General features: G+C 71.9%; 56 protein-coding genes (2 of these 56 only partly in view). 22 read left to right on the top strand and 34 right to left on the bottom strand.

Features of this window, described 5'->3' with window-relative positions:
- Window positions 1–253, bottom strand: partial view of a redox-regulated ATPase YchF gene (ychF, locus tag ADL34_RS29220; RefSeq protein WP_062673270.1) — the start only. Its footprint begins 836 nt before the window's first position; the window shows 253 of its 1089 coding nt (coding positions 1–253); it begins with the start codon at window positions 251–253; the stop codon falls past the left edge of the window.
- Window positions 254–955: 702 nt separating this feature from the next.
- On the opposite strand from ychF, the gene ADL34_RS29215 reads away from it, so the two are divergent.
- The gene (locus ADL34_RS29215) at window positions 956–1291 is read left to right on the top strand and encodes a DUF6542 domain-containing protein (RefSeq protein ID WP_420714279.1); all 336 of its coding nucleotides are present in this window, start codon (window positions 956–958) and stop codon (window positions 1289–1291) included.
- 40 nt (window positions 1292–1331) lie between these two features.
- On the opposite strand, the gene ppgK is transcribed toward ADL34_RS29215, so the two are convergent.
- Both ppgK and ADL34_RS29205 read right to left on the bottom strand, forming a co-directional pair.
- Complete coding sequence (gene ppgK / locus ADL34_RS29210) at window positions 1332–2096, bottom strand: polyphosphate--glucose phosphotransferase (protein WP_062673268.1); 765 nt, start codon at window positions 2094–2096, stop codon at window positions 1332–1334.
- Window positions 2097–2125: 29 nt separating this feature from the next.
- Window positions 2126–3139, bottom strand: coding sequence for a 4-hydroxy-3-methylbut-2-enyl diphosphate reductase (locus ADL34_RS29205; protein ID WP_079034426.1), 1014 nt, complete (start codon window positions 3137–3139; stop codon window positions 2126–2128).
- 138 nt (window positions 3140–3277) lie between these two features.
- Here ADL34_RS29205 and xseA point away from each other — a divergent pair, with 138 nt between their 5' ends.
- The 3 genes from xseA to ADL34_RS29190 all read left to right on the top strand — a co-directional run bounded on the left by xseA (window position 3278) and on the right by ADL34_RS29190 (window position 5519).
- Window positions 3278–4498 carry an exodeoxyribonuclease VII large subunit gene (gene xseA, locus ADL34_RS29200; protein WP_062673265.1) on the top strand — a complete coding sequence of 407 codons (1221 nt, stop codon included), beginning with the start codon at window positions 3278–3280 and terminating at the stop codon, window positions 4496–4498.
- 9 nt (window positions 4499–4507) lie between these two features.
- Window positions 4508–4747, top strand: a complete 240-nt coding sequence (locus tag ADL34_RS29195; protein WP_062673263.1) for an exodeoxyribonuclease VII small subunit — start codon at window positions 4508–4510, stop codon at window positions 4745–4747.
- A gap of 181 nt (window positions 4748–4928) precedes the next feature.
- Complete coding sequence (locus ADL34_RS29190) at window positions 4929–5519, top strand: malonic semialdehyde reductase (protein ID WP_062673260.1); 591 nt, start codon at window positions 4929–4931, stop codon at window positions 5517–5519.
- 84 nt (window positions 5520–5603) lie between these two features.
- Here ADL34_RS29190 and ADL34_RS29185 read toward each other — a convergent pair whose 3' ends face one another.
- Window positions 5604–6125, bottom strand: a complete 522-nt coding sequence (locus ADL34_RS29185; RefSeq protein WP_062673258.1) for a DUF4245 domain-containing protein — start codon at window positions 6123–6125, stop codon at window positions 5604–5606.
- A gap of 126 nt (window positions 6126–6251) precedes the next feature.
- On the opposite strand from ADL34_RS29185, the gene glpX reads away from it, so the two are divergent.
- On the top strand, window positions 6252–7289 hold the full coding sequence (gene glpX / locus ADL34_RS29180) for a class II fructose-bisphosphatase (RefSeq protein ID WP_062673256.1): 1038 nt from the start codon (window positions 6252–6254) through the stop codon (window positions 7287–7289).
- Between the two features lie 77 nt (window positions 7290–7366).
- Here the strand turns inward: glpX and ADL34_RS29175 are convergent, their stop codons facing one another.
- Both ADL34_RS29175 and ADL34_RS29170 read right to left on the bottom strand, forming a co-directional pair.
- Window positions 7367–7744 carry a WhiB family transcriptional regulator gene (locus ADL34_RS29175; protein ID WP_079033618.1) on the bottom strand — a complete coding sequence of 126 codons (378 nt, stop codon included), beginning with the start codon at window positions 7742–7744 and terminating at the stop codon, window positions 7367–7369.
- Window positions 7745–7907: 163 nt separating this feature from the next.
- A complete protein-coding gene (locus tag ADL34_RS29170; protein ID WP_062673254.1) occupies window positions 7908–8585 on the bottom strand; it encodes a DUF1707 SHOCT-like domain-containing protein in 678 nt (225 codons plus the stop codon).
- 157 nt (window positions 8586–8742) lie between these two features.
- Between ADL34_RS29170 and ADL34_RS29165 the strand changes: the two genes are divergently transcribed.
- The 4 genes from ADL34_RS29165 (at window position 8743) to ADL34_RS29150 (ending at window position 15061) form a co-directional block, all read left to right on the top strand.
- Window positions 8743–10419, top strand: coding sequence for a fumarate hydratase (locus ADL34_RS29165; protein ID WP_107115746.1), 1677 nt, complete (start codon window positions 8743–8745; stop codon window positions 10417–10419).
- 76 nt (window positions 10420–10495) lie between these two features.
- Window positions 10496–11899: a class II fumarate hydratase gene (locus ADL34_RS29160; protein WP_062673252.1), complete on the top strand. Its 1404-nt coding sequence runs from the start codon at window positions 10496–10498 to the stop codon at window positions 11897–11899.
- Window positions 11900–11970: 71 nt separating this feature from the next.
- On the top strand, window positions 11971–12666 hold the full coding sequence (locus tag ADL34_RS29155; RefSeq protein WP_062673250.1) for a DUF402 domain-containing protein: 696 nt from the start codon (window positions 11971–11973) through the stop codon (window positions 12664–12666).
- A 283-nt stretch (window positions 12667–12949) separates the two neighbouring features.
- Window positions 12950–15061, top strand: a complete 2112-nt coding sequence (locus ADL34_RS29150; RefSeq protein WP_199835652.1) for an ATP-binding SpoIIE family protein phosphatase — start codon at window positions 12950–12952, stop codon at window positions 15059–15061.
- A gap of 39 nt (window positions 15062–15100) precedes the next feature.
- On the opposite strand, the gene ADL34_RS29145 is transcribed toward ADL34_RS29150, so the two are convergent.
- Window positions 15101–17491 carry a transglycosylase domain-containing protein gene (locus ADL34_RS29145; RefSeq protein WP_062673247.1) on the bottom strand — a complete coding sequence of 797 codons (2391 nt, stop codon included), beginning with the start codon at window positions 17489–17491 and terminating at the stop codon, window positions 15101–15103.
- 255 nt (window positions 17492–17746) lie between these two features.
- Here ADL34_RS29145 and ADL34_RS29140 point away from each other — a divergent pair, with 255 nt between their 5' ends.
- The 6 genes from ADL34_RS29140 (at window position 17747) to ADL34_RS29115 (ending at window position 23267) form a co-directional block, all read left to right on the top strand.
- The gene (locus ADL34_RS29140) at window positions 17747–18703 is read left to right on the top strand and encodes an SPFH domain-containing protein (protein ID WP_062673245.1); all 957 of its coding nucleotides are present in this window, start codon (window positions 17747–17749) and stop codon (window positions 18701–18703) included.
- A complete protein-coding gene (locus ADL34_RS29135; RefSeq protein WP_062673243.1) occupies window positions 18700–18945 on the top strand; it encodes a hypothetical protein in 246 nt (81 codons plus the stop codon). The genes ADL34_RS29140 and ADL34_RS29135 overlap by 4 nt, the downstream gene beginning before the upstream one ends.
- Window positions 18946–19050: 105 nt before the next feature.
- Entirely contained in the window at window positions 19051–19575 is a 525-nt protein-coding gene (locus tag ADL34_RS29130) for a PadR family transcriptional regulator (protein ID WP_062673241.1), read from the top strand.
- On the top strand, window positions 19572–20261 hold the full coding sequence (locus tag ADL34_RS29125) for an ABC transporter ATP-binding protein (protein WP_062673239.1): 690 nt from the start codon (window positions 19572–19574) through the stop codon (window positions 20259–20261). The genes ADL34_RS29130 and ADL34_RS29125 overlap by 4 nt, the downstream gene beginning before the upstream one ends.
- Window positions 20258–22594: an ABC transporter permease gene (locus tag ADL34_RS29120; RefSeq protein WP_062673237.1), complete on the top strand. Its 2337-nt coding sequence runs from the start codon at window positions 20258–20260 to the stop codon at window positions 22592–22594. The genes ADL34_RS29125 and ADL34_RS29120 overlap by 4 nt, the downstream gene beginning before the upstream one ends.
- Window positions 22595–22727: 133 nt before the next feature.
- Window positions 22728–23267: a carboxymuconolactone decarboxylase family protein gene (locus ADL34_RS29115; RefSeq protein WP_062673234.1), complete on the top strand. Its 540-nt coding sequence runs from the start codon at window positions 22728–22730 to the stop codon at window positions 23265–23267.
- A 15-nt stretch (window positions 23268–23282) separates the two neighbouring features.
- On the opposite strand, the gene ADL34_RS29110 is transcribed toward ADL34_RS29115, so the two are convergent.
- The 5 genes from ADL34_RS29110 to ADL34_RS29090 all read right to left on the bottom strand — a co-directional run bounded on the left by ADL34_RS29110 (window position 23283) and on the right by ADL34_RS29090 (window position 29940).
- Window positions 23283–24683, bottom strand: a complete 1401-nt coding sequence (locus ADL34_RS29110) for an AI-2E family transporter (RefSeq protein ID WP_062673233.1) — start codon at window positions 24681–24683, stop codon at window positions 23283–23285.
- Window positions 24684–24820: 137 nt separating this feature from the next.
- Window positions 24821–25531, bottom strand: coding sequence for a transglycosylase SLT domain-containing protein (locus ADL34_RS29105; RefSeq protein WP_079034425.1), 711 nt, complete (start codon window positions 25529–25531; stop codon window positions 24821–24823).
- Between the two features lie 420 nt (window positions 25532–25951).
- Window positions 25952–27277, bottom strand: coding sequence for a PhoH family protein (locus ADL34_RS29100; protein ID WP_062673229.1), 1326 nt, complete (start codon window positions 27275–27277; stop codon window positions 25952–25954).
- Window positions 27278–27600: 323 nt separating this feature from the next.
- Window positions 27601–28374: an isoprenyl transferase gene (locus ADL34_RS29095; protein ID WP_062673227.1), complete on the bottom strand. Its 774-nt coding sequence runs from the start codon at window positions 28372–28374 to the stop codon at window positions 27601–27603.
- Between the two features lie 771 nt (window positions 28375–29145).
- Window positions 29146–29940 (bottom strand): methyltransferase domain-containing protein, encoded by a 795-nt coding sequence (locus ADL34_RS29090; RefSeq protein WP_062673224.1) that lies wholly within the window; start codon window positions 29938–29940, stop codon window positions 29146–29148.
- Window positions 29941–29989: 49 nt separating this feature from the next.
- Between ADL34_RS29090 and ADL34_RS29085 the strand changes: the two genes are divergently transcribed.
- Window positions 29990–30505 carry a DinB family protein gene (locus ADL34_RS29085; RefSeq protein WP_062673222.1) on the top strand — a complete coding sequence of 172 codons (516 nt, stop codon included), beginning with the start codon at window positions 29990–29992 and terminating at the stop codon, window positions 30503–30505.
- Between the two features lie 36 nt (window positions 30506–30541).
- Here ADL34_RS29085 and ADL34_RS29080 read toward each other — a convergent pair whose 3' ends face one another.
- Window positions 30542–31420, bottom strand: a complete 879-nt coding sequence (locus tag ADL34_RS29080; RefSeq protein ID WP_062673220.1) for an LLM class flavin-dependent oxidoreductase — start codon at window positions 31418–31420, stop codon at window positions 30542–30544.
- Between the two features lie 68 nt (window positions 31421–31488).
- Here ADL34_RS29080 and ADL34_RS29075 point away from each other — a divergent pair, with 68 nt between their 5' ends.
- Window positions 31489–31854, top strand: a complete 366-nt coding sequence (locus ADL34_RS29075) for a DUF192 domain-containing protein (protein WP_062739829.1) — start codon at window positions 31489–31491, stop codon at window positions 31852–31854.
- A gap of 16 nt (window positions 31855–31870) precedes the next feature.
- On the opposite strand, the gene ADL34_RS29070 is transcribed toward ADL34_RS29075, so the two are convergent.
- From ADL34_RS29070 to ADL34_RS29010, 13 genes are all read right to left on the bottom strand, one after another.
- Window positions 31871–32485, bottom strand: a complete 615-nt coding sequence (locus ADL34_RS29070) for an OmpA family protein (RefSeq protein WP_062671492.1) — start codon at window positions 32483–32485, stop codon at window positions 31871–31873.
- Between the two features lie 7 nt (window positions 32486–32492).
- Complete coding sequence (locus ADL34_RS29065) at window positions 32493–33077, bottom strand: hypothetical protein (RefSeq protein WP_062671494.1); 585 nt, start codon at window positions 33075–33077, stop codon at window positions 32493–32495.
- Window positions 33078–33092: 15 nt separating this feature from the next.
- Window positions 33093–33722 (bottom strand): pilus assembly protein TadG-related protein, encoded by a 630-nt coding sequence (locus ADL34_RS29060; protein WP_062671495.1) that lies wholly within the window; start codon window positions 33720–33722, stop codon window positions 33093–33095.
- Entirely contained in the window at window positions 33719–33913 is a 195-nt protein-coding gene (locus ADL34_RS29055; RefSeq protein WP_062671497.1) for a Flp family type IVb pilin, read from the bottom strand. Before ADL34_RS29055 ends, ADL34_RS29060 begins: the two co-directional genes overlap by 4 nt.
- 133 nt (window positions 33914–34046) lie before the next feature.
- Complete coding sequence (locus ADL34_RS29050) at window positions 34047–34760, bottom strand: LuxR C-terminal-related transcriptional regulator (protein ID WP_062671499.1); 714 nt, start codon at window positions 34758–34760, stop codon at window positions 34047–34049.
- Window positions 34761–34769: 9 nt separating this feature from the next.
- Window positions 34770–35663: a DUF5936 domain-containing protein gene (locus ADL34_RS29045; RefSeq protein WP_107115706.1), complete on the bottom strand. Its 894-nt coding sequence runs from the start codon at window positions 35661–35663 to the stop codon at window positions 34770–34772.
- A gap of 12 nt (window positions 35664–35675) precedes the next feature.
- On the bottom strand, window positions 35676–36623 hold the full coding sequence (locus tag ADL34_RS29040) for a type II secretion system F family protein (protein ID WP_062671501.1): 948 nt from the start codon (window positions 36621–36623) through the stop codon (window positions 35676–35678).
- 10 nt (window positions 36624–36633) lie between these two features.
- Window positions 36634–37971, bottom strand: coding sequence for a CpaF family protein (locus ADL34_RS29035; protein WP_062671503.1), 1338 nt, complete (start codon window positions 37969–37971; stop codon window positions 36634–36636).
- A 12-nt stretch (window positions 37972–37983) separates the two neighbouring features.
- The gene (locus ADL34_RS29030) at window positions 37984–38334 is read right to left on the bottom strand and encodes a TadE/TadG family type IV pilus assembly protein (RefSeq protein ID WP_062671505.1); all 351 of its coding nucleotides are present in this window, start codon (window positions 38332–38334) and stop codon (window positions 37984–37986) included.
- Between the two features lies 1 nt (window position 38335).
- The gene (locus tag ADL34_RS29025) at window positions 38336–38662 is read right to left on the bottom strand and encodes a pilus assembly protein (protein WP_234375136.1); all 327 of its coding nucleotides are present in this window, start codon (window positions 38660–38662) and stop codon (window positions 38336–38338) included.
- A 47-nt stretch (window positions 38663–38709) separates the two neighbouring features.
- Window positions 38710–39993 carry an AAA family ATPase gene (locus tag ADL34_RS29020; protein WP_062671509.1) on the bottom strand — a complete coding sequence of 428 codons (1284 nt, stop codon included), beginning with the start codon at window positions 39991–39993 and terminating at the stop codon, window positions 38710–38712.
- 9 nt (window positions 39994–40002) lie between these two features.
- Window positions 40003–40710 carry a Flp pilus assembly protein CpaB gene (gene cpaB, locus ADL34_RS29015; RefSeq protein WP_062671511.1) on the bottom strand — a complete coding sequence of 236 codons (708 nt, stop codon included), beginning with the start codon at window positions 40708–40710 and terminating at the stop codon, window positions 40003–40005.
- An 80-nt stretch (window positions 40711–40790) separates the two neighbouring features.
- Complete coding sequence (locus tag ADL34_RS29010; protein ID WP_107115709.1) at window positions 40791–41600, bottom strand: hypothetical protein; 810 nt, start codon at window positions 41598–41600, stop codon at window positions 40791–40793.
- A gap of 277 nt (window positions 41601–41877) precedes the next feature.
- On the opposite strand from ADL34_RS29010, the gene ADL34_RS29005 reads away from it, so the two are divergent.
- On the top strand, window positions 41878–43581 hold the full coding sequence (locus tag ADL34_RS29005; RefSeq protein ID WP_062671515.1) for a chitinase: 1704 nt from the start codon (window positions 41878–41880) through the stop codon (window positions 43579–43581).
- Between the two features lie 7 nt (window positions 43582–43588).
- Here the strand turns inward: ADL34_RS29005 and ADL34_RS29000 are convergent, their stop codons facing one another.
- Complete coding sequence (locus ADL34_RS29000; protein ID WP_062671517.1) at window positions 43589–44026, bottom strand: hypothetical protein; 438 nt, start codon at window positions 44024–44026, stop codon at window positions 43589–43591.
- Between the two features lie 124 nt (window positions 44027–44150).
- Between ADL34_RS29000 and ADL34_RS28995 the strand changes: the two genes are divergently transcribed.
- Complete coding sequence (locus ADL34_RS28995) at window positions 44151–44666, top strand: SigE family RNA polymerase sigma factor (protein WP_062671519.1); 516 nt, start codon at window positions 44151–44153, stop codon at window positions 44664–44666.
- Window positions 44667–44727: 61 nt separating this feature from the next.
- On the top strand, window positions 44728–45954 hold the full coding sequence (locus ADL34_RS28990) for a hypothetical protein (protein WP_062671521.1): 1227 nt from the start codon (window positions 44728–44730) through the stop codon (window positions 45952–45954).
- A 7-nt stretch (window positions 45955–45961) separates the two neighbouring features.
- On the opposite strand, the gene ADL34_RS28985 is transcribed toward ADL34_RS28990, so the two are convergent.
- Window positions 45962–47281, bottom strand: coding sequence for an Nramp family divalent metal transporter (locus ADL34_RS28985; RefSeq protein WP_062671523.1), 1320 nt, complete (start codon window positions 47279–47281; stop codon window positions 45962–45964).
- A 90-nt stretch (window positions 47282–47371) separates the two neighbouring features.
- Window positions 47372–48286 (bottom strand): MEDS domain-containing protein, encoded by a 915-nt coding sequence (locus tag ADL34_RS28980; RefSeq protein ID WP_062671525.1) that lies wholly within the window; start codon window positions 48284–48286, stop codon window positions 47372–47374.
- Window positions 48287–48629: 343 nt separating this feature from the next.
- Between ADL34_RS28980 and ADL34_RS28975 the strand changes: the two genes are divergently transcribed.
- Entirely contained in the window at window positions 48630–49979 is a 1350-nt protein-coding gene (locus ADL34_RS28975; protein WP_062671527.1) for a M14 family metallopeptidase, read from the top strand.
- A 23-nt stretch (window positions 49980–50002) separates the two neighbouring features.
- On the opposite strand, the gene ADL34_RS28970 is transcribed toward ADL34_RS28975, so the two are convergent.
- The 5 genes from ADL34_RS28970 to ADL34_RS28950 form a co-directional block, all read right to left on the bottom strand.
- A complete protein-coding gene (locus ADL34_RS28970; RefSeq protein WP_062671529.1) occupies window positions 50003–50584 on the bottom strand; it encodes a hypothetical protein in 582 nt (193 codons plus the stop codon).
- A gap of 77 nt (window positions 50585–50661) precedes the next feature.
- Window positions 50662–52146 carry a GntP family permease gene (locus ADL34_RS28965; protein WP_062671531.1) on the bottom strand — a complete coding sequence of 495 codons (1485 nt, stop codon included), beginning with the start codon at window positions 52144–52146 and terminating at the stop codon, window positions 50662–50664.
- 120 nt (window positions 52147–52266) lie between these two features.
- Entirely contained in the window at window positions 52267–52677 is a 411-nt protein-coding gene (locus ADL34_RS28960) for a RidA family protein (RefSeq protein ID WP_062671532.1), read from the bottom strand.
- Window positions 52674–53435: an IclR family transcriptional regulator gene (locus ADL34_RS28955; RefSeq protein ID WP_062671533.1), complete on the bottom strand. Its 762-nt coding sequence runs from the start codon at window positions 53433–53435 to the stop codon at window positions 52674–52676. Before ADL34_RS28955 ends, ADL34_RS28960 begins: the two co-directional genes overlap by 4 nt.
- Entirely contained in the window at window positions 53432–54484 is a 1053-nt protein-coding gene (locus ADL34_RS28950) for a sugar kinase (protein WP_062671534.1), read from the bottom strand. The genes ADL34_RS28955 and ADL34_RS28950 overlap by 4 nt, the downstream gene beginning before the upstream one ends.
- Window positions 54485–54622: 138 nt before the next feature.
- Here ADL34_RS28950 and ADL34_RS28945 point away from each other — a divergent pair, with 138 nt between their 5' ends.
- Window positions 54623–55080, top strand: partial view of an alanine racemase gene (locus ADL34_RS28945; RefSeq protein WP_062671535.1) — the 5' end (the start) only. Its footprint extends 811 nt past the window's final position; only the first 458 of its 1269 coding nucleotides appear in the window; its start codon is at window positions 54623–54625; its stop codon lies off the right edge, out of view.

The following is a 55080-nucleotide window of genomic DNA, read 5'->3' as shown; positions in this document are numbered from 1 at the left end:
CCTCGCCCTCGGAGGCGCCGCGCACGATACCCGCGATGTCGACGAAGTCGACGGTCGCCGGGAGGATCCGCTGGGACGCGAAGATCTCGGCCAACTTCGTCAGCCGCGCGTCCGGGACGCCCACGACACCGACGTTGGGCTCGATCGTGGCGAACGGGTAGTTGGCCGCCAGCACGTCGTTCTTGGTCAGGGCGTTGAACAGGGTCGACTTGCCGACATTCGGCAGACCGACGATTCCGATCGTGAGCGACACGTTGCGACTTCCCGTACGTGAGAGATGAGGACTGGGGTTGGGGCCGATCCACCAGTCTACGGCGTGCCGGGCCCGCCCCCGGCGTGCCGTCGAACACCTGGCCAAGGTGCGCCCCCGGGCGTGTCCGTCGCCCGCCGCACCCCGTCCCGCGCCCTAGGTTGGTGCACAGGAGCGGCACGGGGTGCGACCCGCCGGGCGCGGAGCGCCACGAGATACGCGGTTCCCCACGGGTGAGGGCGGGTACGCGCCGCGCGAGCGGCTGCGGATGCGGATGTCGAGGCGGACGGGGACACGGTGGAGCGGGGCGAGGGCCGTACGAGGCGCGGCGAGGGCGGGATCGTGCCGGGCTCGGGCGAACGGGAGGCGGGGCGTGGCGGCGCAGGGGCCGGACGGCGGTCCGCCTGGCCCGCGCGGTCCCGCTCCGGAGGGACCACGAGCGCAGTCTCACGGTCCGCCCGGTCCCCGCAGGGCCTGCCCCGGTCCGCGCGGGCCGCGTCGGCGGCCCGGGACCCGCGGCCGCCACGGCGCGGAGCCGTCCGGCCGGCTCCGGCCACCCGGCCCGTCGCCCAGCGCCGGCCCGTCCCCTCCCGCCCTGCCGGGGCGGTACGGCGGCCGGGTCCTGCCCCGGGGAGCACGACCGTCGGGCGGCTGCCCCACCCACGGCTGACCGGGCTGGGCAGCGGGCTGTTCTGCGGGGTGGCGATGCTGCTGCTCGGCTTCCTCGACTCCGCGCTGTCCGGTTCGCTGGGCCTGTACAGCGTGCTGTTCCTGCCGGTGTGCGTTGTGACCGCGCTGTGGGTGCGTGAGGGCGACCTGCTGACCGCGCCCGTGGTCGTGCCGAACGCCTTCGCGCTGGGGCTGCTCCCGGCGGCCGACCACGGCGGGGGCCTCGGCGGTCACCTCATGGGCCTGGTGACCGCCCTCGCGACCGAGGCCGGCTGGCTGTACGGCGGGACTCTGATCGCCGGTGTCGTCGTCCTCGTCCGCCGGGTCCGGCTGGTGGCGCGGCGCGCCGCGATCCGGGGCCGCGCCGACTGACCGCCGCCGCTCGGCCGGCGGCGGCCGAGCGGCCTGCAGGCTACGACGCCTGGTCCGCGACCGCCGTCTCCGCCGCGTGCATCGCCGCCCCCACGATCCCCGCGTTGTTCTGCAGCTGTGCGGGGACGATCTCCGCGCGGATGCCCTCGATGTGGGGCAGGAACTTGTGGGCCTTGCGGCTCACCCCGCCGCCGATGATGAACAGCTCGGGCGAGAACAGCATCTCGACGTGCGCGAGGTACTTCTGGACCCGGTGGGCCCAGTGCTCCCAGGTCAGGTCCTCATCCTCCTTGGCCTTGCTGGAGGCGCGCTTCTCCGCGTCGTGGCCGTTCAGTTCGAGGTGGCCGAGCTCGGTGTTGGGGACCAGGCGGCCGTCGAGGAACAGGGCGCTGCCGATGCCCGTGCCGAAGGTGAGCAGGAACACCGTGCCCTTGCGGCCGCGCCCGGCGCCGAAGTGCATCTCGGCGACTCCGGCGGCGTCGGCGTCGTTGACCACCGTCACCGGGAGGCCACCGAGGCGCTCGCCGAACAACGCGCGCGCGTCGGTGTCGATCCAGCCCTTGTCGACGTTCGCCGCGGTGCGGATCGTGGAGCCGTCGGTCACCACCCCGGGGAAGGTGAGCCCGACCGGGCCGGTCCAGCCGAAGTGCTCGACGACCTGGAGCACACCGTCGGCGACCCCGTCGGGGGTCGCCGGGTGCGGGGTGAGCACCTTGTGGCGCTCCTGGGCCAGGTCGCCCTTGTCGAGGTCCACCGGGGCGCCCTTGATCCCGGATCCGCCGATGTCCAAGCCGAAGATCTGCATGGCCCTACGTTACGACGGACGCCTGACGGTCACTCACCGGTCGCGGAACCGGTGCGCTCGGCGATGAGCGCCGCCGCCTCCTCGCGCAGGTCGCGGCGCAGCTCCTTGGGCAGCGAGAACGTGATGGACTCCTCGGCCGCCTTGACGATCTCGACGTCCTCGAAGCCGCGCTGCGACAGCCACTCCAGGACCTGCTCGACGAGTACCTCCGGCACCGAGGCGCCCGAGGTGACGCCGACGGTGGTGACGCCGTCCAGCCAGCCCTCCTCGATCTCGTCCGCGAAGTCGACCAGGTACGCCGCGCGGGCGCCCGCCAGCTTGGCGACCTCCACCAGCCGCTTGGAGTTGGAGGAGTTGCGCGAGCCGACGACGATGACGAGGTCGGCCTCGGCGCCCATCTGCTTCACGGCGAGCTGACGGTTCTGCGTGGCGTAGCAGATGTCGTCGCTGGGCGGCGAGATCAGCTGCGGGAACTTCTCCTTGAGGGCGTCGACGGTCTCCATGGTCTCGTCGACGGAGAGCGTGGTCTGGGAGAGCCAGACGACCTTGGACTCGTCGCGGACCTCGACCTTGGCGACGTCGGCGGGGCCGTCGACGAGCTGGATGTGCTCGGGGGCCTCGCCGGAGGTGCCGATGACCTCCTCGTGGCCCTCGTGCCCGATGAGGAGGATGTCGTAGTCCTCGTCGGCGAACCGGACCGCTTCCTTGTGGACCTTGGTGACCAGCGGGCAGGTCGCGTCGATGGTGGCGAGCCGGCCGCGGGCGGCCTCCTCGTGGACGACGGGGGCGACGCCGTGGGCGGAGAACATCACGATGTTCCCCGGCGGCACCTCCTCCGTGCGCTCGACGAAGATCGCGCCCTTCTTCTCCAGGGTCTGCACGACGTACTTGTTGTGGACGATCTCGTGCCGGACGTAGACGGGAGCGCCGTACTGCTCCAGGGCTTTCTCGACGGCGATCACGGCGCGGTCCACACCCGCGCAGTAGCCACGGGGGGCGGCGAGCAGGACACGGCGGCCAGGCGAAGCAGTCATGCGTCCCATCGTAAGGGTGCGTGCGCCGCCCCGAAGATCGCACGGGTCGCGGTGGGGTGTGCGGGGCGGGAGGCGGCGCCCGGGGCCCGTGTCCGCGCCCCGCGCCGGGGCGGGGGTGTTGTCGGTGGCGGCCGTTACGCTCGCCGCATGGCTGTGAACACGTCGCCCGAGTCCCCGCTGCCCGTCGGTGAGGTGTCCCGGCTCATCGGGGGGTGGATCGACCGGCTCGGCGCGGTGTGGGTGGAGGGGCAGATCACCCAGCTGTCGCGGCGGCCCGGCGCGGGGGTGGTGTTCCTGACGCTGCGCGACCCGTCGTACGACATCTCGGTGAGCGTGACCTGCTACCGGCAGGTCTTCGACGCGGTGGCCGACGTGGTGAGCGAGGGCGCGCGGGTCGTGGTGCTCGCCAAGCCCGAGTGGTACGCGCCGCGCGGGCAGCTGTCCCTGCGGGCCGCCGAGATCAAGCCGGTCGGCGTCGGGGAGCTGCTGGCCCGGCTGGAGATGCTGAAGAAGTCGCTGGCGGCGGAGGGGCTGTTCGCGCCGGAGCGCAAGCGGGCGCTGCCGTTCCTGCCGCAGCTCGTGGGCCTGGTGTGCGGGCGGGCGTCCGCCGCCGAGCGGGACGTCCTGGAGAACGCGCGGCACCGCTGGCCCGCCGTCCGCTTCGAGGTGCGCAATGTCCCGGTGCAGGGTGTGCACGCGGTGCCGCAGGTCGTGCAGGCGGTCAAGGAGCTGGACGCGCTCGACGACGTGGACGTGATCATCGTCGCGCGGGGCGGCGGCAGCGTGGAGGACCTGCTGCCGTTCTCGGACGAGCAGCTGGTGCGGGCCGTGGCGGCCTGCCGTACGCCCGTCGTGTCCGCGATCGGGCACGAGCCGGACAGCCCGCTGCTGGACCTGGTCGCCGATCTGCGCGCCTCCACCCCGACCGACGCCGCCAAGAAGGTCGTCCCGGACGTCGGCGAGGAGTACGAGCGGGTGCGGATGCTGCGCGACCGGGCCCGGCGCTGCGTGGAGGCGTACGTGGAGCGGGAGGAGCGAGGGCTCGCGCACGCTCTCGCGCGCCCCTCGATAGAGGATCCGCACCGGATGATCGACGAGCGGGCCGACCATGTGGCCTCGCTCCTGGACCGCGGCCGCCGGTGCCTGGGCCATCTGCTGGACCGGGCGGCGTCCGAGCTGACGCACACGCACGCGCGCGTGGTGGCCCTGTCCCCGGCGGCGACCCTGAGGCGCGGGTACGCGGTGCTGCAGCGGGACGACGGGCACGTGGTGCGCGACCCCGGTGAGGTGGCGGCCGACGAGGTGCTGCGCGCCCGGGTCGCCGAGGGCGAGTTCTCCGTACGAGTCGACGCAGGAAGCGATGCATAGGGTGGGCGCATGACCGGCAAGGTGGAAGAGTCCCTCGGCTACGAGCAGGCCCGGGACGAGCTGATCGAGGTCGTACGGCGGCTGGAGGCGGGCGGCACGACGCTGGAGGAGTCGCTCGCGCTCTGGGAGCGGGGCGAGGAGCTGGCGAAGGTGTGCCGGCGCTGGCTGGACGGGGCGCGGGCACGCCTGGACGCGGCGCTCGCCGAGGAGGAGGCCGGGGAGGGACGGGAGGAGGGCGGCGACGACTGACGCCGCCCGGACGTTCCGCGAAGGGGCGGAGCCCTGTGACACCGATCACCGGGCTCCGCCCCTTTGTTGAACATTGAACTTGTCTCGCGTACGCTCGCTCCCGTAAACGGTCCCCGGTCCGCTTACGTGCCGCGCGCTCCCCGTGCGGTACCCCCACGACGCACCACCGAGAAGGTTCCGCATGTCTCTCGTCCTCGACCCCGCCGCCCAGGACCTGCTGTTCCGCGAGGCCCGCACCGCGAACTCCTTCACCGACGAGCCGGTGACCGACGAGCAGGTCCAGGCGATCTACGACCTGGTCAAGTACGGCCCGACCTCCATGAACCAGTCCCCGCTGCGCGTCACGCTGGTCCGCTCCGCCGAGGCCCGCGAGCGCCTCGTCGCGCACATGGCCGAGGGCAACCGGCAGAAGACCGCCACCGCCCCGCTGGTCGCGATCCTCTCCGCGGACAACGAGTTCCACGAGGAGCTGCCGGTCCTCTTCCCCCACTTCCCGCAGGCCAAGGACGCCGTCTTCGGCGACCGCGTGGTCCGCGAGAACAGCGCCGCGCTGAACGGCGCCCTCCAGGCCGCCTACTTCATCGTCGGCGTCCGGGCCGCCGGGCTGGCCGCCGGCCCGATGACCGGGTTCGATTTCGAGGGCGTCCGCAAGGAGTTCCTTGACGACGACCACACTCCGCTGATGATCGTCAACATCGGCCGTCCCGGCCCGGACGCCTGGTTCCCCCGCTCCCCGCGTCTCGCGTACGACGAGGTCGTCACCACGGTCTGATCCGGCGCACGGCCCCCCGCGGGTCCGCCGCACATGGCGAAGGCCCCCGGCGTCACGCCGGGGGCCTTCGCCGCGCTCAGGGGGTCACTCGGCGCGCAGGGCCTTCGCCATCTCCGTCAGCTGCCCGAACGAGCCGGTGCCGGCGACCACGGTCGTCGCGCCGTCCTCGCGGGAGACGAGGGCGTCGTACCGGCCTCCGGTGTAGCGGGTCCAGGTGCGGTCGCCGATCCGCTCCGTGACGTCCGTCCGGTGGCCGCCCTGGCTGGCCTGCTCGATGAAGTCGTCCGCCTTCTCCATCGACTGCTGGACCTGCACATAGCCCCCGTCCGGGGTGTGATAGCCGAGGTGCCAGGCGTCGAACTTGTCGCCCTGGAACCGCACGGAGGTCGGCTTCCACGTGTCGGGCAGCCCCTGCGGCGCCACCACCGGGTAGGACGCCGCCCGGCGGGCCGTGAGCAGCTCGACGCGGTAGTCGACCCGCGGGAGGTCGGGCGTGCCGTCGTCGTGCGGCACGAAGAGATACACGACTCCCGCCGCGAGCACGGTCACCGCGAGGGAGAGGACCATGTTGCGGACCGACTTCTGCTTAACCTTCGAACCAGCCACGTCCCTATCGTCGCAGGTGCCCGCTCTGCTCATCCGTGGGGCCCCCTGCTCATTCTGTCCGCCCAGGGATAGAGTCAGGCCCGTCACCCTCATCCGGCCGTCGTCGTATCAGAAAGGTGCGCTCCGATGACCGAGAATCATCATCATCTGCCGTCCGAACTCGAAGTACCGAGCGAGGCCCCCGACCGCAACCTGGCCCTGGAACTGGTCCGTGTGACCGAGGCGGCCGCGATGGCGGCGGGCCGCTGGGTCGGCCGCGGCGAGAAGAACGGCGCCGACGGCGCCGCGGTGCGCGCCATGCGGACCCTCGTCCACACCGTGTCGATGAACGGCGTCGTCGTCATCGGTGAGGGCGAGAAGGACGAGGCGCCCATGCTCTTCAACGGGGAGCGGGTCGGCGACGGGACCGGGCCGGAGTGCGACATCGCCGTCGACCCGATCGACGGCACCACGCTCACCGCCAAGGGCATGCCCAACGCGATCTCCGTGCTGGCCGCGGCCGACCGGGGCTCCATGTTCGACCCGTCGGCCGTCTTCTACATGGACAAGCTCGTCACCGGCCCCGACGCCGCCGACTTCGTCGACATCGACGCGCCCGTCGGGGTCAACATCCGCCGGGTCGCCAAGGCCAAGCGGTCCACCCCGGAGGACGTCACCGTCGTCATCCTCGACCGGCCCCGCCACGAAGGGATCATCAAGGAGATCCGGGACGCCGGCGCGCGCATCAAGCTGATCTCCGACGGCGACGTCGCCGGCTCCATCTACGCCCTGCGCGAGGGCACCGGCGTCGACATGCTGCTCGGCATCGGCGGCACCCCCGAGGGCATCATCTCGGCCTGCGCCGTGAAGTGCCTCGGCGGCACCATCCAGGGCAAGCTGTGGCCGAAGGACGACGAGGAGCGGCAGCGGGCGATCGACGCCGGGCACGACCTGGACCGCGTCCTGATGACGGACGACCTGGTCGCCGGGGACAACGTCTTCTTCGTCGCGACCGGCATCACCGACGGCGAGCTGCTGCGCGGGGTGCGCTACCGGTCGGAGACCGCGACGACCGACTCGATCGTGATGCGGTCGAAGTCGGGCACGGTGCGCCGGATCGACTCCGAGCACCGGCTCAGCAAGCTGCGGGCCTACAGCGCCATCGACTTCGACAGGGCGAAGTGACGGCGCGGCGGTCCCGCTGACCCAGGGCGCCCCCGGTGCGGAGGGGGCGCCCTTTCGCGTCTTGCCGGCGTCGTGTCTCAGCCGGCCTGGGCTATGCGGTTCGCGGCGCCCACCGTCTTCTTCAGCTCCATCTCGCGGCGGCGGCGCCGGGCGAGGACCACGCGGCGCTCGGCCGCGGTCAGCCCGCCCCACACGCCGTACGGCTCGGGCTGGAGCAGCGCGTGCTCGCGGCACTCGACCATGACCGGACAGCGGGCGCAGACGCGCTTGGCCGCTTCCTCGCGGGACAGGCGGGCCGCGGTGGGCTCCTTGGAGGGGGCGAAGAACAGCCCCGCCTCGTCGCGCCGGCACACCGCCTCGGTGTGCCAGGGGGCGTCCTGATCCCTGTCTCGCGCTGGCACCCGCTGGGCCGGAACGGCGGCTACCTGCAGGGACGAATGCGGCGGTTGCAGCACGGTCTACTCCTGACGACGGCTTCGCGAGCGAGAGACGATGCGACAAGGTCTACCCGCTGTACGCGTGCCTATGCAGGGAGTTCCGAACCGCTGGTTCCCGGGCCGCCGCGCGCGCCCGCCGGGAGCGCCGACCCCGGGAACCGGCCCGTCCGGTTCACGGTCGTCAATGCTCCAGGTGGCGCCGCAGACTCCGGTCGACCTTGCGGTGCACGCGGTCCAGGATGTCCGCGACCAGCTTTCCGCGCCGCGGCCGGCCCTCGATGCTGCCGAGCACGGCCCAGCCGTCGACGTGGACGACCGGCGCGTCCGGGTCCTCCGCGTCGAGATGGTCGACCTCGAAGGAGCCGAGGACACCGCCGCCGGTGCCGCGCAGCGACACGTTCTCCGGGACGCTGACCTCGACGCTGCCGAAGACCGAGAACGCCCGGATCACGATGTGCTGGTACTGGAAGAGGGCCTCGCTGAGGTCGATCTCCACGCTGCCGAACACGGCGTACGCGTGGATACGGCGGCCCGCGCGCCAGCGCCCCTTGCGCACGGCGCTGCTGAACACGGCGACCACGTGGTCGTCGGCGTCGGCCGGGACCGGGGCCGGGGCCGGGCGCGCGGCGGCCGGGGCGGCGCGGCGCGGGTGCCCGGCGGGCAGGTCCCGGATGAACACCTCCAGCTCACCGACCGTCCTGGCCGCGAGGACGCCCTCGACCCGCTCGGCGTGCTCGTCGGAGGTCAGGCGCCCCTCGGCCAGGGCGTCGCGCAGGATGTCGGCGATGCGGTCACGGTCGGCGTCGGAGGCGCGGAGCTCGGCGGCGGGAGCGGGCGCGGTGCGCTTCTGAAGGTCCACGGCAGCAGCGTACCGAAACACGATAGATCGCGATACCCCTCGGTCGATTCGTCCCGGGGCACCGAACTGAGCCTCACCTCACAGGCTGGCCGTCGGAGGCAGGTTCTAGTCTGGTGGACGCTGCCAACGGAGGCCAGCCGCTGCTGTCGAGTGAGGAATGGGCGAGATGCCTGAGTTCGCATACACCGATCTGCTCCCCCAGGGAGAGGACACCACCCCGTACCGGCTGGTGACCTCCGAGGGTGTCTCCACCTTCGAGGCCGACGGGCGGACGTTCCTCAAGGTGGAGCCCGAGGCGCTGCGCAAGCTCGCCGAGGAGGCCATCCACGACATCCAGCACTACCTGCGCCCCGCCCACCTCGCCCAGCTCCGCCGGATCATCGACGACCCCGAGGCGTCGTCCAACGACAAGTTCGTCGCGCTGGACCTGCTGAAGAACGCGAACATCGCGGCCGCGGGCGTCCTCCCGATGTGCCAGGACACCGGCACCGCGATCGTCATGGGCAAGCGCGGCCAGAACGTGCTGACCGAGGGTGAGGACGAGAAGGCGCTCTCCAAGGGCATCTACGACGCCTACAAGAACCTGAACCTGCGCTACTCGCAGATGGCTCCCCTCACCATGTGGGAGGAGAAGAACACCGGCTCGAACCTCCCCGCCCAGATCGAGCTGTACGCGACCGACGGCGGCGCCTACAAGTTCCTGTTCATGGCCAAGGGCGGCGGCTCCGCCAACAAGTCGTTCCTCTACCAGGAGACCAAGGCCGTCCTGAACGAGGCCTCCATGATGAAGTTCCTGGAGGAGAAGATCCGCTCCCTCGGTACGGCCGCCTGCCCGCCGTACCACCTGGCCATCGTCGTCGGCGGCACCTCCGCCGAGTACGCGCTCAAGACCGCCAAGTACGCCTCCGCGCACTACCTGGACGAGATCCCCGCCGAGGGCTCCGAGCTGGGCCACGGCTTCCGCGACAAGGAGCTGGAGGAGAAGGTCTTCGAGCTGACGCAGAAGATCGGCATCGGCGCGCAGTTCGGCGGCAAGTACTTCTGCCACGACGTCCGCGTGGTGCGCCTCCCCCGGCACGGCGCGTCCTGCCCGGTCGCCATCGCCGTGTCCTGCTCCGCCGACCGCCAGGCCGTCGCGAAGATCACTGCCGAGGGCGTTTTCCTGGAGCAGCTGGAGACCGACCCGGCGCGCTTCCTGCCGGACACCACGGACGAGCACCTGGACGAGTCCGGTGACGTCGTCAGGATCGACCTGAACCAGCCGATGGACACCATCCTGGCCGAGCTGACGAAGTACCCGGTCAAGACCCGCCTCTCCCTCTCCGGCCCGCTGGTCGTGGCCCGCGACATCGCGCACGCCAAGATCAAGGAGCGGCTGGACGCGGGCGAGGAGATGCCGCAGTACCTCAAGGACCACCCGGTGTACTACGCCGGTCCCGCGAAGACCCCCGAGGGCTACGCGTCCGGCTCCTTCGGCCCGACGACGGCCGGCCGCATGGACTCCTACGTCGAGCAGTTCCAGGCCGCGGGCGGCTCCAAGGTGATGCTCGCCAAGGGCAACCGCAGCAAGCAGGTCACCGACGCGTGCGCCTCCCACGGCGGCTTCTACCTCGGCTCCATCGGCGGCCCCGCCGCCCGCCTCGCCCAGGACTGCATCAAGAAGGTCGAGGTCGTCGAGTACGAGGAGCTCGGCATGGAGGCGGTCTGGAAGATCGAGGTCGAGGACTTCCCGGCGTTCGTCGTCGTCGACGACAAGGGCAACGACTTCTTCCAGGATCCCGCGCCCGCGCCGACCTTCACGTCCATTCCGGTACGCGGCCCCGGACTCGCCTGAGCGTTCCGTGACGAATCGCCTCCACGGGGAACAGTGGTCGGGGTGCCGGCGCTGTGACACGTGGAGGTGATCGTCGATGACCGACGAGCAGGACAGGACCGAGTACCGCACCGAGCACGACTCGATGGGCGAGGTGCGGGTGCCCGCCCACGCCAAGTGGCGGGCCCAGACCCAGCGGGCCGTGGAGAACTTCCCCGTCTCCGGGCAGCGCATCGAGCGCGCCCACATCGAGGCGCTCGCCCGGATCAAGGGCGCCGCCGCGAAGGTGAACGCCCGGCTCGGGGTGCTCGACAAGGACGTCGCCGAGGCGATCCAGGAGGCGGCCGCGGAGGTCGCCGAGGGGCGCTGGGACGAGCACTTCCCCGTCGACGTGTTCCAGACCGGGTCCGGCACCTCGTCCAACATGAACACCAACGAGGTCGTCGCGACCCTGGCGACCGAGCGGCTCGGCCGGGACGTGCATCCGAACGACCACGTCAACGCCTCCCAGTCGTCCAACGACGTCTTCCCCTCCTCCATCCACATCGCGGCCACCGCCGCCGTCACGCGGGATCTGATCCCGGCGCTGGAGCACCTCGCGGCGGCCCTGGAGCGCAAGGCCGGGGAGTTCGCCGACGTCGTGAAGTCGGGGCGGACCCACCTGATGGACGCGACGCCCGTGACGCTCGGTCAGGAGTTCGGCGGGTACGCGGCCCAGGTGCGGTACGGCGTCGAGCGGCTGCGGGCCTCGCTGCCCCGGCTCGCCGAGCTGCCGCTGGGCGGCACGGCCGTCGGCACCGGCATCAACACCCCGCCCGGGTTCTCCGCCGCCGTCATCGAGGAGGTGGCCCGGGCGACCTCGCTGCCGCTGACGGAGGCGCGCGACCACTTCGAGGCGCAGGGCGCCCGCGACGGCGTCGTGGAGACCAGCGGGCAGCTGCGGACCATCGCGGTCGGGCTGACGAAGATCGCCAACGATCTGCGCTGGATGGCGTCCGGCCCGCGCACCGGCCTCGCCGAGATCTCCCTGCCCGATCTGCAGCCGGGGTCGTCGATCATGCCGGGCAAGGTGAACCCGGTGATCCCGGAGGCCGTGCTGATGGTCGCCGCGCAGGTCGTCGGCAACGACGCGACGGTGGCGACGGCGGGCGCGGCCGGCAATTTCGAGCTGAACGTGATGCTGCCGGTCATCGCGAAGAACGTCCTGGAGTCGGTGCGGCTCCTCGCGAACGTCTCCCGGCTGCTTGCCGACCGCACGGTCGACGGCATCGTGGCGCACCGTGAGCGGGCCCGGGAGTACGCCGAGTCGTCGCCGTCGGTCGTCACGCCGCTCAACAAGTACATCGGGTACGAGGAGGCCGCCAAGGTGGCCAAGAAGGCCCTCGCCGAACGCCGGACGATCCGCCAGGTCGTGCTGGACGGCGGGTACGTGGAGCGCGGCGACCTGACGCTGGAGCAGCTGGACGAGGCCCTGGACGTGCTGCGGATGACACGCCCGTAACGCCGGTCACGAAGGCGTGAACGGTGACCCGTCTCGCAGCGTCGCATGCCTGGGGCACCTAATATCTGTGCATGGCAGACGGCGGATCGATGACGACGGAAGTGGAAGCGGGCGGGTCGACGGGCTTCTGGGCCCCCGGGTCGCAGATCCTGTGGCGGTACCGGGAGAACGCGGGCCGTCGCTTCCACATCGCGCGTCCCGTCACCGTCGTACGCGACGACGAGCGGCTGCTGGCGGTGTGGCTCGCGCCGGGCACGGAGTGCGTCAAGCCGGTGCTGACCGACGGGACGGCCGTGCATCTGGAGCCGCTGCGGACCCGGTACACCAAGCCGCGCACCGTCCAGCACGACCGCTGGTTCGGGACCGGCGTGCTGAAGCTGGCGCGCCCCGGTGAGCCGTGGTCGGTGTGGCTGTTCTGGGAGCCGGGCTGGCGGTTCAAGAACTGGTACGTGAACCTGGAGGAGCCGCTGGCCCGCTGGGCGGGCGGGGTGGACTCCGAGGACCACTTCCTCGACATCTCGGTGCACCCGGACCGCAGTTGGCACTGGCGTGACGAGGACGAGTTCGCGCAGGCCCGGCGGGACGGCCTGGTGGACGAGGAGCTGGCCGGGCGGGTGCGCCGGGCCGGGGAGGCGGCGGTGGAGGTGATCCGCGCGTGGGGGCCTCCGTTCTGCGACGGCTGGCAGAACTGGCGCCCCGATCCGTCCTGGGCTGTACCTTCTTTGCCTGAGGACTGGGACCGTACGCCCGCGCGGCTGTCGTCATGAGACCCTTGATGCGCCCCCCCGCGAGAAACGTAGGATCGTCCTCCGCACGGGCGCGCGGGGACAACTGACGGACGAAGCGCCGGGCTTGACCGATCGTCACCGAGGGGCGGCAGGACGTGAGCGAGGGTTACCAGGGCGACGCCGGCACGGACCGGCGCCGGTACCGCACCGGTGGCACAGGAACTGCCTCTGGTCACGCGGGATTTCCGTTCCTGGGGCATGCATTCCGGGTATCGGAGTCTCGGCGGGACGAACTGCACGCGCGGCGCGCGGCCCCGGACGGATGGATTCGAAAGGCGTGACGGAGCAGCCGACCTCCTTCGAGCGCCCCGAGGCGGGCGTCGACCCCGCGGAGCCCCGCGGGGCGCTCGCGCGTGTCTCGGCGCCCCGCGCCGCGTCCGCGCGCCCCTCCGGTGGCGGTGCCGCGTTACCCGCGCAGGCGCGCACCGGAGAGACCCCTTCCACGCCGGGCACCACCGCACCGCCCGGCCCGAGCAAGGAGCCCCCAGTCATCGTCGGCAACGGTCCCGAGCACGCGCAGCCCTCCGTCGCCGAGCCCGACGCGCACCGGCCACGGCCCGCGCCGGAGGCCATTCCTCCGCAGCCGGGCGCCGAGCAGCCCGCAGCGTCGGCCGAGCGGCGCACGGGCCAGCCGGTGCAGCCGGGCCGTCCCACGCCGATGCGGCGGGACGGGGACCGGCTGCGGTTCGTGGGCGCCGCCACGCGGCGGATCGCCCGCGGTCTGGATCTGGACGAGATCGTGATGGGGCTGTGCCGGGCGACCGTGCCGACGTTCTCCGACGCGATCCTCGTGTATCTGCGGGACCCGCTGCCGGTCGGTGACGAGCGGCCGACGGGCCCGGTGGTGCTGCGGCTGCGCCGTACGGACCGTATCCCGGAGGAGCGGGACACCGAGGGCTTCCTGCCGCCGGCGCCGCCCGCGGAGCCGGCCGAGCTGGCCGGGCTGTCGTCGGTGACGGCCGAGCTGTGCGAGGTGCGCCCGGGCGGCGCGCTCGCCGAGGTGCTGCGCGGGGTCCGTCCGGTGTTCGCGGACGCCCCCGCCGCGCGGGCGGCGCTGCCGGAACTCCTCGGCGAGGAGGGCGAGTCGATCATCCCCGACGGGCAGCGGGCGATCCTTGCCCCGCTGCGGGGGCGGCGCCGGGTGATCGGCGCGGCGGTGTTCCTGCGCCGCCCGGAGCGGCTCGCGTTCGAGCCGGACGATCTGCTGGTCGCGGCCCAGCTGGCCACGCACAGCGCGCTGGGCATCGACAAGGCGGTGCTGTACGGCCGTGAGGCGTACATCGCGGACGAGCTGCAGCGCACGATGCTGCCGGAGACGCTGCCGCGGCCGACAGGCGTGCGGCTCGCCTCGCGCTATCTCCCGGCCGCGGAGACCGCGCGGGTCGGCGGCGACTGGTACGACGCCATCCCGCTGCCGGGCAGCCGGGTGGCGCTGGTCGTGGGTGACGTCATGGGGCACTCCATGACGTCTGCCGCGATCATGGGGCAGCTGCGGACGACGGCGCAGACCCTCGCGGGTCTCGATCTGCCGCCGCAGGAGGTGCTGCACCATCTGGACGAGCAGGCGCAGCGGCTGGGCACCGACCGGATGGCGACCTGCCTGTACGCGGTGTACGACCCGGTGTCGCACCGCATCACGATCGCCAACGCGGGCCATCCGCCGCCCGTGCTGCTGCATCTGGGCGGGCACGCGGAGGTGCTGCGGGTGCCGGCGGGCGCGCCGATCGGCGTCGGCGGTGTCGACTTCGAGGCGGTGGAGCTGGACGCGCCGGCCGGGGCGACGCTGCTGCTGTACACCGACGGTCTGGTGGAGTCGCGGCTGCGCGACGTGTGGACCGGGATAGAGCAGCTGCGGGAGAAGCTCGCCGCGACGGCCCGGCTGACCGGCGCGGACCATCCGCCGCCGCTGGAGGCGCTGTGCGACGACGTGCTGGACATGCTCGGTCCCGGTGACCGGGACGACGACATCGCGCTGCTCGCCGCCCGCTTCGACGGGATCGCGCCGAGCGACGTGGCGTACTGGCATCTGGACCCGGAGGACGCGGCGCCGGGGCGGGCGCGTCGGCTGGCGCGGGGCGCGCTGTCGGGCTGGGGGCTGGAGGAGCTCAGCGACTCCGTGGAGCTGCTGGTCAGCGAGATCGTGACGAACGCGGTCCGCTACGCCTCCCGTCCGGTGACGCTGCGGCTGCTGCGCACGGACGTGCTGCGCTGCGAGGTCGGCGACGACGTGCCGCAGCTGCCGCGGCTGCGGCAGGCGCGGGCCACGGACGAGGACGGGCGCGGGCTGTATCTGGTGAACCGGCTGGCGCGGCGCTGGGGTGCGACCCGGCTGAGCACCGGCAAGGTGGTCTGGTTCGAGCTGAACCGCGGCTGAGCGCCGCGTCCTTGAGGGACGCGGCGCCGCCCGCGGGACCTATTCCTCGTCGTCCGGCTTGGCCGGGTCGAGGGTGATGCCGCCGGTGGGCCGGCCCGTGGGGTCGGTCGTGGGCTTCTGGGTGGTCGGCTCGTCCGTCGGTTCCTCGGTGGTCGGCTCGTCCGACGGTTCCTGGGTGGTCGGCTCGTCCGACGGTTCCTCGGTGGTGGGCTCGTCGGTCGGTTCCTCGGTGGTCGGGGTGTCCGACGGGGTCGGCTTCCGGGTCGGCCGGACGCCGGCGCCCTGGTCGGTCTCGAGGCTGAACCGGGCGTCGGGCTGGGTCACGCCGAACATGTAGGAGGCCCAGATCTGCGCGGGGAAGCCGCCGCCGTTGACGCGCGGGAGGCCGCCGGCGCCGTACATCTTGGTCTGGCTGTGGGTCTTGGCGTCCTCGCCGAACAGGCCGACCGAGGTGACCAGGTCGGGGGTGTAGCCGGTGAACCAGGCGGACTTGTTGTCGTCCGAGGTGCCGGTCTTGCCGGCGACCTTCTGCCCGCTGCGCTTGGGGTTGTTCGCGACGGACTGGCGGGCCGTGCCGTCGTCGACCACGCCGGTCAGGACGGAGGTGACGGTGTCCGCGGCCCGGCGGGACAGGACGCGTTCGCCGATGGGGTCGGCGATCTCGACCTGGCGCGTGTTGTGCTCGGCCTTCTTGAGGATGCCGGGGGTGACCTTGATGCCGTGGTTGTCGAGGGTGGCGTACACGCCGGCCATCTGGAGCGGGCTGGCGCCCATGGTGCCCAGGGTCTGCGCGGGGACGGCCTGGGCCTCGGCGGTGTCCATGCCGAGCGCGCCGGCGACGTCCATGACGTCCTTCATCCCGACGTCGACGCCCATCTGCGCGAAGACGGAGTTGACGGACTTGTTCATCGCCGTCTGCACGGTGATGTCGCCGTAGTCCTGGTCGTCCTCGTTCTCCGGGGCGAACCCGACCTTGGTCCCGCCGTCGACGACGGGGCGCTTGCTGGTGCCGTCGTAGACGGTGTCGGCGGTGATGGGGTCGCCGTCCTGGGTCTGGGCGGCCTGGTCCAGAGCGGCGGCGAGGATCACCGGCTTGAACGTGGAGGCGGGCTGGTAGTCGGCGCGGGTGGCGTTGCTCGTGTAGTGCTTGAAGTAGTCCACGCCGCCGTAGAGGGCGACGATCCTGCCCGTCTTGGGGTCGACGGAGACGGCGCCGGCCTGGACGTCGGCGTCGACCTTGCGCTTCTTCGGGTCGAGCTTGCGGGTGAGTTCGGCCTTGACGGCCTTCTCGAGGGCGGCCTGCCGCTTCTTGTCGACGTTGAGGGTGATGGTCCAGCCCTGGTCGACGACGGCGGCCTCGGCCTGGGAGCGGGTGAGGTTCTGCTGCTCCATCAGCTGGTCCTCCAGCTGACGGTTGGCGAGCTCGATCAGATAGCCCTTCTGGCCCTCGCGTCCCGCGGCGGGCTTGGGCTCCCTGGGCTCCGGCAGCTTGGTCATCTTCTGCCGGTCGGCGCGGTCGAGCCAGCCCTCCTCGACCATGTTGTCCAGGACGTAGTTCCAGCGGTTCGTGACGAGCCTCTTGCCGGTGTCGGACGCGCTCGACCAGTCGTACTGGCTCGGCGCCTGGAGGAGGGCGGCGAGGTAGGCGCCCTGCTCGACGGTCAGCTTCTCGGCGTCGACGCGGTAGTACGCCTGGGCGGCGGCCTGGATGCCGTAGGCGCCGCGGCCGTAGTAGCTGGTGTTGATGTAGCCGGCGAGGATGTCGTCCTTGGTCATCTGGCGGTCGACCTTCAGGGAGATGACCATCTCCTTGAGCTTGCGGCTGACCGTCTGCTCCTGGCTGAGGTAGTAGTTCTTGACGTACTGCTGGGTGATGGTCGAGCCGCCCTGCGCGCCCTTGCCCATGGCGGTGTTGAGCAGACCGCGGGCGGTGCCCTTCAGGTCGATGCCGTGGTCGTTGTAGAAGCTCTTGTTCTCGGCGGCGACGAACGTGTACTGGACCTTCTTCGGGACCTTGGACAGGTCCACGATCTCGCGGTTCACGTCGCCGGCGCGGGCGAGGACGCTGCCGTCGCTGTACTTGTAGACGTTGCTCTGGCGCTGCGCGGCCTGGGCGGCGGCGTTGTCACCGGGGACGTCGACGTACAGGTAGAGGGCGAAGAAGGCGCCGATGACCAGCAGGCAGGTGCCCAGGAAGGTGCCGAGGACCTTCTTCCAGGTGAAGAGCCGGCGTATCCGGCCCGTGCCCTTGGCGCCCTTGCCGCTCGCGGCGCGGCGGGCGGCGGCGCGGCCCCCGCCGGCGTCCGGCGGGGCGCCGACGACGGTCACCGACGGGTCGTCCCCGGTGTGCGGGGGCACTCCGGGGGAGCGCCGGGGCGCCGCGCGGCGGCCACCACGCTGCCGCGCTCGTCTCTCTTCCGCTCGTCCCATGGTTCCGTTCCGCTCCGCTTCGCTTGGGTGTGCGCTCCTGACACACGGGTTCGCCACTTCCGGTCAGCTCCGAAAGCTAACACCGGAAGTTGTGACAAAGGGCGGCCGATCCGGGCTTTTACGGACGTGACAATCAGCACCCACCCCACCGGAACCGACGGCTCAGAGGGCTTCAGGGTTGCCCGCATGGGATAATCTGATATCACTTAGCTAGACGCATGAGAGCACAGCACCTAGACGAACGGGGGCACCACCATGCCGAACGACAGGAACGACACGCCCGGGCACACCACGGCGGCCACGGCCGACGTGCCGGAGATGCCGGCGCCGCGCGTGCGCGAGGTCGCCGCCCACAGCATCGGCGGCGGACTCGCCCTGCTGCTGGGCCTGGTCGGGCTGCTGGTGGGCGCGGGACTGATCGCCGGTGCCACGGCGGTCGGCGGGACCGGCGCCAAGGCGGCCCTGATCATCGCGGGCGTCCTGGTCGCGATCGCCGCGCTGCTCGCGATGTCGGGACTGAACATGGTCGCGCCGGGCGAGGCCCGGGTGGTGCAGCTCTTCGGGCGCTACCGGGGGACGATCCGGCAGGACGGCCTGCGCTGGGTGAACCCGTTCACCTCGCGCACGAAGATCTCGACGCGGGTGCGCAACCACGAGACGGCCGTCCTGAAGGTGAACGACGCCTACGGCAACCCGATCGAGCTGGCCGCGGTCGTGGTGTGGCGGGTCGAGGACACCGCGCAGGCCACGTTCGAGGTGGACGACTTCCTGGAGTTCGTCTCGACGCAGACCGAGGCGGCCGTGCGGCACATCGCCATCGAGTACCCGTACGACGCACACGACGAGGCCGGCCTCTCGCTGCGCGGCAACGCCGAGGAGATCACCGAGAAGCTGGCCGCCGAGCTGCACGCGCGTGTGGAGGCCGCCGGTGTGCAGATCATCGAGTCGCGCTTCACGCATCTCGCGTACGCTCCCGAGATCGCCTCCGCGATGCTCCAGCGCCAGCAGGCCGGCGCGGTCGTCGCGGCCCGCAGGCAGATCGTCGACGGCGCGGTGGGCATGGTCGAGGCGGCACTCGCGCGGATCTCCGAGCGGGACATCGTGGAGCTGGACGAGGAGCGCAAGGCGGCGATGGTGTCGAACCTGATGGTGGTGCTGTGCGGCGACCGGGCTCCGCAGCCGGTCCTCAACACCGGGACGCTCTACCAGTGACGGACTCCGCCGGGGGCTCCGCCCCGCAGGGTCGGCCGCAGCGCAAGCAGGTGCTGCTGCGGCTCGACCCGGCCGTGTACGAGGCGCTCGCCCGCTGGGCGGGCGACGAACTGCGTTCCGCCAACGCGCAGATCGAGTTCCTGCTGCGGCGCGCGCTGGCCGAGGCGGGCCGGCTGCCCGGTGACACCCGGCCGATCCCGCGCCGGGGCCGGCCCCCCGCGCGGCCACCCGAGGCCCCGTAGCAGAACCGTGACAATGGGCCCTCACCTGGGCCTTCACACCCCCTGCCCTCAACTGCACACCGTGCGTATACACACCGGGTATACACCCCGTGTAGTGTCCTCGGCATGTCCATCGGTCACACCCTCCTAGGGCTCCTGGAGTCGGGCCCCCGTCACGGCTACGACCTGAAGCGGGCCTTCGACGAGAAGTTCGGTCACGACCGGCCGCTGCACTACGGCCAGGTCTATTCGACGATGTCCCGCCTGCTGAAGAACGGCCTCGTCGAGGTCGACGGCATCGAGCCCGGAGGCGGGCCCGAGCGCAAGCGGTACGCGATCACCGACGCCGGCGTCACCGACGTCCAGCGGTGGCTCGCGACCCCGGAGAAGCCGGAGCCGTACCTCCAGTCGACCCTCTACACCAAGGTCGTCCTCGCCCTGCTGACCCGGCGTGACGCCGCCGACATCCTCGACACCCAGCGTGCCGAGCACCTGCGCATGATGCGCATGCTCACCGAGCGCAAGCGCAAGGGTGACCTGGCCGACCAGCTGATCTGCGACCACGCGCTCTTCCACCTGGAGGCCGACCTGCGCTGGCTGGAACTGACCGCCGCCCGTCTCGACAAGCTGGCGGAGGTGGTGGTCAAGTGACTCCGCCCCCCGGCTCCCTGCTCGCGGCCTCCGAGCTGCGCAAGGCCTACGGTCCGACCCTCGCCCTCGACGGCGCGGACTTCTCCATCCACCCCGGCGAGGTCGTCGCCGTCATGGGCCCCTCCGGCTCCGGCAAGTCCACGCTGCTGCACTGCCTGGCCGGCATCGTCCCGCCCGACTCGGGTTCCATCGTCTACGACGGGCGCGAGCTGGCCACCATGAGCGACGCCCAGCGCAGCGCCTTGCGGCGCTCGGAGTTCGGGTTCGTCTTCCAGTTCGGCCAGCTCGTCCCCGAGCTGACCTGCGTCGAGAACGTCGCCCTGCCGCTGCGGCTCAACGGCACCCCCCGCAAGGAGGCCGAGCGCGCCGCGCTCACCTGGATGGAGCGCCTGGAGGTCGACGACCTGCGCAAGAAGCGGCCCGGCGAGGTCTCCGGCGGCCAGGGGCAGCGCGTCGCCGTCGCCCGCTCGCTGGTCACCGGTCCGCGGGTGCTCTTCGCCGACGAGCCGACCGGAGCGCTCGACTCCCTCAACGGCGAGCGCGTGATGGAGCTGCTGACGGACGCCGCGCGGTCCACGAACGCCGCCGTCGTGCTGGTCACGCACGAGGCGCGGGTCGCCGCCTACTCCGACCGCGAGATCGTCGTGCGCGACGGCAAGTCCCGGGACATGGAGCGCGTCGTATGAGCGTGCGTCAGTGGGTCAGGGACCTCGGCATGGGGGTCCGGTTCGCCTTCGTCGGCGGCCGTGAGGGATGGGTCCGTGCCCTGCTGACGGCGGTCGGCGTCGGCCTCGGTGTGGCGCTGCTGCTGCTCACCACCGCGGTCCCCAGCATGCAGTCGGTCCGGCACGACCGGGAGAGCGCCCGCGCCGACGTCGACTACAGCAAGCTCGACCAGAAGGCGAACGACCACAGTCTGCTCATCGCGGACGTGGACACGGACTGGCGGGACAAGGACATCCGCGGCCGCGCCATCGAGCAGGAGGGCCCGAAGGCGCCCCTGCCGCCGGGCGTCGACAGCTTCCCCGCGGTCGGCGAGATGGTGGTCTCCCCCGCCCTCGAACGGCTGCTGAAGTCCGACGACGCCGCGCTGCTGCGCGAGCGGCTGCCCGACAAGATCGTCGGCACCATCGGGGAGAGCGGGCTGATCGGCTCGCACGAACTCGCTTTCGTCCGGGGAGCCGACGGCCTCGCGAAGGCGATCGACGGCGCCCGGGTCGCCCGGATCGACCGGTTCGGAGACACGAGTCCCACCGACCCGGAGACCGACCCCGTCCTGCTGCTGCTCGTCATCGTCGTCTTCGTGGTGCTGCTGCTGCCGGTCGGGGTGTTCATCGCCGCGGCCGTCCGCTTCGGCGGCGAGCGGCGTGACCGGCGGCTCGCCGCGCTGCGGCTGGTCGGCTCCGACGGGCACATGGTCCGCCGGGTCGCGGCCGGTGAGGCGCTCGCGGGCGCCGTGCTGGGCCTGGTCTTCGGCACCGTGTTCTTCCTCATCGGGCGCCAGATCGCGGGCTCCGTCGAGGTGTTCGGCATCAGCGTCTTCCCGAGCTATCTGGACCCCTCCCCCGCGCTCGCCCTGCTCGTCGGCCTCGCGGTGCCCACGGCGGCCGTGCTCGTCACCCTGTTCGCGATGCGCGGCGTGGTCATCGAACCGCTCGGTGTGGTGCGTACGGCGAAGCCCTCGCGGCGCCGGCTGTGGTGGCGGCTGCTGATGCCGATCGGCGGTCTGGCGATGCTGTGGCCGATGATCGGCCAGGGCCGCGAGAACGGCACCTTCAACGCGTACCTGGTGATCGGCGGTGTGCTGCTGCTGCTCATCGGCATCACCACCCTGCTGCCCTGGGTGGTCGAGGCGGTCGTCTCCCGGCTCGGCTCGGGCGGCGTGGCCTGGCAGCTCGCCGTCCGCAGGCTCCAGCTGAGCAGCGGCACCGCGGCCCGGATGGTCAACGGCGTCGCCGTCGCGGTGGCCGGTGCCATCGCCCTGCAGATGCTGTTCGCCGGGGTCGAGAGCGACTACACGAAGGACAGCGGCAAGGACGTCGCCCGGGCGCAGATGGAGGTGTCGCTGTCCCGCCACTCCGAACTCGGCCCGGCGGTGGAGCGGTTCCGCACCACCAAGGGTGTCGAGGACGTCTTCGCCTACGACCGGGGCTACGCGGGCGACCGGCGCAAGGAACCGGAGCTGGGCTTCGAGGTCAGCGTCGGCGAGTGCGCGTCGCTGCGCGAGGTGGCCGTCCTGCCCTCCTGCAAGGACGGGGACGCGTTCTACGTGTCCGACGCCGAGTGGGACAGGGACACCCCGAAGCTGGCCAAGCAGGCAGGACGGACGATGTACCTCGACCCGTCCTACGAGGGCGCTCCGGGACGGCAGGAGGTCGCCTTCACGATCCCGAAGGGGCTGCGGCCGGCCCACACCCGTGAGGACCTGACGGGTGGTGAGCGCGGTGGCCTCCTCCTCACGCCGAAGGCAGTGGACCCGTCGGCCGCGGCCGCGCTGCGGGGCCAGGTGTACCTCCAGCTCGACAAGTCCGTCCCGGACGTGCAGGACCTCGTGCGCAACGCGGCGGCCGCGGCCGACCCGCTGTCGTACCCGATGAACTGGTACGCCACCGAGACGGCCACGCGCTACGCCACCATCCGCACCGGTCTGTTCGTCGGCGCCGTCTGCGTCCTGACGCTGATCGGGGCGAGCCTGCTGGTCTCCCAGCTGGAGCAGCTGCGGGACCGCAAGAAGCTGCTGTCGTCGCTGGTCGCCTTCGGCACCCGGCGGCGGACGCTGAGCCTGTCGGTGCTGTGGCAGACGGCCATCCCGATCACCCTCGGGCTGCTGCTGTCGGCGGTGGTCGGGCTGACGCTGGGCGCGGTCCTGCTGAAGATGACGAACACGCCGGTCGCCGTGGACTGGGCGAGCATGCTGTCGATGACGGGCGCCGGTGCGGCCGTGATCATCGTGGTGACGCTGCTCAGCCTGCCGCCGCTGATGCGGCTGATGCGCCCGGACGGCCTGCGCACGGAGTGACCCCCCTCCCGTTCGCCGGCCCGCGGCCGCACCGCCTCGCGCGGTGCGGCCGCGCCGCGTGCCGGCCCGTTCGGCCGCCGCCCGTGCCAGGATCGGTGGGGTACGCCGTCCCCTCAGGAGTGAGAGCCGAGCCATGTCCCTGGACTCCCTGAAGTCCCGCCTGCCGGGCTACGCCCACGACCTGAGCCGCAACCTGGACGCCGTCCTCGGCCGCTCGGGTCTCACGGGGCAGCAGCTGTGGGGCACGGTGCTCGCCACCGCGATCGCCTCCCGCTCCCCCGTCGTCCTGCGTGAGCTGGCGCCGGAGGCGAAGGCGAACCTGTCGCCGCAGGCGTACACGGCGGCGAAGTCGGCGGCGGCCGTGATGGCGGTGAACAACGTCTTCCACCGCACGCGGCACCTGCTGTCCGACCCCGGGTACGGCTCGCTGCGCACGGGTCTGCGGATGAACGTCCTCGGCGACCCGGGGGTGGACCGGGTCGACTTCGAGCTGTGGTCGCTCGCCGTGTCCGCGATCAACGCCTGCGGTCTGTGTCTCGACGCGCACGAGCGGGTGCTCCGCAAGGCGGGCGTGGACCGGGAGACGGTCCAGGACGCCTTCAGGATCGCGTCGGTGGTCCAGGCCGTCGGCGTCACGCTGGACGCCGAGGCCGTGCTGGCCGACGTCGAGTAGCCGCCGGCCCTCCGCTCACTTCTGAGGTGCCGGTTCCCCGTCGTCCGCCGGACCCTCGACGGGACCGTCCACGGCCTCGGCGGGCGGCCCGCCCGCCGGCTCGGGGACGGCAGCAGCCGGCCGCGGGGCCCGCCCGCTCGCCGCCAGGTCCAGCTCCAGGGAGTACCGCCGCAGATAGCCCACGATCGTGTTCGTCACCGCCACCAGCGGTACTGCCACCACGGCGCCGCCGATCCCGGCGACCATGCCGCCGGCCGCCACCGCGAGCACGACGGCCAGCGGATGCACGCGGACCGCGCGGCCGAGGATGAACGGCTGCAGGATGTGCCCCTCGATCTGCTGGACCGCGAGCACCACGACGAGGGTCATGACGGCTGTGAAGACGCCCTGGGTGACCAGGGCCACGACCACCGCGAGCGCGCCCGAGGCCACCGCGCCGACCAGCGGGATGAAGGAGAACAGGAAGATGAACACGGCCAGCGGGACGGCCATCGGGACATCGAGGAAGTAGATGCCGATGCCGATGAAGACGGCGTCGATGAGGGCGACCACGACCGTGCCGCGCACATACGCCGTGAGCGTCGCCCAGGCCCGCGGTCCGGCGCCCGCGACACCGGGCCGGGCGGCGGCCGGGACCAGTTTGAGGGTCCACTGCCAGATCCGCTTGCCGTCGTAGAGCAGGAACAGCGTCGAGAAGACCGACAGCAGGATGCCGGTGAGCGCCTCGACTATGACCGTTACGCCTTCGAGGCCGGCCGAGGTGATCTCGTCGGTGTTGGCGCCGACGGCGTTCCGCAGGTTCTCCGCGATCTCGTTGATCTGCTTGTCGGTGACGTGGAACGGGCTGTTGAGCAGCCAATTGCGCAGTTCGTCGATGCCGTCCTGGATCTGGTCGGACAGGTCGTCGATGTTCTCCATGACCTGCCAGGTCACGAACCAGCCCATCAGCCCGATGACGACGAACCCGAGGATCGCCGTGAGGGCGGTGGCCAGTCCGCGTGGGACCCCGCGCCGGGTCAGCCAGGCCACCGAGGGCTGCATCAGCGCCGTCAGGAGCAGGGCGATGACGAAGGCCAGTACGACGAGCTGGACGGCGCTGATGATCCGCATCAGCACCCAGACGGTCCCGGCGAGGACCAGCAGCCGCCAGCCCGCCTCCGCGGCGACCCGCATGCCCCACGGCACCGCCTGGGCGGGGTCGGGGCGCGGGGGGCCGGCCACGGGCGGCTGCTCCACGTGGTGCGGCGCGGCGGCCGGGGACGCCGGGACGTCACCGGTCGCGGGTCCGGCGGACGGCCGTCCCGGCGGCAGGTCGTCGCTCTCCCGCTCGGCCGCGGCACGGCGTTCGTTCAACCGCTCGCTCATTTCGGTCAGTCCGGCACCGAGCCGGCCGAGCCACCCTGGCACTCGTGACATGATCCGTCCTCTTCCCCCGTCCGTGCCCACCACTCCTCCCCGGAGCCGCTTCGACGCTACAGGGGCGGCACGCGGCCATGCGAAAGCCCCTCACCTGAAGACGGTGAGGGGCGTCGCGGGGTTGAGCGGGGCAGGGCCTAGTACCAGTGGTTGGCCTGCCAGAAGCTCCATGCGCCACAGGGGCTGTCGTAGCGCGAGTTCATGTAGTTCAGGCCCCACGTGATCTGGGTGGCCGGGTTCGTCTGCCAGTCCGCGCCGACGGACGACATCTTGGAACCGGGCAGGGCCTGGAAGAGACCGTAGGCGCCCGAGGACGGGTTCACGGCCTGGTAGTTCCAGCTGGACTCGTGGTCCACGATGTTGCTGAAGCACTGGAACTGGTCGGCCGGCACCATCTGGCGCGCCATCGCCTGGATCTGCGCGACCGTGTAGGAGCTCTGGACTGGGAAGTCGGCGGACGAGCGGGAGGCCTTGGTCTCGGCTTCCTCGCGCTCCTTGGCTTCCTTCGCCGCCTTCTCTGCCTTCTCGGCGGCTTCCTTCTTCTCGATCGCGCTCTGGGCGGCAGCCTTGCGGGCCGCCTCCTCGGCGTCCTTCTTGGCGCTCGCGTCCGCGGCGATGGCCTGGACGTCCGCCTGCGCCGACAGGGACTCGGTCTGCACCTGGGCCTGCTGGCCCGCGGGTATGTCCGCGAGGAGCGTCGTCTCGGCTGCCGTCGCCTCGGCGTCGTTCGTCTGCGCGGTGCTGCCCGAGGCAACGCCGACGACGCTTCCGACAGCGGTGACCGCGGTGGCCGAGGCCACTGCGAATCCCCTGACCGAAATCGGACTCACACGGTTTCCTTCCAGCATCGCCCGCTTCGGTGACCCTGGCGGACGCAATCGTGCCCCTGGCGCTGGCCTCCCAACTGCGGGGTCACGGGAGGCACGGACCCGCTGGGCAACTCCCCTGCGGGGAGCGCCGCGTGTTGACTCGGGTGGCATACGACGTCGCTATGCAGTTGGTGTGGTGCTGCTGTGGCGCCGTACCGCTGGGGGCACGGCTGTGTCGTATGCGGGGCCTGACAGGAGTGAGACTCTGCCGCACCCGGACGTCGCAAGGCAATTCTGTGTTGCGTGTGAAAGCTCACACCCTGTTTGCCCCTGGGCTTTTTCGGAAAGCGGCACACGCCAAGGCGCCGCCCGGCTAGGCTCTTCGCCTTTCCGGACGGCGCCAACTGACGCGTAACCGCTATGAAGTTGGACAGCCCTTCACAGGACCGCGCAGACCCGTCAGATCTGCCCGTCCTCGAGCATTTCGGTCACAAGGGCGGCGATCTGGGACCTCTCGGACCGGGTCAGCGTGACGTGGGCGAACAGCGGGTGTCCCTTCAGTTTCTCCACGACGGCGACCACTCCGTCGTACCGGCCGACGCGCAGGTTGTCCCGCTGTGCCACGTCGTGGGTGAGAACGACCCGTGAGTCGGCGCCGATCCGGGACAGGACGGTCAGCAGAACGTTTCGCTCCAGCGACTGCGCCTCGTCCACGATGACGAACGCGTCGTGCAGCGAGCGTCCGCGGATGTGGGTGAGGGGAAGCACCTCCAGCATCCCCCGCGCCGTGACCTCCTCGATGACCTCGCGGCTGGTGACCGCGGACAACGTGTCGAAGACCGCCTGCGCCCAGGGGCTCATCTTCTCTGCCTCGCTGCCGGGCAGATAGCCGAGCTCCTGCCCGCCCACCGCGTACAGCGGCCGGAAGACCATCACCTTCTGGTGCTGCCGGCGCTCCAGCACGGCCTCCAGACCCGCGCACAGCGCCAGCGCCGACTTTCCGGTGCCGGCCCGGCCGCCCATGGAGACGATGCCGACGTCCGGGTCGAGGAGCAGGTCGAGCGCGATCCGCTGCTCGGCGCTGCGCCCCTTGATGCCGAACGCCTCGCGGTCGCCGCGCACCAGACGGACGTTGCCGTCGGGGGTGACCCTGCCGAGCGCCTTGCCGCGCTCGGAGTGGATGGTCAGCCCCGTGTGCACGGGGAGGGAGGCGGCTTCGGGCACATGGACGCGCCCCTCCTCGAAGAGGATGTCCACCTGTTCGCCCGGGAGGGTCAGTTCGGACATTCCGGTCCAGCCGGAGGAGTCCGTGATGGCCAGTTCGGCGCGGTACTCCTCGGCGAGGAGTCCGACGGACGAGGCCTTGATCCTCAGCGGCAGGTCCTTGGACACGACGGTGACGTCGAACCCCTCGGCCTGCAGATTGCGGGCGACCGCGAGGATGCGGGAGTCGTTGTCCCCCAGGCGGTAGCCGCTGGGCAGCACGCTGGGGTCCGAGTGGTTGAGCTCGACACGGACGGTCCCGCCGAGGTCCCCCGTGGGGATGGGGGCGTCGAGACGGCCGTACCGGACCCGGAGGTCGTCGAGCAGGCGCAGGGCCTGCCGGGCGAAGTAGCCGAGTTCGGGATGGTGCCGCTTGGCCTCCAGTTCCGTCACCACGACGATGGGAAGCACGACCTCGTGCTCGTCGAAGCGGCTCAGGGCGTTCGGGTCGGCCAGCAGGACGCTGGTGTCGAGAACATAGGTGCGCCGGTCGGGCTTGTGGCGCTTTGTGCTGGTCACCACGGAAGGACGTACCCCCTCGGATGAGGTCGGGGAGCGACGGAGTGGAGCTGGACCGGTCGTCGGCCGCGGTGCACGCCCCGCACGGGCCGGGGACCGGCCCTCCACTGCTTCTTCCGTGCCGTCACCGCACGGTAGGGCTGGTGCAAAGGGCCTCCCGGGCGGACGGCTCCGGCGCCGTCCGCTGAGATCCGACACCCGTGGTTCGGGCGTCGACCTGCTTGGTCTATGCCCTCGAACACCCGCTGCCATGCCGACGCGTATGACGGCACGCCGGTGAACTCCCCGTTACGTCCGCTCCCGCCCGCACGCGCGGGGGCGCGGTGTCAGCCGCCGTAACGGCGGTGCCGTGCGGCGTAGTCACGCAGGGCACGCAGGAAGTCGACCTTGCGGAAGGCCGGCCAGAAGACCTCACAGAAGTAGTACTCCGAGTGGGCCGTCTGCCACAGCATGAAACCGGACAGCCGCTGTTCACCGCTGGTGCGGATCACGAGGTCGGGGTCGGGCTGGTCGCCGGTGTAGAGGTGACGGCCGATGAGGTCGACGCTGACGGACTCGGCGAGCTCCTCCATGGAGGTGCCCTTGTCGTGCGCGTCGGTGATCATCGAGCGCACGGCGTCGGCGATCTCCTGCCGACCGCCGTATCCGATGGCCACGTTGACCAGTATCCCGTCGACGTGCGCGGTGGCCTCCTCGGCCTCCTTCAGCGTGGTCTGCATCGGGCCGGGCAGCAGGTCCGGCGTGCCGACGTGGTGCACGCGCCAGCGTCCGTCGGCGGCGAGGGTGCGGACGACGTCCTCGATGATGCCGAGCAGGGGGACGAGTTCTTCCTGGGGGCGGTCGAAGTTGTCCGTCGACAGCAGCCAGAGGGTGACGACCTCGACGTCCGTCTCGGTGCACCAGCCGAGGAACTCCTCGATCTTCTCGGCGCCGGCCCGGTGTCCGTGCACGGTGGAGGAGCCCGCGGCCTTGGCCCAGCGCCGGTTGCCGTCCATGATCACGCCGATGTGCTTGGGCACCTGAGCGTGGTCCAGGTGGCCTTCCACCCGGCGCGCGTACAGCCTGACCAGCAGGCCGCGCAGCATGTCGCGCAGGTTCACGTGATTGTCAGCCCCTCCGTACGGATGCGGTCCCCGCGCATGGAGCGTACCGGGGTTCGGCGCGGGTGCGTCCCGGGGGCGGCGCCGGAACAGAAAACGGGCCGGTCCGTGGGGGGGGAGACGGACCGGCCCGAGGGGGGGGGTTTCCACCATAACCCTTCGTAAGTGCTGCTGCGCGCATCAGCGCGAGACAACTACGCTCCGGAGTCGCCCGGCGACGGCCGGATGGGTGGGAAAACGATCCGCCGGGTCGGCGCTGCGACGAGGTGCGCGCCTCTGACCAGGGGAAACACGGAGGGCGTGGCCGGTAATGGTGGGTTTGGCCGGTTGTGCGCGCCGTTCGGCCGTCCGGGGGGTCGTCCCTCCCAGGGGTGACCCCGGCCGCGAACGTCCGCTTGACGCCCCGAGGGCGGGGCCCCGGCGGGTCGCAGCAGGGCAGGGCACCGCGCAGCCCCCTCCACCGCGCGGTGCCACCGCGCAGCTTTGCTTACGCGAATTGCCTTGGTCTGAACTTACGTGAGAGCTCCACGGAAAGCGAGCCGGCCCCCATAACGATGTGGGAAAGGTGAGGGTTCCTTGGATGCGGAGGCCGGGAAGGGTCCTGAGCCCCACAATGCACGATTTGCACCGTTTGACGGGAAGAGGACTGTCTCATGCTGAAGGCGGCTCAGGCTTGAGGGGTGTTTCAAGCTTGAGGCCGCCTCAGGCTTGAGGCCGCCTCAGGCTTGAGACCGCCTCAGGCTTGAGGCCGCCTCACGCTGCAGGGCCGTTTCAGGCTTCCGGTCCACCCGGCTTGTGTGCGACGAGGAGATGGCGGGTGCTGTGGGCCACGAAGGGCCCCTCGGCCTCGATCCGCTCGTGCAGGGCGCGCAGCCGGGGGCGGTACGCCTCGACGGTGAAGCCCGGCACCATCCACACCACCTTGCGCAGGAAGTGGACGACGGCGGCGATGTCGTGGAACTCCACCCGCAGGGTCTCGGCGCGGAGTTCGGCGACCTCCAGCCCCGCGGCCTCCGCCTGCGCGCGTTCCCGGTCCGGATGCCGGGCGTCGCGCACCTCGTCCGGCTGCGGACCGAGGAAGAACTCGACCAGCTCGAAGACGCTGCGCGGACCGACGTGCTGGGCGAAATAGGTGCCGCCGGGCCGCAGGACCCGCGAGATCTCCGCCCAGGGGGCACGCACCGGGTGCCGGCTCGACACCAGGTCGAAGGCCGCGTCGGCGAACGGCAGCGGCGCGTCCTCCGGTACGGCGACGACGGCGACCCCGCGCGGGGCGAGCAGCGCGGTGGCCTCGGCGACGTTCGGCGGCCAGCCCTCCGTGGCGACGGTGAGCGCCGGGGCCTCGGACGCCCGCCCGAGGGCGAAGGCGAGGACCTCCCCTCCCCCGGTCTGCAGATCGAGCGCGGCGTCGGCGGCGGCCAGGCGGCCGGCCAGCGACACGGCGTACCCCCAGCTGGGCCGCTCCTCGGTGGCCCGCCCCTCGAACCAGGAGAAGTCCCAGCCCTCGGTGGGCACGGCGGCGCCCTCCGTGACGAGTTCCTCGAACGACCCGCTGCGCTGCCCCATGCGCTCATGGTCGCAGGAGGGTGTCGGTGGCCGCTGATATTTTCCGCCCATGACGAACCCCGCGGAACAGACGGACCCGGCGTACACGGCGGACGAGAAGGCCATGCTCCGCGCGAGCCTGGACCGGCAGCGGGACGCGGTCCTGTGGAAGCTGGAGGGCCTGGACGACGAGGCGCTGCGCCGCCCGATGACGCCGTCGGGCACGTCCCTGCTCGGGCTGGTCAAGCACCTCGCCTCCGTCGAGTACGGCTGGTTCGTCGAGAGCTTCGGCGGCGAGACCGAACCGCTGTGGTTCGACCCCTACAGCGACGAGGACATGCGGGCCGACCAGGGCGAGACGACCCAGCAGATCATCGACTTCTACGGCCGGGCGCGGGCCGCCGCCGACCGCACGATCGCCGAACGGCCGCTGGAGGCGCTGGGCAGGCCGTCCTGGCGGGACGCCGAGGTGTCCCTGCGCTGGGTGCTCGTCCACATGGTCGAGGAGACGGCACGGCACGCAGGTCACATGGACATCGTGCGCGAGCTGATGGACGGCGCGACGGGCGACCGCCGCCCCGCGTGACGGACACGGCTCGGGCCTCGGGAGGCGGCCGCCGGGTCACGGGACCAGCGGCCGGACCTCCTCGGCCACGAACCGTACGAACCCCTCGGGGTCCGGCTCGTCGCCCGTCGGCTGCAGGACCACGGTGTCCGCCCCGGCCCCCGCGAACCGTCGTACGGCCGCGGCGACGGCGGCCGCGTCTCCCGCGGCCCCGAGGCCGGGCACGGACGCGACCCCTTCCGCGGCCAGTTCGGCCCGTACGCGCTCGGGGCCGTCGGGACCGGTGGCGGCGAGCAGGTAGACGGTGATCGGGTGCGGCTCGGCGTCGGTGCGCCCGGCCGTGCCGCGCCCCTCGTCGATGAGCTGCCGGGCCCGGCGCACACCGTCGGGCGGCGTCGAGGCGGTGAGCAGCGTGCCGTCGGCCGCGGCGCCGGACAGCCGCAGCGAGCGGGGCCCGGTCACCCCGGCGACGACCGGTGCCGGCCCGTCCGGCGGCCAGTCCAGGGCCACGTCGTCGAGCCGGACGTACCGCCCCTCGACGGTGAGGCGTTCCCCCCGCAACAGCGCCCGGAGCGCGTCGAGATGCTCCCGCAGCAGGGTCATCGGCGACTCTGCGCGGGCGCCGACCTGCCCCATCCAGTCCTGCACACCGTGTCCGAGGGCGAGGATGGGCCGCCCCGGGAACATCCGGTGCAGGGACGCGGCTTCCATCGCGGTGAGCGCGACGTTGCGCAGCGGCACGGGCAGCAGGCCGACGCCGACCTTCACCCGCTCGGTCCAGGCGAGGGCGGCCGCGGCGGTGGAGACACCGCCCTCACGGAAGCAGTCCTCCCAGAGCCACAGCTCCTCCAGGCCCGTCTCGTCCGCGGTGCGGGCGACGGATCGCAGTCGTTCGGGGGCGAGTTGGGGGCGGAACACCACGCCGAGTCCGGTCATGGGATCTTTCCTACCCGGGTAGGACGGGCAGGACAACGCAGTATCCGCGAGGGGCGGGAGGGGCCGCGATGGCTCGGCGGTGGCACGACGGACCGGGCACGCTGACGGTTCACGGGGAGCACGGCGAGGTGACGGTGCCGCTGGAGATCGCCGCGTCGTACCGGGCCCGTACGAAGGGACTGCTGGGGCGGGACTCGATCGACGGGGCGATGCTGCTCACGCCGGCCGGCAGCGTGCACACGGTGCGGATGCGCATGCCGATCGACGTCGCCTACCTCGACCGGCACCTACGCGTCCTCACCGTCCGCACGATGCCCCCGAACCGCCTGGGCCTGCCCCGCCTCCACTCCCGCCACGTCCTGGAGGCGGAGGCGGGGGCGATGGCGGGGTGGGGGGTGCGGCCGGGGGTGCGGGTGGCGGTCGAGACGGAGTGAGGCCCGCCCGTCGGCCTCACGAGCGGGGGAAGGAGACCTCGACCCTGCGGTTCTTCTTGCGGCCGGTCTCGGTGGCGTTGGAGGAGATGGGGTACTGCTCGCCGTAGCCGCGGACCTCGTAGGTGATCGTGGAGTCGTCGAGTTCGGCCTCCAGGACGCCCTGCACCGCGTTGGCGCGTTTGCGGGACAGGACGTCGCCGTGGGCCGAGGAGCCCAGGTTGTCCGTGAATCCGAAGACGCGGATGCGGGTGGCGTTCTGCTTGCCGATCTCCTCGGCGATGGCGGCGATACGGGCCTTCGCCTCGCCGGTGAGCTTGGCGCTGTCCTTGGGGAACAGCACCTCGGCCTGGAGCGCGAACTTCACGTCGGCGTTGGTGTCCTCGCGGCGCTCCTCACCGGCCTGGTCCTCGACGACCTGCTTGATGTCCAGCACCTTGGCGGCGGCGAGGGTGGCGCCCTCGGGCAGCTTGAGATCCGGGTCGTTGGCGTCGACCTCCACGGGTGCGGCGGCGGATGCCTCGGTGCCGGGCGGCACGACGGGGTCGTCGTCGGCCTCGGCCGTGGTGGCGGTCAGGAGATTGGCGGCGATCATGACGCCGACCGCGGTCAGGGTGAGGGGGAGGCGGGTCATGGGCGGCTCATCCGGAGATCTGGATGGTGGCGGAGGCGAAGGTGGGGAGCTGGAGGCTCACCTCGCCGGTGCTGGCCGGCGGGGCCGGGAACTGCATGAACACGGGTACGGAGTCGCCGGCCTTGATGCGCGGCACGCCGGTCGTGGTCAGGGGACGCCCGTCGGTGTCCCGCAGGACGTAGTAGCGCTTCTTGCTCCCGGAGTCGACGAGTGTGGCTCCGCCGAACGACGCCCCGTGCCGGACGATCTCCGTCTCGTCACCCGACGCGCGCGCCGAGAGGCGGGCCGGCTTGGCGCCGTCGTTCTTGAGCTCACCGCTCACGGTGAGGAATCCGCCCGAATCCCGCTGGACCGAGGTGATCCTGAGGATCAGCCCGTCCTCACCCTTGAGCTCTGCGAGGAGTTCGTCGGTTCCCTCCTGTGTGCTCGGCTTGGAGCCGCCGGTGTCCTTGGAGGCCGACGCGGGGCTACGAGGCTTCTTGCCGTCGTCGTCACCGCCTCCTCCGCAGCCCACCGCGCCGAGTGCCAGCCCGGCCGCAACGGTCATCGCGACCATCCCCCGACCGGCCTTCGTAGAGAACCGCATGCTCATGCCCTGCTTCCTTCGTCACTCGTCGTTCGTTCCGTCGGCCAGGTGGACGTCGAACAGGTCCTCGGGGTCCGGAAGAGTGGTCGGGTCGTCCGGGTCCGGGTCCCAGTCCGTGTCACCGCAGTCGAGTCGCGGCAGCGGAAGCGGCTCGTCGCCGTCACCGTCGTCGCCCTCCTCGTCGGGGAGGGCGAACGAGCAGCGAGGTTCGATCACCGCTATGGCCGAAGCCGTCGAGTTGAAGTTCTCGGTCCCAGGTACGACGGATTCGCCCACGGACTCCTGGGCGGTCACGTCGACCCGGTAGCCCAGCCGCCCCGAGGCGCCGCAGGCGTCGACGTCGGCGCGATTCTGCTCGGCCAGCTCATACGCGCGGAAACAGCCGTCGAACACCGCGCTGTCACCTTCGAGGATGTCCAGCCATTTGTCCGGATCGTCGATGACCGACAGCCAGTCCCCCGCGAGTTGGTCCCGTGTCTCCTGCGCCGCCGCCAGCGCCGCCGCGTCGGCCGCCGTCTGCGCGCCGTTGCGGTTCACACCGGCCTGCCCCACGGCGAGGTAGGCGAACGCGAGAAAGAGCAGGCCCCCCACCACCGTGATGTAGACGGGGAAGGCCTGCCCTGAGTCGCCCGGCGTGCGGCGCCGCCTCATCCCGTGAGCTCGTCGATCTGCTCCACGATGGCGTCGTAAATGGTCTGCCCGATGTCCGTCCCCGTGATCGCCAGCACGATCGCCACCACCACCGCGATGATGCCCAGGTACTCCACCGCCGTCTGTCCCCTGTCGTCCCGTGCGGTGCGGGAGCGCAGGTACGCGGTGGTCGCGTTGATCCAGTTGCTCATGGGGGTCCCCTCCGGTGTACGGCGATCGTTGAGCGCTCTGGGGAGAAACGTAGGCGGGAACGGCCGGAACGCCAGAGGGCCCTTGGGCCCAATTCCACGCCATGACCGAAAACAGTCGTCGCGTCATCGCCCCTCAGCTCCGTCCTGACGGTGAACCGGGCGTCGTACCACGCCACTTGACTGCGGCCTCCGCCCGGTTGGTGCTGTGAAGTTTGGCGAAGATGCGGTTGATGTGGTTCTTGACCGTCTTTTCGGTGATGAAACAGGTGGCGGCGATCTGCTGGTTGTTCATGCCCGACGCGATGAGGTCCATGATCTCCGCCTCCCTCCTGCTCAATCGGAACCGTGACCGGTACGACGACTGTGCCACAGATGGTTGCACTTGCGAAAGCGGTTCCGTCAAAGTGCCTGCGCGAGCGGTCCGTTCGGCGTTTGCTTGCGCGAGCAGGGTCGCGACCGAGGGGGTCAGCGGGGTCCTGCCCCGCTTCACCTCCCGTACGGCCGCGACCAGTTCGTCCGCCGTGAACTCGCCGTGCAGCAGGTAGCCGCGGGCGCCTCGGCGCAGGGCCTCCCGGGCCGTCTCCGGTTCCTCGGCGTGCGTCAGCATCAATACCGGGGTCACAGCGATCAGTTGGGCTATGTCCGGGACCGGCAGGTGTGCGTCCAGCAACGTCACGTCGGGACGGTGGCGGCGGGCCGCCTCGCGGGCCTCGTGGGCGTCGGCCGCCTCCGCCACGATCCGCAGGCCGGCGTGGCCGGACAGCAGCGCGGCCAGGCGCGCCCGCGCCGCGGGGTCGTCGTCCGCCACCACGATCCGCAGCGTCTCGTGCGCCGGAATGCCGGTCATGTGCCTCCCCTACTCCCCCGTCAGCGTCCCGAAGTCCGTGCCGGACCCGAGCAGCAGGCCCGCGCCCAGCAGGATCAACGTCGCCGGCACCATGAAGGTGGTGATCATCAGCGTGGCCCTGGGCACCGCGCGGGCGGCCTTGCGGCGGGCGTTCTGCGCGTCGGTGCGGCGCATGTCCTTGGCGAGGGCGACCAGCGTGTCGACGATCGGCGCGCCCAGCTCCTCGCCCTGCTGGAGCGCGGTCACGAACATCGCCACCTGCTCGGAGTCGTTCCTGCGGCGCAGCTCCGCGAACGCCTGGCGGCGGCTCATGCCGAGGTCCATCTGGCGCAGGGTGATGCGCAGTTCGTCGGCCCAGGGGCCCTCGTAGCGGCCGGCGACGCGGTCGAGGGCCTGGCGGAAGCCGAGGCCGGCGCTGACCACGACGGCGAGGACGTCCAGGAAGTCGGGCAGGGTCCGTTCGATCTCGTCCTTCCTGATCCGGATGGCCGACCAGATGCCGACCTCCGTCCAGAAGGCGCCGAACGCGAGCAGGAGCAGCGCGACCAGCACCTGTCCGCGCAGCAGGAAGACGAGGAAGCCGACCGCGCCGAGGAAGCCGTACACGGCGCGCCGGGCCGCGTAGCGGTCGAGGGTCAGGCCGCCGGGGTTGCCCGCGAGGTCGATCCTGCGGCGGTACCGGGCCACCAGCTTGGGGCCCATGAGGCGCAGTACCGCCGGGGCGTAGCGCATGCCCATGCGGTCGACGAGGGAGTCCACGGCGCCGGTGCGGGTGGAGCCGACCTCCAGCGCGAGCGCCAGGTCGGCGGGCAGTCTGGTCTCCGCCCGGTACATGCGGATGCCCGTGAAGACGCCCGCGACGGCGAGGGCCATGACGGTGGCGAGGAGAAGTCCGATTCCCATGGCGAGGCCCCCTCAGACGTCGATCCGTGAGAGGCGGCGGATCAGCAGGAAGCCGAGCGCGTACAGACCGAACGCCACGAGGACGGCGGCCTGTCCGAGCGGGCTGCCGGTCATGCGGTCGAGGGCGCCGTCCTTCACGCCGTTCATCAGGAACAGCGATCCGACGCCCAGCACGGGGACGGCGTACGACGTCATGCTGACCTGGGAGAGCTGGGTGCGGACCTCGCGCCGGGTCTCCTTGCGTTCCTCCAGTGTCTCGGTGAGGTTCCGCAGGGCGCTGACGACCTGGCCGCCGGCCCGGTTGGACAGCACCAGCGTGGTGACCAGGACGACGAGTTCGCGGGAGGGGAGGCGTTCGGCGAGTTCGCCGAGCGCGTCGTCCATGGAGGCGCCGAGGGCGAGTTGGTGGGAGACCTTGGCGAGTTCCTCCCCGGCGGGGGCCTCCAGCTCCTCGGCGGCGAGGCCGATCGCGGTGCGCAGGGCGAGGCCTGCGTGGGCGGCGTTGGCCAGGATGCGGGCGAGTTCGGGGAGCTGGTTGATGAACCGCTCGATGCGTTTCTGCCGCTGCCAGTTGAGGAACTGGACGGCGGCCCACACGCCGAGCAGTCCGGCGATCGGCCCGAAGAAGGGGGCGAGGGCCGCCTGCCCGACGAGCCAGAGACCGGCCACGACGGCCAGCATGGTCACGAAGAACTCGCCGGGGGTGACGTCCAGGCCGGTGGCGGCCAGCCGCAGCTCCAGGCGCCTGCCCAGGCGGGTGCGGCGCAGCCGGCGGTCCAGGCCGGGGAAGCGCCGCCGGCGTCCGCCCGCGCCGGTGAGTTGTCCGGTCGCGGACAGCCGCTCGACCAGGGCCTGCCGGCGGGCCCGGCCGGCGGCGTACGCCTGGACGCCCAGGACGGCCAGGACGCAGGTCAGCAGCGCGATGCCGGTGGTGAGCGTGATGCGGGTCTGCAGGTCCATGGGCGGGGTCCTACCTGGCCTCTCGGGTGGCGAGCTCGAGCGGGGACGCGGCGACGCCGAACGCCTGCGGGATCGGCTGGTTCGCCATGTAGAGGCGGTCGGCGGTGCGGCGCGGGAGCGGGTAGCAGGCGAAGGCGCCGTGGACGCGGCCGTCGGGCGTCATGGGCTGGGCGTTGAACCGGGCCACGGTCACCAGCCGGTACGGCTCCGCCCCGTGGCTGTCCAGGACGGCGATCTCGGTGATGCGGCGGGCGCCGTCCGGGAACCGGGTCAGCTGGATGATGACGTCGACGGCGCTGTTGATCTGGTCGTGCAGCGCCTCGAAGGGGACGGCGACCTCGGACATGGACGCGAGGGTCTTCAGCCGCATCAGGGCGTCCTCGGCGCTGTTGGCGTGCACGGTGGCCAGCGAGCCGTCGTGGCCGGTCGACATGGCCTGGAGCATGTCGAGGGACTCGCCGCCGCGCACCTCGCCGACGACGATCCGGTCGGGGCGCATCCGCAGGGAGTTGCGGACCAGGTCGCGGATGGTGACCTGCCCCTTGCCCTCGACGTTGGGCGGGCGGGACTCCAGGCGGATCACATGGGCCTGCTGGAGCTGGAGTTCGGCGGAGTCCTCGATGGTGATGATGCGCTCGGAGGACGGGATCAGGCCGGACAGGGCGTTCAGCAGGGTGGTCTTCCCGGTGCCGGTGGCGCCGGAGACGATGACGTTGAACTTGGCCTGCACGAGTCCGGCGAGCAGGAACACCATGGGTTCGTCGAGGGAGCCCAGGCCGGTCATCTCGTGCAGGGTGAAGGAGCGCGGGAAGCGGCGGATGGTGAGGGTGGCCCCGCTGAGGGAGAGCGGCGGGATGATGACGTTGACGCGTTCGCCGGACGGCAGCCGGGCGTCCACCATCGGGTTGGACTCGTCGACGCGGCGGTTGACGGTGGAGACGATCCGCTCGATGGTCTGCATCAGCTGGTCGTGGGAGGCGAAGCGCAGCGGCAGCTGCTCGACGCGGCCCGCGCGTTCGACGAAGATCGCGTCGGGGCCGTTCACCATGATCTCGGTGATCGACGCGTCCTCCAGGAGCGGTTCGAGGATGCCGAGGCCGAGCGCCTCGTCGACGACCCGGCGGATCAGCTGGGCGCGCTCGGACGTGGACAGCACCGGGCCCTCGCGGCTGATGATGTGGCCGAGCACGCGCTCCAGGCGGGCCCGGCGCTCGGCCGCGGCCAGCGAGCTCATCTCCGCGAGGTCGATCTCCTGAAGGAGCTTGGCGCGGTAGGTGGCGACGAGGTGTCCGTCCTCGCCCCGGCCGCCCTTCTCCTCGGGGGTGGTGATGCGTGACCTCAGGCTCATGGGGTTCCTCGTTCAGTGGTCGAGCGGCATGATCGCGGTCTTCTCGGCGGGGTCGAAGTCCCAGCCGGGGACGATCGACGGGATCTGCACCGTCGCGGTGACGGAGACCTCGTCGCCGCCCACGACGGGCGGGCAGCTGACCTCCAGCCATTCGCTGACCGCGGCGGAGCAGGCCGCCTGCGCGCTCTCGTCGAGGGAGGCGGCGCGCGCCCCGGCCCGGGCCGCGGTGCCGGCCTGCTGGGCGGCGTAGGCGATCAGGCCGAGCTGGATGCCGGCGAGGGCGACGAGGATCAGCAGGGGGACGAACCCGAGGTACTCCAGGGCGACCTGGCCGCGGTCGCGGTGCTTCCTGCCGTACGCCATCTCAGTCCCTCCCCTCCTCCTCGACGGCCCCGGCGTGGCCGTCGACCGTGAACGGGAACCCGATGGAGCCGGGGAAGAGGACGGGCACCTCGAGGTGCACGTCGGCCGTCACCAGCCCTCCGCCGGTGCCGCATTCCACCTCGCCGGTCCAGGCGCCCGGCAGGTCCGCGAGGCCGGCCTCCTGGCACGCGGCGAGCCGGGCCCCGGGGTCCGCGGCCGTCCCCGCCCTCGCCGCCTCGTCGGCGGCGTGCCCGGCGAGCGTGTACGTGTATCCGACCAGGACGCACTGCCACAGCAGCACCAGCGTCAGCAGGATCAGCGGTGTCATTCCGAGGAACTCGATCGCGACCTGCCCGCGGTCCCCCCGCCGCCGCCTCACCGCCCTATCTCCTTGCGCCGCCGGAACGTCACCGCGGGCCGCTCCCCACCCCGGGCGGCCCGCTCCCCGCCCCGGGCCCGTCCGCCGCGCCGGGGGGCGGCGCTCTCGGTGCCCGCGACCAGGCCCAGTTCGCCCGCGAGGGCCCACAGGGCCTGCTTGACGGTCGACTTGGCGTCCAGTTCGTGCACCCGGCCGGCGTCGACGGCGCCCTGCAGCTCCTTGAAGTTGGCCGGGACGGCGGTGGCGGCGACCGCGGTGCCGGTGATGCGCTGGATCAGGGCGGGCTGGATCTCCGCGGACCGGGTGTGCCGGTTGACGACGATCGTCGTCTCCTCGGCCTTGCGGATCTGCAGGCGGTCCCACATCCGGACGGCCCGCTTGGCGCCGCGCACCGCGACCACGTCGGGGGTGGTGACGAGGAGCGCGGTGTCGGCCGCCTCCACGGCGGCGGCGCCGGCGCCGCTGAGCTGGGCGCCGCAGTCGACGACGACCACCTCGTAGCGGGAGCGCAGCGCGCCGACGATGTGCCGGGCGGCCGTGTCGGTGACCTCCTCGCCGCGCTCACCGTCGCCGGGGGCGAGGAGCAGGGCGACGCCGGTGTCGTGCCGGAACACCGCGTCGGCGAGGACGCGCGGCGAGATGTCGGTGATGGCGGCGAGGTCGGCGACCGAGCGGCGGAACTGGATGTCCAGGTAGGAGGCGATGTCACCGGTCTGGAGGTCCATGTCGAGCAGGGCGGTGCTGCGGCCGGACGCCTGTGCGGCGAGGGCGAGCTGGATGGCGGTGAGGGTCGCGCCCACGCCGCCCTTTGCGCCGCTGACCGTGACGACGGTGCCGCCTGCTCCGCCGAACACGTCGGGTCCGGCGCCCAGGTGCCGTCGTACGCCGACCGACCACTGGGCGACGGCGTTGACGCGGCTGGCGAGTTCCTCGTAGTGCAGGGGCAGCGCGACCAGGCCGCGGGCGCCGTGGTCCATGGCGGCCTGGAAGAGGCCGGGGCTCGCGTCGGAGGTGACGAGGACGACGCCGACGGCCGGGAAGCGCAGGGCTACCTCGCGGATCAGCTCCAGGGCCGGGACGGGGCCGATGCGTTCGTGGACGACGACGACCTCGGGCAGTTCGTCGACGGACTCGGCGGCGAGGCGGGCGAGGGTGTCGACGAGCTGGGTGGAGTCGGTGACGGGGGCGACCGGCTCGGCGTCGGGAAGCTGGCTGAGCAGGCTGGTGAGGGAACGGACCGCGTCCGCGTCGCCGACGGCCGGGAGGATCCTCGTGGGCATGGGGGCCTCTCACTTGTCCTTGGCGAGTTCGTACGTGCGGTCCGACGGGGCGACGTCGGAGGCGGCACCGGGCGCCACCAGCGCGAGCCGCACCTCGTCGGCGAACGACTCGGCGTAGGTGATGCGCTGGGCGTCCACGGTCCTGAGCGCGAACGTGATGGGGACGGCCTCGACGGTTCGGCGGTTCCGGTCGTCGCGGTCGGGTTCCAGCGAGGTCAGGTCGCCGACGTCGATGACGCGGGCGTTGGCCACGATGAGCTTGGACTGGTCCGGGGCGCCGTCGCGTTCGCCCTTGAAGGTGGCGTAGACGTTGACCGTGGAGCCGGGGGTGATCTTCCCGGCGACGCCGGTCGCCGCGTCGATCATGATGGCGAGTTCCTGCTCGTCCGCCTTCAGGGCGGGCTGGTCGACGATCATGTCGCTCTGGAGGAGGGAGCCCTCCTTGAGCGTGGTGACGGCGATCTTGCCGCGGATGTCGCTCAGGTCGGTGACGGCGTTCGGCGACAGCCACCGCTCGGGCATCTCGACCTTCTCGAACTGGGCCGCGCCGAGCGGGGTGTAGGGGGCCACGTCCCGGGCGAGCCGGTAGGCGGTGACCTCCGGGCCGACCTTGGACTTCACGTCGCTGATGACGGACAGCACGCCGGCGAAGGCGCCGAGGGCGCACAGGACGGACAGGAGCAGGAGTATCACGCCGCGGCGCTGACGGGAGTTCATGAACCGTGCAACCTCATTGGGGGAATCGGTCGGGGGCGGTCGGTGGGACCCGGCCGGGGCCGGGGCCGGGCCCGGTCCGGTCAGCCTGCGCGGGCGGGCTGCACGTGGGCGGGCGGGGTGGCGGAGCAGAAGACGCAGCGGTCGCCGATGACGTCGATGCCGCACCAGTGGCAGGAGCTCTGCCGTACGGAACCGACGAGCTGATAGAGGACCGGCAGGTCGGGCAGGAAGGCGCAGAACTCGATCAGCTTGGCCGTCCCCCACCACGGGACCGACTCGGCGGGCAGCACCACCTCGCGCAGGCCCTGGGCGCGCCAGGACGGGGCCAGCGTGCCGGCGACCCAGTCCGACTGGAGCTGTCCCTGGGCGACCAGCATCGAGGTGCCGAACTCCGGTCCCGGCAGGGTGACTCCGGGGGCGGCCCGGACGAGCTGGGGCGACGGGTGGGCGAGGACGCCGAACTGGCTGCCGGGCATCCAGGACCGGGCGTGCGAGCCGAGGTCGACGGGGACGCGGTCGAGCTTGGCGACGGAGCCGAGGAGCGCGCCCGCGTGCAGGTAGTGGGTGAGCAGCCGGCCGGCCGAGGCGAGGATGCCGGGGCTCAGGTCGCAGGAGGCGAGCTGCCGCAGCTGGCGGGCGAGGACGGCGAGCGCGAGCGGCGGCAGCGCGGGTTCGAAGACGGCGATGCGGTCGCTCTCCAGCAGGGACCGTACGGTGTGCAGCCGCTGCCGGGCGCGCCGGGAGGCGGCCTGGGAGCAGACCACGATCACATGGCCGTGCTGGTCGGTCAGGGACTGCAGGTGCGCCAGCGACCGCTCCAGCGGCTCCCGTTCGAGGTCCGGGAGCACCACGGCGGGCACGGTCCGCTCGTCCTGCGCCGGCAGCGCCATGTCGGCACTGGTCACGGCAATGGCAGTTGGCACGCGTCGCTCCCCGTCTCCCCGCCCGGCCCCGGCGCTCGTGTCACTCCGGTGCACCGGGACGACTTCGTTGCGTGACTGTCCCTGCACTGTATCCACGGCTCGATGACCGGAGAACAGCGTTTCCGCAGCCGGGAGATAACTGTCCACCCCCAACTCCCGTCAAAACGGGGCAGGTCGTGCGCACAAAGTCTCCACGACCGGAACCTCTTGACAGTTTGATTGGTCTGGACCACCTTGTTTTGGCATGTTCACTAACAGATCCCGGGGCTTCCCCGGACGGGCGGCGCGCCTCTGTGCGGCTCTCGCCGCCTCCGCCCTCTCCCTGACCTTCCTGGGCGCCGGCCAGGCGTCCGCGGCGGACGTCAACAACGCGAGGAACGCCGGCTTCGAGTCCGGCCTGACCAACTGGACCTGTACCGCGGGCAGCGGCACGACGGTCTCCTCACCGGTGCACGGCGGCGCGTCCGCGCTGAAGGCGACACCGGCCGGGCAGGACAACGCCCGGTGCTCGCAGACCGTGGCGGTGAAGCCCAACTCCACCTACACGCTGAGCGCGTGGGTCCAGGGCGGCTACACCTACCTGGGCGTCACGGGTACCGGCACCACCGACGTGTCGACCTGGACCCCGGACTCGGCGTCCTGGAAGCAGCTCTCGACGACCTTCACCACCGGCGGCTCCACCAGCGCGGTGACGGTCTACACCCACGGCTGGTACGGCCAGGCGGCGTACTTCGCCGACGACATCTCCGTGTTCGGGCCGGACGGCGGCGGGGGCACCGACCCCGCTCCGACGGTCCCCGGCGTCCCGGGCGGGCTCAGCGTCTCGGGCCGCACCTCCTCCTCCGTCTCGCTGGCCTGGAACACGGTCTCCGGCGCCACCGGCTACAACGTCTACCGCAACGGCACCAAGGTGACGGCGGTCGGCGGCACCTCGGCGACGGTCACCGGCCTCGCGGCCTCCACGTCGTACACCTTCCAGGTCACCGCCACCAACGCGGCCGGTGAGTCGGCGAAGTCGGCGGCCGTGACGGGGACGACCACGGCGACCCCGACGGGCCCCTCCCTGCCCAAGCACGCGGTGACCGGCTACTGGCAGAACTTCAACAACGGCGCCACGGTGCAGAAGCTGGCCGACGTGCCGTCCCAGTACGACATCATCGCCGTCGCCTTCGCCGACGCGACGGGCACGCCGGGCGCGGTCACCTTCAACCTGGACTCGGCCGGGCTCGGCGGATACACCGTCGCCCAGTTCAAGGCCGACGTCCGGGCCAAGCAGGCCGCCGGGAAGAAGGTCATCGTCTCGGTCGGCGGCGAGCGCGGCACGGTGGCCGTGAACGACTCCGCCTCGGCGGCGAACTTCGCGAACTCGGTGTACGCGCTGATGCAGGAGTACGGCTTCGACGGCGTCGACATCGACCTGGAGAACGGCCTCAACGCCACCTACATGACGCAGGCCCTGCGGTCCCTGTCGGCGAAGGCCGGCTCGTCGCTGATCATCACTATGGCTCCGCAGACCATCGACATGCAGTCGACTTCCAACACCTACTTCCAGACGGCGCTGAACATCAAGGACATCCTCACCGTCGTCAACATGCAGTACTACAACAGCGGTTCGATGCTGGGCTGCGACGGCAAGGTGTACAGCCAGGGCTCGGTGGACTTCCTCACCGCGCTCGCCTGCATCCAGCTGGAGGGCGGTCTGGCCCCCTCCCAGGTCGGCCTGGGGCTTCCCGCCTCCACCCGGGGCGCGGGCAGCGGGTACGTGTCGCCGACGGTCGTCAACAACGCGCTGGACTGCCTCGCCAAGGGCACCAACTGCGGCACGTTCAAGCCCTCGCGGACCTACCCGGACCTGCGGGGCGCGATGACCTGGTCGACCAACTGGGACGCCACCGCGGGCAACGCCTGGTCCAACGCGGTGGGCCCGCACGTCCACTCCCTCCCGTAGGGAGGTCTCACCCCGCCGGACGGTAGTGGCCGAGCACCCAGGCCAGCTGCGGGAACCACTCCTGCAGCCTGGCCCGGGGCTTGGCCTCCACCACACACTCGTAGAACCGGCCGTCCTGGTGGATCACGGCCACCATCAGCGCCTTGCCGTTCGGGCTCGCCTGGTAGTGCACGCTGCGGATCTCCGGCCAGCGGAACTCGACGGACAGGCCGTACATCTCGAAGACCACACCGGAGGCGTCCACGACGACCGCGTTGCGCTTGTCGACGGCCAGGAACTCCGGACCGGCGGCCGGCATGCCCGGCTGTGGCTGCGGCTGTGGCGGCACGGGCCCGTACCCCGGCTGCGCGGGGGCGTACGGCGGTGGCGCGGGCGCCTGGTGCGGCGTGTACTGCGGCGGGGGCGGGCCGAAGCCCGGTCCGGGTGCGGGTGGCTGCTCGCTCATCGGGGGTCCTGGTCCTCGTCCTCGCGGGATACCCGGCAGACTTCCGGGTGCTGCGGTGAAACATTCTCCCCGTCCCACCGCATCGGTGAGGTGAGGGCCTCACCGCACAGCCACAGGGGGACGTATGAGACAGCCGCGCGCGGACGAGTACGCGCGGTTCGCGGCGGCCAGGGCCGGGCATCTGTACCGCTCGGCCTGTCTGCTGACGGCCGGGGACACGCATCTCGCCGAGGACCTCGTGCAGGAGGCACTCGGCCGGATCTACGTCCGCTGGGGGCGGATCTCCCGGGTGGACAACCCGGCCGCTTACGCGCAGACCGTCCTCACCCGCGTCTTCCTCGCCCACCAGCGGCGGCGCAGCAGCACCGAGCGGGCCACGGACACGATCCCCGACCGCGCCGCCGCCGACGGCGGCCACGGCGACCTTCCGCTGCGGCTGACCCTGCTCCAGGCGCTGGCCCGGCTGCCCACCAAGGACCGGGCGGTCGTCGTGCTGCGCTACTGGGAGGACCGCTCGGTCGAGGAGACCGCCGACGTCATGAACGCCAGCTCGGCCGCCGTGCGCACCCGGTGCACCCGGGCGCTCGGCAGGCTGCGCGAACTCCTCGGCGAGGAACTCGGCGAGTACGCCACACCCTGACCCCGACGCCCGCCCCCTTCCTTCCGATCCCTCTGATCCTTCTGAGAACGGTGGATCCGCCATGCCCGTGGAACACGACCAGGACCCCTTCGAGACCCGGCTCGGGCTCGCCCTGCGCGACGCCGGCGACCACTTCACGGCCGACCGCACGGCCCTCGTCGACGGGGGGCTCGCCCGGGGCCGACGGCAGCGGCTGCGGCGCCGTACGGCGGTCCTCGGCGGGGTAGCCGGGGTCGCGCTGGCCGGGGTCGGCGGGGCGCTGCTCACCCCCTGGGACGACGGCACCGCGCCCCGGCCCGGCACGACCGGACGGCCCTCGGCGCAGGCACCGCTGGCACCCGTCACCGGGCGGGAGCTGATCGAGTCGCTGGAGAAGATGCTGCCCGAGGGCGAGGTGAGCGGGCAGGAGGCCAAGGGAGGGGCGGACGGAGCGCCGGCGCCGTACGCGCGTCTCGTGTTCGACGACGGCGAGGGGGCCGCGGCGGTCGTCGTCGGACTGGACCGCATCGCGTTCGGCGGGCAGCACGCCCGCCAGACGGTCGACTGCCCCGACCGGACGCTGGTGCGGCACGACGCGTGCGTCTCCACCGAGCTGCCCGACGGCTCACTGCTGAAGCTGTTCCAGGGGTACGTGTACGGCGACCGGCGCGCGAAGACCAAGCTGTGGTCGGCCGACCTGGTGACCCCGGCCGGGCAGCATGTGTTCGTCACCGAGCTGAACTCCGCGGCCGAGAAGGACGCCCCGGTGACCCGGCCCGAACCCCCGCTGTCCACGGCCCGGTTGAAGAAGCTGGTGACGGCACGCGTGTGGCGCGGCTACGTCGACTCGCTGCCCGAGGACCCGGTGGAGGGGGCGGAGCCGCCCGCCGGGCCGTCCGTGGACTCGGTGCTGGACACGCTCGCGGCCCTGCTGCCCCGGAAGGCGAAGGTCGTGGAGCGCGGCGAGGACTACTCGTTCCTCGTCCTGGACGACGGCGGGGGCCGCGGCTATGTGCAGGTCGACGTCCAGCAGAACATGGGCGACGTGGCCGGGGAACTGTTCGGGGAGGGGTCCGAGACGCTGCCGGACGGGACGCTGGTGAACGTCCGCGAGAACGCCGGCGACAAGGGCGTGCCCGGTGCCGTGATGTGGACGGTGGACTCCCTGCGCACGGACGGCTTCCGGGTCACCGTCAGCGCCCTCAACGCGCCGACCCAGCAGGACGCCCCCAGCCGCACGGCGCCGGTCCTGACCAAGGCACAGCTGCGGAAGATCGCCCTGAGCCCGGAGTGGGACCGGTATCGCTGAAAGACCGCTAGAAGAAGTCGGCCCACGGCTGGTCCCAGATCTGCTTGACGCACAGGACCAGGAACAGCAGTCCGGCGATCGTCAGCATGGCGTTGCTGAGGGCGCCGTTGCGCCAGGGGGCGGGGGTACGGGCCGAGTTGAGCAGCCAGAGCAGGGTGCCCGCGAGGAACGGCAGGAAGGCCGCGCCCAGCACGCCGTAGAGGATGATCAGGCGGAAGGGCTGACCCTGGAACAGCAGGACGATGGGCGGGAAGGTCAGCCACAGCAGGTACGCGCGGAACGGCCAGGAGCGTTCGCGGGCGCCGGAGGCGACCTTCTCGGCCTTCTGCGCACCCTCTCCCTGGTAGCGGGCGACGAAGTCCGCGAACATCAGGCTCACGCCGTGCCAGACGCCGATGAGGGAGGTGTAGGAGGTGGCGAAGAAGCCGATCAGGAAGAACTTGGCGGTGGCCGTGCCGTACTCGTCCTCCAGGATGTCGCCGAGCTGGAGCAGCCCCTTGTCGCCGCTCGCGATGGCCACGTTCGCCGAGTGCAGCAGTTCCGCGCCGACGAAGAGCATCGCGACGACGAAGATGCCGGTGGTGAGGTAGGCGACGCGGTTGTCGAGCCGCATCACCTTCATCCAGCCGGTGTCCGTCCAGCCCTTGGCGTTGACCCAGTAGCCGTACGCGGCCAGCGTGATGGTGCCGCCGACACCCCCGATCAGGCCGAGGGTGTTGAGGATCGAGTCCTTCTCGTCGGGCAGGACGGGCAGCAGGCCCGCGAAGGCGTCCCCGAGGTTCGGCGCCACGCGGACGGCCAGGTAGACGGTGACGACGAACATGACGCCCACCAGGACGGTCATGACCTTCTCGAACACCGCGTACTTGTTGAACCAGACGAACACCAGGCCGGTCAGGCCGCAGGCGATCGCCCACCACTCCAGGTCCATCACGTCCGGGAACAGCGCCTGCAGGGGCAGGGCGCTCGACGACATCGCCGCCGCCCCGTAGACGAAGCCCCAGACCACGACGTACGCGGCGAAGAACCAGGTGGTCCAGCGGCCCAGGGAGGCCCAGCCGTCGAAGAGGGTGCGGCCGGTGGACAGGTGCCAGCGTCCGGCGGCCTCGGCGAGGGAGATCTTGACCAGGCAGCCGATGATCGCGGCCCACAGCAGGGTGTAGCCGAAGTTGCTGCCCGCGATGAGCGTGGCGACCAGGTCGCCGGCGCCGACACCGGTGGCGGCGACGACGATGCCGGGCCCGATGTACCGCCAACTGGACTTACGGGGGCGGGAGTCCGCCGCGCCGACCGGTGATGCCTCTGTGCTTCCCGTGGTGTCCGCCATGCAGGTCAAGTAAGCGCACGGGCGCCGGGCCGACAAGAGGGCGTGCCGCGATCTGCACCCGATGTCCGCACGGGCGCCACCGGGCCCCGCTCAGCCGTGCTGGAGCCGGACACTCGTCCCGCCCGGTTCGTCGCGGACGTCCACGTAGGCGCACACCTGGCGGGCGAACCACAGGCCCCGTCCCTGCCCGGAGGCCGCGTCCGGCGGTGGCACGAATCCGGCCAGCGGGTCCTCGACGCGGCGCACGGGCCGCAGTTCGCCGACGCAGGCCGGGCCGTCGGTCCACAGGAGCACCCGGTCGACGGGGCCGAGGGCCGCGGCCGCCTCGGCGACGGCCGTGGCGAACACCTCCGCCTCGGCCGGCGCCAGCCCCTGCACGGTGGCCCAGGTGCGCACGGCCCCGTCGGCCGGTGCCGGACCGGGGATGCGGTCGGCGGCGGCGGGCGGCGCGGGCAGCGGTACGGCGTCCAGTTCGGCGGCGATCCGCAGCGGGTCCTCGTACACCGCGCAGTCGGGGTGGGTGCGGCGGGCCGCGGCGACGACGGTGGCGCCGGCGACCCGGGTGTCGTAGGCGCACAGGGCGGTGGTGGCGAGCGGCGCGAACAGCAGGTTGACGAGGGCCTCGTAGCGTATCCACTCGGCGGTCTCGCGGGGCGAGCGCCCGGCCCGGCCGCCCCACACGGGTTCCATCAGCAGGTGGATACGGCCGCCGGGGCCGGCGTGCTCGGCGAGGTAACCGGCGCCCCGGGCGATCGCGTTGGCCGCGGAGCCCGTGTACCACTCGGTGTGCGGGACGAGTCCGACGCCGCCGGCCGCGGGGCCGAGGGCGTCGCGCAGCAGGTCCAGGTTGCCGGGGGCGGCGATGACCACGGGCGGCGGTTCGTGCCGGGCGGCGAGTCCCTCGGCGAGGAAGGGGAGCGCCCGCGCCAGGAACTCGTCGTCGGAGCCGAAGACGGCCATGCGGTGATCGAACGGACCGGCTCCGGGTGCGGCGGCGGAGGTCATCGGCGGGCTCTCCTGACGTCCTGGGGAGGCCGGGGGGAGCCGGGGGGTGCGCCGGTCCCCGCCGCCGTCGCTCCCCCCGCTCCCCCTTGCGCGGACCCTCACCCTTCCCGCGCCGCGCGCCGCCGCGCACGCCGGGGTCACACCGGCGGGTGGACTTCGCCCGGGAACGCGCCGGGCGCATGGCGCACGCGTACACTGCGCGGCCCGTTTTCGGCCTGTTCCGGGCGTAGGCCGGTTCTCCACCCTTGAACTGTTCATGCCATACCCCGACCATGAGCCCCGCACCCCCGCACCACGTCGTACGTCGCACTGAACCCCACCCCCACTCCCCCGAGGAGACTTCATGCGACTTCGCACCCGCGGACCGGGCGCGCGCGGCGGCAGACGGGCGGCCGCACTCGCCGCCCTGCTCTCGCTCGCCCTCGCGGCACCCCTCACCGACACCGTCTCCGCGTCCGCCGACAGCGCCGCCGAGGCGGCCCCCTCCGCCGACGACATCCGTCAGTACGAGGTCCGGCTGCACGCGACCGCCGCCGACCGCACGGCACTCCAGCGCACCGGCGTGAGCGTGGACGCCGCCGACGACCACGGCGTCGTCGTCTCCGGCCGCGCCGGCCAGATCAAGAAGCTCAGGGCGCTCGGCTACGACGTCACCCCGCTCGGCGCGGTCCCCGACCGGTCGGCCGGCGACGGCGACGTACGGCTCTACGACTTCCCCACGGCCGACTCGCGCTATCACAACTACGCGGAGATGACGGCCGAGATCAACACGGTCGTCGCGGCCAACCCGTCCCTCGTGAGCCGGCGTGTCATCGGCACGTCCTATCAGGGCCGGGACATCGTCGCCCTCAAGATCAGCGACAACGTGGGCACCGACGAGGCCGAGCCCGAGGTGCTGTTCACGCACCACCAGCACGCCCGTGAGCACCTCACCGTGGAGATGGCGCTCTACCTGCTGCGCGAACTGACGTCCGGTTACGGGAGCGACGCGCGCGTCACCGGCCTGGTGAACAGCCGGGAGATCTGGATCGTGCCCGACCTCAACCCGGACGGCGGCGAGTACGACATCGCCACCGGCTCCTACCGGTCGTGGCGCAAGAACCGGCAGCCCAACTCCGGTTCCTCGTCCGTCGGCACCGACCTCAACCGCAACTGGGCCTACCGCTGGGGCTGCTGCGGCGGCTCCTCCGGATCGACCTCCTCCGAGACCTACCGGGGCGCCCGCGCCGAGTCGTCCCCCGAGGTGAAGGTCGTCGCGAACTTCGTGCGCAGCCGGATCGTCGGCGGGAAGCAGCAGATCACGGCCGGGATCGACTTCCACACCTACAGCGAGCTGGTGCTGTGGCCGTTCGGGTACACGTACTCCGACACCACGACCGGGATGACGGCCGACGACCGCAACGCCTTCGCCACCGTCGGTCGCAGGATGGCCGCCAGCAACGGCTACACACCCGAGCAGTCCAGCGACCTCTACATCACCGACGGCTCGATCGACGACTGGCTCTGGGGCGACCAGCGGATCTTCTCGTACACCTTCGAGATGTACCCGAGGTCCGGCGGCGGGGGGTTCTACCCGCCCGACGAGGTCATCGAGCGGGAGACCTCCCGCAACCGGGACGCCGTGCTCCAGCTGCTGGAGAACGCCGACTGCATGTACCGGTCCATCGGGAAGGAGGCCCAGTACTGCTCCTAGGAGTGCCTGGGAGCGCCTAGGAGTTACTCCTTCTCCGCGGCGGCGGCCTCGGCGGTGGCCTCGGCCTCCTCGGCCGCGCCCTCCTCGAAGTAGGCGTCGAGGACGGCGTCCAGCTGCTCGTCCCACTCCGTGAAGCGGCTCCTGGCCGCCGCCTCGATCTCGATCGGGTACCAGCGGCGGTCAGGAGTGTGCACCGTGACGGTGTACCGCTTCCCGAAGCGCGGGGACTCCGTCTCGACGGCGGCGATCTCGTCCCAGCGGAACTCGCACTCCTGGTCGTCCAGGCAGAGCCGGACCCCCCGGTGGTCGGCGACGATCCGTGCCCGGCGGTCGGCCGCCTCGAACACGGGGCCGTCCACGGGCGCCTCGTCGGCGGCCGCGTCCTCCGGGGCGTCCCTCGTGTCCTCGGGCTCCTCGGGCTCCTCCGTCTCGGCGGCGGCCTCCTCGGGCACCGCCTCGTCGGGGTCCGCCGCGGCCGGATCGTCCTTCTCCAGCGGGCCCTTGGGGGCGGCGGACGCGGGCGGGGTGAGCCCGGGGACGAAGGCCGGGTCGAACCCGGCGCCTTCCACCAGGGGCTGGCTGCCTGAACCTATGCGCTGCTCCACAGCCGAGCAGTATGGTCGACAACCCTGTGCTCCGCGCAACCAGCCCCCGCATCGTTACCGACCCGCGAGACGCGGGACTACACGAACAGGCTGAGCACCGCAGCCACCGCGAACCCGGCCAGTGACAGGACGCTCTCCAGGACCGTCCACGACTTCAGCGTGTCCCGCTCGGTGATGCCGAAGTACTTGGCCACGATCCAGAATCCGCCGTCGTTGACGTGCGAGGCGAAGATCGAGCCGGCCGAGACGGCCATGATGACCAGGGCGACGAACGCCTGGGAGTGGTCGCCCTCGGAGAGCAGGGGCGCGACGATTCCCGCCGTGGTGACGATGGCGACCGTCGCGGAGCCCTGGGCGACCCGCAGCACCAGCGAGATCAGGTACGACAGCACGATGACCGGCAGGCCCACGTCGTTGAAGGTGTCCGACAGGGCCTGGGCGACGCCGCTGGCCTTGAGGACGGCGCCGAATACACCGCCCGCGCCGACGACCAGCAGGATGTTGCCGACCGGCTTCAGGGAGGAAGTCGACACCGTCTCCAGGGACTTGCGGGACCAGCCGCGCCGGATGCCCAGCAGGTAGTACGCGAGGAGCAGGGCGATCGTCAGGGCGACGAACGGGTGCCCGAAGAACTCGATCACCGAGCGGACGGTGGACGGGTCCAGGCCGATCGAGGAGAACGTCGCGGCGAGGATCAGCACCAGAGGCGTGCCGATGATCCCGAGGACCGTACCGAGCGGCACGGGCTTCTCCCGGGGCTCCACCCCGGCCGCCCGCTGCTCGGCGAGGACCGCCTCCCGGGCCTCCTGGGCCGCCTCGACCATGTCCTGCGGCACGGCGACGAAGACGCGGCGTCCGATCCAGGCCGCGTACGCCCACGCGGCGAGCACGGCGGGGATGCCGCAGACGACGCCCATGAGGATGACCCAGCCCAGCTCGACGTGGAGCAGACCGGCCGCGGCCACCGGGCCGGGGTGCGGGGGCAGGAAGGCGTGGGTCATCGACAGGCCCGCGAGCAGCGGCAGGCAGTACAGCAGGATCGATTTGCCCGAGCGCTTGGCGGCGGCGTAGACGAGTGGCGCGAGGACGAAGATGCCGACGTCGAAGAAGACCGGGATGCCGAAGATCAGGCCGGTCACGCCCATCGCGAGCGGGGCCCGCCGCTCCCCGAAGAGCCGCAGCAGACGGGACGCCAGCACCTCGGCTCCGCCGCTGACTTCGAGGATGGCGCCGAGCATGGTGCCGAGGCCGATGATGATGGCGACATGGCCGAGGATGCCGCCCATGCCGGACTCGATGGTCGACACCGCGTCGGACCGCTGGACGGTGCCGAAGAGTTCGGTGACGGACAGGCCGGCCATCAGGCCGACGGCTATGGAGACCGCGAGCAGCGCGACGAAGGGCTGGAGCCGCACCTTGATGATCAGGTAGAGCAGCAGCGCGATGCCGAGGGCGGCGACCGTGAGCAGTCCGGCCGTGCCGTCGATCAGGTGCAGCAGACCGCCGGTGTGCGGGGGTGTCTCGGGTGCCGACGCGGCGAGCGGAAGGAACGAAGGGGGCATGCGGGGGTCCTCGGGGTGGGTGCATCCGGCTTTCGGGCAGGGGGCATCGCGGCACGGCGTCGCGGGGGTGGGCGGGCGCCGTGCCGTGCGGGGGGTGCGGCGGGCGGGGAGAGGGAGGCGTCAGCCGAGGACGGCCAGCGCGTCGATCTCGATGAGGAGCCCCGCGGGCAGACCGACGTAAACGGTCGTGCGGGCGGCGGGCGGCTGGGTGAGGCCCTGCTCCTCGAAGTAGGCGTTGTAGAGCGCGTTCATCTCGGCGAAGTGGTCCACGTCCGTCAGATAGACGCGGATCATCATGACGTCGTCCCAGGAGGCGCCGCCCTCCTCGAGGATCGCCTTGACGTTGGCGAGGGTCTGGAGGGTCTGCTCGCGCAGGGTGGGACCGGCGGGCGTGGGGGCCTGGCCCTCGACGGCGGGGAGGAAGCCGACCTGGCCGGCGACCTGGAGGATGTTGCCCTTGCGCACCCCGTGGGAGAACTTCGCGGGCGGGGTGGTGTGGGTCTTCGGGGTGAGCGCGGTCTTGTCGGTCATGGGGTGTCCTTCGCTGGGGTTCTGCCGGAGTACTCGCCACTGATGGCGTCGGCGGTGCGGCGCACGAGCGGGAGCAGGGTGAGGAGTTCGTCGGCGGTGACGACGACGTTGGGCGCGGACACGGACATCGCGGCGACGACCCGGCCGTCCGCCCCGCGGATGGGCGCCGCGACGCAGTTGATGGACTCCTCGTGGCCGCCGAGGTCGGTGGCCCAGCCCTGTTCGCGGACCTTGTCCAACTCCCGCAGGAAGGCGGGGGCGTTGGGGGTGGAACGGGACGTGTACAGGGGGTAGTCGAGCTGTTCGGCGAGGGCCCGGCGCTCGTGCTCGGGCAGGTCGGCGAGGAGCAGTTTGGCGACGGCCGCGACGGTGATGGCGACGGGCTTGCCGATCCGCGAGTACATCCGTACGGGATAGCGGCTCTCGACCTTGTCGATGTAGAGCACCTCGTCCTCCTCGTAGACGGCGAGGTGCACGGTGTGCCCGCACTGCTCGTTCAGCCGGACGAGGTGGGGGTGGGCGATCCCGCGGATGTCGAGGTTCTCCATCGCCTCCTGGGCGAGGGCGATGAGGCGGGCGCCGAGCCGGTAGCGCTGGTCGGACTGACGGTAGACCATGCCGTGTTCGTGCAGGGTGCGCAGCAGCCGCAGCGCGGTGGACTTGTGGACGCCGAGCCGCTCGGCGACCTTGCCCAGGTCGGCGGGGCCCTCGGCGAGCAGCGGCAGGATGCTCAGCGCGCGGTCGACGGTCTGGCTCATGGCGTGGGTACCTCCTCGTCGGCCCGGTCCGCGGTGTGGGTCCGGCCGTGGCCGAGTCGAAGTTTCTCCCACCCCGCGTCGTCGAGGGCCACCAGGGCGTCGGCGGTGTCGCGGGCGGGGGGCGCGGCGAGGTCGGCGGGGCTCGTCAGGGTGGCGGCGGCCCACAGGTGCCCGTGGCGCAGCCGGTCGCGCAGCGGGAGGCCGCGCAGGGTGGCGGAGAGGAACCCGGCGGCGAAGGCGTCCCCGGCCCCGGTCGCGGCGGCGACCCGCACCGCGGGGGCCGGCACATGCACGGCGGGGCGTGCGGCGCGGTCGAAGGCGGTAGCCCCGCGCGGGCCGTCCTTCACCACCAACAGCGGCGGTTCGGGCAGCGCGGCGCGGATCGCCTCGGGGCCGCCGGTGACGCCCCAGGCGTCCTGCGCCTCGTCGGCGCCCACGAACACGAGGTCCGCGGCGCGGGCGAGGTCCAGCAGCACGGCGGGGCCGCCGGCGTCCCGCCACAGGCCGGGCCGGTGGTTGACGTCGAAGGAGACCAGCGGGCGGTCCTCGCGCGGTGCGGTCAGCTCGCGCAGCAGGTCCAGGCAGGTGCCCGAGAGCGCGGCGGTGATACCGGACAGGTGCAGGACGCGTCCCGCGCGCACGGCGCCGAGGTCGACGTTGTCGACGGACATGGCGGACGCGGCCGATCCGGCCCGGTAGTAGGCGACCTCGTGCGCGTCGGTGGCCCGGTCGCCGGCGGTGCGGAAGTAGACGCCGGTCGGGCGGGCGGGGTCGCGGCGCACGGCCGAGACGTCGACGCCGTGCCCGCCGATGGTCTCCACGAGGTGGTCGCCGAACCCGTCGGCACCGACCCGGCTCACCCAGCGCACCGGGTGCCCGGCGGCGGCGAGCCCGCAGGCCACGTTGGACTCTGCGCCGCCGATGGCCCGCTCGAACGAGGGGACGTCGGCGAGGCGTCCCGGCCGCGACGGCAGGAACGTGACCATGGACTCGCCGAGCGCGACGACGTCCACGACGCCGGGGGCATTGCGGGGTCCGGTGGGGGTCACGATCGTCGTAGCTCCAGACCTTGGGCGGGCGGATCCGCGGTTCCGTTGACCCGCGGTTGGCCGAGATGTTAGACAGCGACAAGCGAAATACGCAATGAGTGTTGCACTCACTGCAACGCCACTGATCAGGGAGGTTCCATGGGGAACGAGGCGCTGGCCCGCCTGTCCGAGGAGCGCGTCGACCACCGCTTCAAGGGCCTCCCGCCCGACGCCGACGGCCTGACCGTCGGGGAGCTGGCCGCCCAGCGGCGCAACCTCTTCACCGGCGGCTTCACCACCCCGGTGCTCGCGCTCTCCGCCGAGCGCCTGGAGCACAACCTCGCCCTGATGGAGACGTACGCCGACCGTCACCGCCTCGCGTTCGCCCCGCACGGCAAGACCTCGATGGCCCCGCAGCTCTTCCAGCGGCAGATCGAGCGCGGCGCCTGGGGCATCACGCTCGCCGTGCCCCACCAGGTGCGCGTGGCCCGGGCGTTCGGCGTGCGGCGGGTCTTCCTCGCCAACGAGCTCGTGGACGCCTCCGCCCTGCGCTGGATCGCCGGCGAGCTGGCCGACCCCGCGTTCCGCCTCGTCTGCTACGTCGACTCCGTGTCCGG

The organism is Streptomyces sp. NRRL WC-3605 (assembly GCF_001509795.1).
GTDB lineage: Bacteria > Actinomycetota > Actinomycetes > Streptomycetales > Streptomycetaceae > Streptomyces > Streptomyces viridochromogenes.
Note: the sequence above shows the minus strand (reverse complement) of the source record. Positions and strands in the feature narration are given on the sequence as shown.

Coding starts and splice junctions, on each gene's coding strand:
- ADL34_RS29215 (WP_420714279.1), top strand. CDS start 956: ATGCTGCTGCTCGGCTTCCTCGACTCCGCGCTGTCCGGTTCGCTGGGC.
- ppgK (WP_062673268.1), bottom strand. CDS start 2,096: ATGCAGATCTTCGGCTTGGACATCGGCGGATCCGGGATCAAGGGCGCC.
- ADL34_RS29205 (WP_079034426.1), bottom strand. CDS start 3,139: ATGGGACGCATGACTGCTTCGCCTGGCCGCCGTGTCCTGCTCGCCGCC.
- xseA (WP_062673265.1), top strand. CDS start 3,278: ATGGCTGTGAACACGTCGCCCGAGTCCCCGCTGCCCGTCGGTGAGGTG.
- ADL34_RS29195 (WP_062673263.1), top strand. CDS start 4,508: ATGACCGGCAAGGTGGAAGAGTCCCTCGGCTACGAGCAGGCCCGGGAC.
- ADL34_RS29190 (WP_062673260.1), top strand. CDS start 4,929: ATGTCTCTCGTCCTCGACCCCGCCGCCCAGGACCTGCTGTTCCGCGAG.
- glpX (WP_062673256.1), top strand. CDS start 6,252: ATGACCGAGAATCATCATCATCTGCCGTCCGAACTCGAAGTACCGAGC.
- ADL34_RS29165 (WP_107115746.1), top strand. CDS start 8,743: ATGGGCGAGATGCCTGAGTTCGCATACACCGATCTGCTCCCCCAGGGA.
- ADL34_RS29160 (WP_062673252.1), top strand. CDS start 10,496: ATGACCGACGAGCAGGACAGGACCGAGTACCGCACCGAGCACGACTCG.
- ADL34_RS29155 (WP_062673250.1), top strand. CDS start 11,971: ATGGCAGACGGCGGATCGATGACGACGGAAGTGGAAGCGGGCGGGTCG.
- ADL34_RS29150 (WP_199835652.1), top strand. CDS start 12,950: ATGGATTCGAAAGGCGTGACGGAGCAGCCGACCTCCTTCGAGCGCCCC.
- ADL34_RS29145 (WP_062673247.1), bottom strand. CDS start 17,491: ATGGGACGAGCGGAAGAGAGACGAGCGCGGCAGCGTGGTGGCCGCCGC.
- ADL34_RS29140 (WP_062673245.1), top strand. CDS start 17,747: ATGCCGAACGACAGGAACGACACGCCCGGGCACACCACGGCGGCCACG.
- ADL34_RS29130 (WP_062673241.1), top strand. CDS start 19,051: ATGTCCATCGGTCACACCCTCCTAGGGCTCCTGGAGTCGGGCCCCCGT.
- ADL34_RS29120 (WP_062673237.1), top strand. CDS start 20,258: ATGAGCGTGCGTCAGTGGGTCAGGGACCTCGGCATGGGGGTCCGGTTC.
- ADL34_RS29115 (WP_062673234.1), top strand. CDS start 22,728: ATGTCCCTGGACTCCCTGAAGTCCCGCCTGCCGGGCTACGCCCACGAC.
- ADL34_RS29110 (WP_062673233.1), bottom strand. CDS start 24,683: ATGTCACGAGTGCCAGGGTGGCTCGGCCGGCTCGGTGCCGGACTGACC.
- ADL34_RS29105 (WP_079034425.1), bottom strand. CDS start 25,531: ATGCTGGAAGGAAACCGTGTGAGTCCGATTTCGGTCAGGGGATTCGCA.
- ADL34_RS29090 (WP_062673224.1), bottom strand. CDS start 29,940: ATGGGGCAGCGCAGCGGGTCGTTCGAGGAACTCGTCACGGAGGGCGCC.
- ADL34_RS29085 (WP_062673222.1), top strand. CDS start 29,990: ATGACGAACCCCGCGGAACAGACGGACCCGGCGTACACGGCGGACGAG.
- ADL34_RS29080 (WP_062673220.1), bottom strand. CDS start 31,420: ATGACCGGACTCGGCGTGGTGTTCCGCCCCCAACTCGCCCCCGAACGA.
- ADL34_RS29075 (WP_062739829.1), top strand. CDS start 31,489: ATGGCTCGGCGGTGGCACGACGGACCGGGCACGCTGACGGTTCACGGG.
- ADL34_RS29070 (WP_062671492.1), bottom strand. CDS start 32,485: ATGACCCGCCTCCCCCTCACCCTGACCGCGGTCGGCGTCATGATCGCC.
- ADL34_RS29065 (WP_062671494.1), bottom strand. CDS start 33,077: ATGAGCATGCGGTTCTCTACGAAGGCCGGTCGGGGGATGGTCGCGATG.
- ADL34_RS29060 (WP_062671495.1), bottom strand. CDS start 33,722: ATGAGGCGGCGCCGCACGCCGGGCGACTCAGGGCAGGCCTTCCCCGTC.
- ADL34_RS29055 (WP_062671497.1), bottom strand. CDS start 33,913: ATGAGCAACTGGATCAACGCGACCACCGCGTACCTGCGCTCCCGCACC.
- ADL34_RS29050 (WP_062671499.1), bottom strand. CDS start 34,760: ATGACCGGCATTCCGGCGCACGAGACGCTGCGGATCGTGGTGGCGGAC.
- ADL34_RS29045 (WP_107115706.1), bottom strand. CDS start 35,663: ATGGGAATCGGACTTCTCCTCGCCACCGTCATGGCCCTCGCCGTCGCG.
- ADL34_RS29040 (WP_062671501.1), bottom strand. CDS start 36,623: ATGGACCTGCAGACCCGCATCACGCTCACCACCGGCATCGCGCTGCTG.
- ADL34_RS29035 (WP_062671503.1), bottom strand. CDS start 37,971: ATGAGCCTGAGGTCACGCATCACCACCCCCGAGGAGAAGGGCGGCCGG.
- ADL34_RS29030 (WP_062671505.1), bottom strand. CDS start 38,334: ATGGCGTACGGCAGGAAGCACCGCGACCGCGGCCAGGTCGCCCTGGAG.
- ADL34_RS29025 (WP_234375136.1), bottom strand. CDS start 38,662: ATGACACCGCTGATCCTGCTGACGCTGGTGCTGCTGTGGCAGTGCGTC.
- ADL34_RS29020 (WP_062671509.1), bottom strand. CDS start 39,993: ATGCCCACGAGGATCCTCCCGGCCGTCGGCGACGCGGACGCGGTCCGT.
- cpaB (WP_062671511.1), bottom strand. CDS start 40,710: ATGAACTCCCGTCAGCGCCGCGGCGTGATACTCCTGCTCCTGTCCGTC.
- ADL34_RS29010 (WP_107115709.1), bottom strand. CDS start 41,600: ATGGCGCTGCCGGCGCAGGACGAGCGGACCGTGCCCGCCGTGGTGCTC.
- ADL34_RS29005 (WP_062671515.1), top strand. CDS start 41,878: ATGTTCACTAACAGATCCCGGGGCTTCCCCGGACGGGCGGCGCGCCTC.
- ADL34_RS29000 (WP_062671517.1), bottom strand. CDS start 44,026: ATGAGCGAGCAGCCACCCGCACCCGGACCGGGCTTCGGCCCGCCCCCG.
- ADL34_RS28995 (WP_062671519.1), top strand. CDS start 44,151: ATGAGACAGCCGCGCGCGGACGAGTACGCGCGGTTCGCGGCGGCCAGG.
- ADL34_RS28990 (WP_062671521.1), top strand. CDS start 44,728: ATGCCCGTGGAACACGACCAGGACCCCTTCGAGACCCGGCTCGGGCTC.
- ADL34_RS28985 (WP_062671523.1), bottom strand. CDS start 47,281: ATGGCGGACACCACGGGAAGCACAGAGGCATCACCGGTCGGCGCGGCG.
- ADL34_RS28980 (WP_062671525.1), bottom strand. CDS start 48,286: ATGACCTCCGCCGCCGCACCCGGAGCCGGTCCGTTCGATCACCGCATG.
- ADL34_RS28975 (WP_062671527.1), top strand. CDS start 48,630: ATGCGACTTCGCACCCGCGGACCGGGCGCGCGCGGCGGCAGACGGGCG.
- ADL34_RS28965 (WP_062671531.1), bottom strand. CDS start 52,146: ATGCCCCCTTCGTTCCTTCCGCTCGCCGCGTCGGCACCCGAGACACCC.
- ADL34_RS28960 (WP_062671532.1), bottom strand. CDS start 52,677: ATGACCGACAAGACCGCGCTCACCCCGAAGACCCACACCACCCCGCCC.
- ADL34_RS28955 (WP_062671533.1), bottom strand. CDS start 53,435: ATGAGCCAGACCGTCGACCGCGCGCTGAGCATCCTGCCGCTGCTCGCC.